Genomic DNA, 45,319 nt, shown 5'->3' with positions numbered 1-45,319 from the left:
CAGGAATTACTAACCCAAGGGTGATCGGGTGTCCGGTGTTACGGGGGCAAGTCCACTGAAGGTATCGTAGGTAAAGAGTTCGAGCATGGGGCTGTTGTATTTATCAACCTTCAACCCGGTCTTCGCCTTGCGCTCTGGCCAAGATCGAGTATCTCCCACGACACAGGACTCACAGCAGGCATGGCTAATCCGACCGAAATGACTTTAGGTCACAACGTATCCTCAAAAGCCGAAGTTGATGAAGTCATGTCTAGAGCGGCCTCGGCCGGCGCTGCCATCGTCAAGCCAGCACATGACACATTCTGGGGCGGGTACTCGGGCTACTTCCAGGATCCCGGCGGACACCTATGTGAAACTGTGTGGAACCCGCAGTGGTCTGAATCATCAGCCTGACAGGCAGCAATGGGTCGACAGCAGTCATCCTCTGATCATCCAGTCAAGAGCTTAGGTCCGCTCCATTTTCGGTATAAATATGTTCTGACAAAAATACACACTCCCGATAATAATACTTATCGGGATAGCGGTTTGCTCCGACGGGTCCCTTCCTTTATTCGTGTTGTTTCTGACAGGCGATCTTGGGAAAGGTGCATCAAAACTACCGTCCTTGCACCTTTCATGACTGGTTGCCTCAAGATATAGGGATCGTCGCGGGGTGTTTTCGACGACTGCCCCTGGGGCTTGTTCACCACAGCTCAGTGCCAATCGCCTTGGCAGCGTCCCAGATCTCGATATCAGAAGCCTTGGGTGCACGCATATCGCATTGAGCAACTAAGTCTTCCAGTGTGTATTTGGTTTTCTTGGATAAGACGATCTTGCCATCGGTTGTGGTGTCCAAGGTCATGGGCTGGCCAGCGGCGATATCAAGCTCTTTGAGTAGTGCAGGGGGTAGTACGACAACCGTGCTATTGCCGTACTTACGCAGTGTGATTTCCATGGCTATTTGTTCAACATGGTTAAACGGAGTAACCAGCATGGCAAGCCGATGGTTTGATGTCAATAAGTGCATCAAAACTACCGCCCTTGCACTTTTTGTTGTCGATATTAACGTCGGTTGCGGTGAGCATGGCCGGTGAACTCATCTTTCTGCTGACGATGTGGGATATTGATGCCTATATCTCACAATGTCGGATGCTCTCGAGTGTTTACGCGAATTGGTCGATTGACGTGCGCTTGCTGCGTCATTCTATGTGGGATATGGGAGGTTATATCCTACATTGTGGGGTATCGAATAACGAAGTGATCAACAACTAGGTTTCGAAATGAGGTTTCGTGTGGGATCTTGATATCGATATCCCACAATGTAGGGTTTATATGCCGGATGCCGGAAACTGTTGTCCAGATCTCGATGCTCCAATTTCTATGTTGGATATCGATGTCGATATCCTGTAGATAGTAGTTGGGATGTGAGTAGTTGGTTGCGGTCGGTCAATGATGCCAAGCAATGGGGGGGGGTGCCCGTCCGATAGGCTATCGGCTGGCTTTTGCGGGCCCAGTAGTAAACTTGACCGACCTGTGGCTGCGTTATCGTCGGGCCATGAGAAGCGGAAAAATGACAGGGTAGAGAATGGTTGCCACACAAAACAATAGCGGCGGGGTGTCTGTGCGCCCATGAACGCCGTAGAAATTGAACAAGCCATCACTGATCTGGCGGAGCAGCCTTTCGACTCTGCTGAGTTCCCCTATGCCTTCCTGGAGGCCTTCGGTAACAAGACTACGACCATCAAACGCCTGCGTGCTGGCGCATCGAACAAGTCCGACCTGGGCGGCGTGCTTCAGACAAACAACATCCATATTCTGACTTGCGACACGGGGTGCGTGACGCAAACCTTGACTGCCCTCAAAGCCAGTCCAGCGACGACCAAGGCGAAAGCCAAGTTCATCCTGGCCACCGACGGTACGGACTTTGAAGCCGAAGAGCTGAGCAGCGGCGAGACCGTGGCTTGCGCCTTCAAGGACTTTCCGGATCACTTTGGCTTCTTCCTGCCGTTGGCAGGTATCAGCACCGTCCGTCAGATCAGCGAGAACGCCTTTGACATCCGGGCCACCAGCCGCCTGAACCGTCTGTACGTTGAATTGCTGAAAGACAACCCGGAATGGGGCACTGCAGAGCGTCGTCATGACATGAACAAGTTCATGGCGCGGTTGATCTTCTGCTTCTTTGCCGAGGACACTGACATCTTTATTGGCAAAGGGCGTTTCACCGACACCATCGCCCAGATGAGCGCCAGGGACTCGTCCAACACGCACGAAGTCATCGCAACGCTGTTTTGTGCCATGAACACCAAACGCGAGGATCGGGCTACAGCGAAGATCCCCCGATGGGCCGAAGACTTCCCCTACGTCAACGGAGCCTTGTTCTCTGGCAGTGAGGACGTACCGCAATTTAGCAAGATTGCTCGGTCTTACCTGCTGCATGTTGGCGGGCTGGATTGGACCAAGATCAACCCCGACATCTTCGGCTCGATGATCCAGGCTGTTGCCGAGGACGAAGAGCGCGGTCAGCTGGGAATGCATTACACCAGCGTTCCCAACATCCTGAAGGTGCTGAACCCGCTGTTTCTCGACGATCTGCGCGCCAAGTTGGAGGAGGCGGGTGACAACCCGCGCACCTTGCTCAATCTGCGCAAGCGCATCGTCAGGATCAGGGTTTTCGATCCGGCCTGCGGTTCAGGCAATTTTCTGGTCATTGCGTACAAGGAAATGCGTGCTGTCGAGGCCGAGATCAACCGGAGGCGGGGTGAAGTGGATCGTGCGTCGGAGATCCCGCTCACCAATTTTCGTGGGATCGAGCTGCGTGACTTTCCGGCAGAGATTGCGCGTCTGGCGTTGGTCATCGCCGAGTATCAGTGCGACGTGCTGTATCGGGGGCAGAAGTTGGCCCTGGCCGAGTTCCTGCCCTTGCGCAACGAGAACTGGATCACCTGCGGCAACGCTCTGCGGCTGGACTGGTTGAATATTTGCCCGCCGACGGGAACCGACGTGAAGGTGCAGGCGGATGACCTGTTCGAGACTCCACTCGATCAAGCCGAGATCGACTTTGAGAACGAAGGTGGCGAAACGTATATCTGCGGAAACCCGCCTTACTTGGGAGCTAAGAAGAAGTCGAAAGCACAGTCCGAGGACATGGTTGCTGTCGGTCTTGGTAATCTCCAGCTTCTCGACTATGTCACGTCATTCATTGTCAAGGGACTCGACGTTATCGAGAAGACGAAGTGTGGCATGGCATTGGTCTCGACGAGCTCGATCAGTCAGGGTGAACAAGTTGCTCTGTTGTGGCCGATCATTCTTCAGAAAGCCGCAATCCAGTTCGCGTATCGCCCCTTCAAGTGGGCGAACTCTGCGGCGAACAATGCAGGCGTTTGGTGCACCATCGTTGGCCTGTCGTCTTCTGTCACCGGAGCAAGGCACCTGTTCTTCGAGGATAAAGTTCAAGTCTGCGACAACATCTCGCCTTACTTGATCGCTGGTCCAAATGTCTATTGCTCTCCCGTCGATGTTCCGATTAGCGAGTTGCCCCAAATGAAGATGGGAAGCAACGCAGTTGATGGAAAGCGGCTCATTCTTGAAAGAGCGGAAGTTGAGCGAATCGTCTTACAGACACCTGCTGCCCGGAGATTCATCCGTCCTTATGGTGGGACGCAGGAAATGTTGTCGGGAGTGCATCGGTGGTGCGTCTGGATAGACGAGTCTGATGTTCACGCTGCCCTTGCTTTGGAGTCACTGAAGGAGGTTGTTAATAGTTGTAGGGTGTATCGAGAAGGGGCCGGACGGGATGCAAGGAAGGCTGCGCGCCGCCCCTACGCATTCTGCTACTCGACATTTGAGAACCGAAACTTCATCCACATAGGGAACACGATTGGTAACACCCTGCCGTTCGTCCCTGCGGACTTGAGGGCGGCAGGCTATGTGTCCAATCACAATGCGTTCACAATTTATGGGGCTCGACTCGACGCCTTCGCAATCATAGTGTCTACGTTGCATCGCGTATGGGCCGACACTATTGCTGGCCGGCTTGGAAATGGGACGCGATATGGGAATACGGTTGTCTACAACACTTTTCCAGTTCCACCGTTAACCGAGAAGAACAAAGCCGACCTCACGCGTTGCGCCGAGGACATCCTGCTGGCACGCGAGCATCACTTCCCGGCCACGATTGCCGATCTCTACGATCCCGAGAAGATGCCTGCTGACCTCCGTGCCGCCCATGACCGCAACGACGAAGTGCTGGAGCGCATCTACATTGGTCGACGCTTCAAGAACGACACCGAGCGGCTGGAAAAGTTGTTCGGTCTCTACACTAAGATGACTGCTGCAAATGGCCCAGCCACGAAGGGCAAGAAGCGCAAAGCGGGAGCCAATGCATGAGCGATAAACTCGTCAAATTGACGCCGCAGCCTGAAGGCCATGCGGGCTGGCTGGCGGACGTGAAGGGCTTTTCCCGCGCCAACCTGATGTACATGCGGGCGTTCGCGGCGGCTTGGCCGGACGAGCAAATTGTCCAACAAGCGGTTGGACAATTGCCCTGGGGCCATAATTTGGTACTGCTGACACAGTTGAAAGACCCTGCACAACGGTTGCAGGTGCAGCCCATACGGATGATGAGTCATGACCGATAACCCCATCACGCAACGCGCAGTTCCGTCTGTCTCTGTCAACTATGCGCGCAATGGCGCCTCGACCAAGGCCAACGCGCTTGGGATGCGGCCTATGCAGGAGCGAGTCTACGAGAAGCGGGGCGAGCAGTATTTGCTCATCAAGTCGCCGCCAGCCTCGGGCAAGAGCCGCGCGCTGATGTTTGTGGCGTTGGACAAGCTCGAAAATCAGGGCGTCAGGCAGGCCATCATTGTGGTGCCGGAAAGGTCCATCGGGGCCAGTTTCGACGACGAACCGCTGTCAGAGTACGGCTTCTGGGCCGACTGGCACGTCGAGCCCAAGTGGAATCTGTGCAATGCCCCTGGTACCGACAATGGCGGCAAGGTGAAGTCGCTGGGCGCGTTCCTCGAAGGTGATGACAAGGTGCTGGTCTGTACCCACGCGACCTTCCGCTTCGCGGTCGAGGCCTACGGTGTCGAGGCATTCGACGATCGCTTGATTGCAATCGACGAGTTCCACCATGTGTCGGCCAACTCCGACAACAAGCTTGGCCTGTATCTTGGGCAGTTTCTGGAGCGTGGCAAGACGCACATCGTCGCCATGACCGGCTCCTACTTCCGGGGCGACGCCGAGGCTGTATTGGCGCCGTCGGACGAGTCGAAGTTCGATACCGTCACCTATACCTACTACGAGCAGCTCAACGGCTACAAATACCTCAAGCAGCTCAACATCGGCTATTTTTTCTACAGCGGGCCGTATGTGGATGACATTCTCAGCGTCCTAGATCCTGCCGAGAAGACCATCATTCATATCCCCAGCGTCAATTCCCGCGAAAGCACGAAGGACAAGATCCGCGAGGTAGAAAACATCATCTGGGCGCTAGGCGAATGGCAAGGGGTCGATGCTGCCACCGGCTTTCAGTTGGTCAAACGCCCGGATGGCAGCGTGCTGCGAGTGGCCGACTTGGTCGATCCCGACCACCAGGCCAGGGTGCAAGAGAGCCTGCGTGCGCCTGCCATGAACGCGGATCGTGACTACGTGGACATCATCGTCGCCTTGGGCATGGCCAAGGAAGGCTTCGACTGGATTTGGTGCGAACATGCGCTGACCGTGGGTTACCGTGCGAGTCTGACCGAAATTGTGCAGATCATCGGCCGGGCCACCCGCGATGCGCCGGGCAAGACTTGCGCACGGTTCACCAACTTGATCGCCGCCGTTGATGCGACTGAAGAGGCCGTCACAGAGGCCGTCAACGATACCTTGAAGGCGATTGCAGCCAGCCTGTTGATGGAGCAGGTGCTGGCCCCACGTTTCGAATTCAAGCCCAAGAACCCCGACAGCGGCCCGACACCAGGCTTCGACTATGGCGAGGGCGGCTATGACACGGATCGCTGCAATTTCGGCATCAATGAGCAGGCGGGGACTTACCAGGTCGAAATCAAGGGCATCGCCGAGCCCAAAAGCAAAGAGGCGGTGCGTATTTGCCAAGAAGACTTGAACGAAGTCATCGCGGCGTTTGTGCAGGACAAGCCGACCCTGGAGCGCGGCCTGTTCGACGAAGAACTGGTGCCCGAAGAGCTGACGCAGGTCCGCATGGGCAAGATCATCAAGGACAAGTACCCTGATCTGGACGCTGAAGACCAAGAGGCTGTCCGTCAGCATGCTATTGCGGCGCTCAATCTGACGCAGCAGGCCAAGCGGCTGGTCACTGAGGGAGAGAGCGAAGGTTCACTCAACACAGGTCTGATTGACGGCGTGCGTCGTTTTGCAATGGACGTACGTGAATTGGATATCGACCTGATCGACCGTATCAACCCTTTTGGGGAGGCCTACGCGATCCTGGCCAAGACCATGAGCGAGGACAGCTTGAAGCAGGTGGCGGCGGTCATCACGGCCAAGCGTACGTCGATCACACCTGAAGATGCCATGGCCATTGCCAAGCGTGCGGTCGAGTTCAAGCGCGAGCGTGGGCGGGCACCATCCGTGACGGCGCAGGACGCCTGGGAAAAACACCTGGCCGAAGGCGCAGCTGCCTTCATGCGCTTTCGGGCTGAGGGGCGCTATGCGTAAAGCGGATCTGGACGATCTGGCTGCAGAACTGGGCGAGTTCGCACCACCTGAGAAGAAAAAAGGACGCCCAGCCAGTGAGGAGCGCGTCATCGCCGGTTTCGAGGAAATCCAACGTTTTACCGAGCAGCACGGGCATGCGCCGCGGCATGGCGAAGACCGCGACATATTCGAGCGCCTGTATGCGGTGCGGTTGGACCGCCTGCGCGCGCTCCCGGACTGCCGTGCTTTGCTTGAACCGCTGGACCATCAGGGCTTGTTGACAGGTGCCCCCGCCGGTGCTGCTCCAGAGGACTCAGCGATCGGCGTCGACGAACTGGCTGCCGAACTGGGAGATGTCGCCGGCACGGGCGATATTACGGTCCTGCGTCACGTTCGCACTAGCGCTGAAAAGCGTGCGGCCGAGGAAATCGCAGATCGTAAGCCTTGTGAGGATTTCGAGGCGTTCAAGCCCCTGTTTGAACGCGTGCAAACGGAAGTCAGGACCGGCTTACGCCAAGCTCAGCCCATAGAAGCGGGAAACCGGGCAGTCGAAGCAGGGGACTTTTTTGTACTGGATGGCGTCATGCTCTATGTCGCCGACGAGGGCGAGCCGCTGAAAACGACCGCAGGGGAGGTGGATCGTCGTCTGCGCCTCATTTTCTCGAACGGTACCGAAAGCAATCTGCTGCTGCGTTCGCTCCAGCGTGCGTTCTATGACGACCCCGCTGCGCGGCGGTTGGTTTCGCCCGAGAGCGGGCAACTTTCTTTCGGGGGCGAGCTCGATGCTGATGATGTCGAAAGCGGCACGATCTATGTCCTGCGCTCCCTGTCCGATCATCCTTATGTTGCACAGAATCGAGACTTGATCCACAAGATTGGTGTCACTGGTGGCCGGGTGGAGACGCGTATCGCCAATGCCGAGCACGATTCCACCTACCTGTTGGCGCGGGTTGATGTGGTGGCGACCTACAAGCTGGCCGGGATCAATCGCACGCGGCTGGAGCGCTTGTTGCACCGGTTGTTTGCGCCCGCACGGCTGAACATCACTATTAATGACCGCTTTGGTCATCCTGTGCAGCCCGAGGAGTGGTTTCTGGTACCGTTGTTTGTCATTGATGAGGCTGTTGCGCGTATCAAGGATGGCAGCATTACTGGCTACATCTACGATCCTAATGCTGCGAAACTGGTGCCGGCGCCATGATGGATAGCACCTGGGGGACTCTTCGCGAGTGTCATGTGGCGTGCATGCAGAGGGTCTGGTCAAGCGGAAATTTTTTGCGGGAAAATTTAGCATGCTAAATTTTCGCCCTCCTCACGACTCGCAACTTGAGGCGCTCCGTACTGAATTGGTTCGGATTGTGGGTGAGTCTGGCTCCCTGGAGGGGTTTGATCCGGATGCTTGGCTGCTGCAATGGCTGAACTCTCCCAACCCGGCTCTTGGGCACGGACTGCCGGATACCCTGCTGGATAGCCCTGAAGGTTTTCAGGATGTATTGGCTGTTCTTCGCGCCATGCAAAGCGCTGCCTACCGGTAGGCGCTGGGGCTGGGTATGTGTGCCGCCGAAAATGAAATGGGAGACTCATAAGTTGAAACCGCTCAAGCCCTGGCTGTCGTTCGAGGATCAGCTACGTCAACTGGAAGCTCGCGGCTTGCAAGTGGATGCTCCAGCTGCTGCTCTGGATTACCTGGAGCGGCTGGGCTACTACCGTTTGAGCGGATATTGGTATCCGCTACGGGAAATTGATGTGGCGGCATCGCAGGCGCAGAGTACGCCGATCCGACGGGACACTTTCATGCCTGGCAGTCGCTTCGAGCATGTGGTCCAGTTGTATGTTTTCGACAAAAAGCTGCGTTTATTGGCAATGGACGCACTGGAACGTATAGAAATGGCGGTGCGTGTAGATATCGCGTACCTGCTTGGGCAGCGTGACCCCGCCGCACACGAAAACCCAGCCTGCTTGCATGGAAATTTTACGAAAAAGGTCATTGCTTACGGGCCGGACAAGGGCAAGACAAAACATCAGATCTGGCTGACGAAATACCAGGGTTTGCTCCACCGCGCTCGCAAGGAGCCATTTATCTCACATCACATGCAGCATTACGGCCAGTTGCCTATCTGGGTCGCTGTGGAGATCTGGGACTTTGGGCTTCTTTCCAAACTGTTTGCTGGCATGAAGCGTGCAGATCAGGATCAGATAGCCAAGATATACGGAGCACCGGACGGCATTGCATTTGCACAGTGGTTGCGCAGCTTGAACTTCATCCGCAATGTCTCTGCACACCACAGTCGGTTGTGGAACATCAACGTTGTCGAACGATCTCCAATACCGGCAGGCTGGCCGGCAGATCTGAGCGATGCTCGCCCGTTTTTCTACCTGTGCCTAATGCGGCAGCTGCTGAGCGTAATCTGCCCGAATTCGACCTGGGGACAGCGTCTGGCGGAACTTCTGGAGAACGGATTTCCGCAGTTTCCGGATGGCCTGTTGTCGGTCAGCGACATGGGGCTAGTTGCCGGTTGGAAAGACAGTACGCCGTGGGCAAGCCTGGCGTACAAATGAGAACCGACGCGTACACAGAGTGCAGAGGCGTCGGGCATATTGAGTGCAATCATACGGCACGGGCCGCATGCGGTCAAGCATAGTCCAGCTTTCGTGTCACTGGGCTTGATCCTGTACGGAGCAGGACTCAACCTAGAGCTTGGTAGCTGATCCCGTGCCCTTCAGGCAGGATTGACATGATCTCGGCCAGTGCGCGCTCAGTTGGTACTTTGCTCCACTGGTTCATCAGCAGATAGCTGTTTCCACCAACGAAAAACACCTCTTCGTCCTTACTGAAGAAGCGGTCCTCGTCCTTGCCGTTCGCCGCAGCAATTTCCTGGGCTGTGTGTTGACCTGCTAGTGAGATGAACAATCGATGGCCGCGTTTTGAGACTGTAGCCATCAGCTGTTCCGGTGTAAGCCCCAACTCGATGGCCGCCTGAACGACCTTCAGGATCACGCCGCGTTTATTCAATGGTGTGAATTGTCCGGCTGGTGTGGTCACACAGTACTTCGTGTAGTCCTTGTTCGAAGTCTGGGCGACGTCACGCTCACGGTTCTTTTCCCGAATGGCGACTTGAAACTCGGATGCCTCAGGGAGCGGGATAACTTGTTGGATGTCCAGGAAGATGCTGTCACCCGCAGCATGGGGGCGCAGGCGGACGCAGGTGATATCCAGGCCTTGTTCGTTCAGCCATAGCACCGAAGAGGTGATCTCCTTGGAAAAGTCGGCACTGGCCAGTACGATCTTGACCTGATCGTCCAGCGTGGGCTCGTCGGCCGCATCCTCCAAGAATTCGCGGATGCGTTCCTCCGCCGACTCTGCAGGTTGGCCGTTTTTGGCTAGATAAGACTGATGGGCTTCGACGGCTTGCCGGAATGTCATGGTTGACACCATTGCCGCATAGCGCAAAGCCTGGAGTTCCATGTGGCCACCGTCTTCAGTACGCTTGAGTTCGATGACCACCAGTTGGGCTTCTTTGGTCAGGCCCAGCAAGTCAATGCGCCGCCGGCTGTCTTCCCAGTCGCCATATTCTTCCGCCAGCACCATGGTGTCCGTAGCGATGATATGGACATGCTCCCGCAGTATCCGCTGAATATCGGTGCGCTCTTTCAAACCAAGGTTGCCGAAAGAGGTTTGAGGCAGCTCAGTCAGCGCGTCGTTGTCGAGGCGATAGATGGTCATACAAGGGAAGATATTCGCGATGGCTAGGTTGAAATCTTGATAATCTTGATCAGCTTGGGTACCTTGCCCACATTATGCCCATCAACACTGGCTAGGTATCGATACGGGTCCGATAATCGCACTCGATCACAATGCGCGGCTCGTTTGTGCGCTTGTAGTATTCGTCGGCGTTCCAGCGTTTTTGGGCGTAGTCGCTGCCGAAGAACAGCGCGGCGGCGCCAACAGACATGATGGGTGTAAAAGCCAGAATGAGCATCCAATCGGCGTAAGTCATGGCGGCCTCCTGTGGTGCTAATGTTGATCCCGATGCAGTCCATTCTAGCCCGTCAGCGCTGGTAGCCGTTACTGGCTGCGTGGATGCCTTACAGCACCAGGCCTGCCAGAGCATCAGCAGCCGCAGTTTGGCGCAAATGACCGTAGTGCTTTTCAATCATGGCGACGGACGTACCGCTGATTTTGGCAACGGTCAGTAGATCCAGGCCGCTGACGACCAGGTCGGTAATGGTCGAGTGCCGCAGGGTGTAGGCGGATACCTCAGGCGACAAGCCAGCAGCGTGAGCTGCTTCTTTGATGGGCCATTTCCAGGCATCCTTGTTCCAAGCTGTCCCATCGGGACGGGCCAGTAAGGGCGCACTGCCAGCACGACCTTTGGCAAGGGGCTTCAATATTTCCACAATAGCGTCAGGCAGACTGATGCGACGGTCTGCTGCCGCCTTGTCTTGGCCGATACGGATGGCCTTTAATCGGGCATTAAAGTCCGCAACCTGGAGTGCAGCCAAGGCCCCTGGGCGCAGGGGCAGCACGCTGAGGCACTGCAGAAACGGTGCGATCTCCGGTGGGGCGTGATCAATGAGCTTGCGCCGTTGCTTGCGATCCAGGTACAGCTCCCGGCGGCGGGAGGCGTTTTTGATCGGCTTGAGATCCTCTCGCCATGCAAAGTCCGATGTGATCTTGCCATCGGCAAAAGCCAGGTTCAAGGCTGCACGCACGGGAGACATGTCGCGGTTGATCGTATCCGGTGCCCGCTCGCGCTCTTGTCCAGCAACGATGACAGGTGCGGATCTCAAGGATTTGCGAAAGGTTCGGATGTGGTCGCGCTTGAGCTTGGCCAGTTCCACCTTGGCCAGGGGAGTCTGGTCTACCCACCGGGCGAAGCGCCCTTGGGCATCGTTGGCTGCCTTGTCGCCCTTTTCTGCCCTGATGTGTTTTGTGTAGGCAGAGCAGGCGTCGGCAACGGTATAGGCCTTTGAGAGGCCTCCCATGCCGAGATGGGCAAACCATGCGCGAGCAAGTTCAACGGCTTTGTCGAACCGGGCGCCAGGCGGGTGCTCGTCCAGCGGGCCAAAAGAGTTGAAGTGTTGCTTGCGCTGAGCGTCATCCCAGTAACGGCCAACCCAGTTTCCGATGCTGTCACTGGTGGTCTTGCGAAAGCCGACATAGCAGCCCGCAGCAACCCTATGCCAATAGGCGTCGCGGCGTGCCTTCAGCTTGCTGCGTGCTGCAACGCTGTCGATGCTGCTGGCCATGTTTTTTTATCCCCTGTTTGTACGCAACAAGTACGCAAAACCATTGCGTACTTCGAAGTATTATAGCGGACAGGTTAAAACATAAGTCATTGAAAAATAAATGGTAAATTACACAGAAGGACATCAGGAAACAGCAAAATCCTGCCTTCACACGGCAGGGGTCACAAGTTCGAACCTTGTACCGCCCACCATCCCCCTTCGCACTGTCCCCGATCCTCGCGTTTCGCCAGGCGCTTCGTCGCGCGTCGTGGATGCGCGGCGTCATCAGCTAACATATCTTCAACCATGGCCGCCAAGGTTCTCAAGGGGAAATGGATGACCGTTTCGATGCTGACCTCCTGGCGCCGGCAGGCGCTGGAACACCGGGTTCCCGCCGCGGGCCTGCTGGTGGCGCTGCTGGTCGTGGCCTGGCTGCTGCTCGACAGCGGGCTGGAGTCCTTTTCGGGCGAGAATCGCGGCCACGTGGGCTATGCGGTGCTGGGCGGCCTGGCAGGCTTCGGGGCCACCGCGCTGGGCGCCCTGGGGGCGCTGGTGCTGCGCCGGGTCGAGACGCGTGCCCAGGACTGCATGCTGGGCTTCGCCGCCGGGATGATGCTGGCGGCGGCTTCGTTCTCGCTGATCCTGCCGGGACTGGATGCGGCCCGCGCTTTGCTGGGCAGCGGCATGGGGGCGGCCTTCACGGTCGCCGTGGGACTGGGCCTGGGGGTGCTGCTGATGCTGGGGCTGGATTACTTCACGCCCCATGCCCACGAAAGCGCCGGCCCGCAGGGCCCGGCGGTCGACCGGATCGGCCGGGTCTGGCTCTTCGTGCTGGCCATCATTTTGCACAATCTGCCCGAAGGCATGGCCATCGGGGTCGGCTTCGCGCAAGGCGATCTGTCGGTCGGCCTGCCCTTGACCATGGCGATCGCCATCCAGGATATCCCGGAAGGCCTGGCCGTGGCCCTGGCCTTGCGGGCGGTCGGCCTGGGCATGAAGCCCGCCGTCGGGGTGGCGGTCGCTTCGGGGCTGATGGAGCCCCTGGGCGCGCTGGTCGGGGTTGGCATGGCCAGCGGCCTGCCGATCGCCTATCCCGTCAGTCTGGGGATCGCCGCCGGCGCCATGATCTTCGTGGTGTCCCACGAGGTGATCCCCGAAACCCATCGCAACGGGCACCAGACGGCGGCCACCGTGGGCCTGATGGCGGGGTTCGCCGTGATGATGTTCCTGGATACGGCGCTGGGCTGAGGCGACCGGGGCTTCGTCATCGGGGCGGACGGTTCTCCGCGCCCGCTTCAATCATCCGGGAAATCCCATTTCTGGGCGCTGGCCCCCGCGAGTTCCTGCACGCGCTGTTCGTCCTGGCCGAACTCGGCGGCGGAGCCCGTGTGGGTGATCTGGCCCCGGTCCAGGACGTAGGCGCGGTCCGCCACTTCGATGGCGGCGCGCACGTTCTGTTCGATCAGCAGCACGGAGGTGCCGGCGTTCCGGGCGGCGACGATGACGTCGAACACGTTCTTGACGATCAGGGGCGCCAGGCCCTGCGAGGGCTCGTCGAGCAGCAGCAGCCGCGGGTTGAGCAGCAGCACCCGGGCGATGGACAGCATTTCCTGCTCGCCCCCCGACAGCTGCTTGCCCTTGTGGCGCTTGCGTTCTTCCAGCCGGGGAAAGAGCTGGTAGATGCGCGGGATGTTCCAGTGCCCCGGGCGGTCCACGGGAACCTTCAGGTTCTCGTCCACCGTCAGGTTGGCGAAGACGCGGCGGCCTTCGGGGACCAGCCCGACGCCCAGCCGGGCGATCCGGAAGGGCGTCATGCGGGTGGATTCCGCGCCGAAGACCCGGATGTGGCCGTCGCGCGCGGGTGTCAGGCCCATGATGCTGCGCAGGGTGGTGGATTTTCCGGCCCCGTTGCGCCCCAGCAGGGTGACGAGTTCGCCTTCCTGCACTTCCAGGTCGATCCCTTGCAGGATGTGGCTCTTGCCGTAGTAGGTGTGCAGTTGCTGAACTTCAAGAGCCTTCACGTTTTTCCCCCAGATAGGCGACCTGGACCTTCTCGCTGGCGGCGATTTCGGCGGGCGTTCCCACCTCCAGCACTTCGCCTTCCGTCAGCACCGTGATGCGGTCCGCCAGATTGAAGATCACCCGCATGTCGTGTTCCACCAGGACGATGGTGAGTTTCTTGGTGCGATGCAGCTTGCGGATCAGGACGGCGGTGTCGTAGGTTTCCTGGCTGCCCATGCCCGCGGCCGGCTCGTCGAGCAGCAGCAGCGTGGGCTGCAGGGCCAGCGCCATCATGATTTCCGTGGACCGCTGGTCGCCGTGCGACAGTTCGCCGACGTGGCGGTCGGCGTTGGCCGTCAGTCCGCCGGTGTCCAGCAGTTCGTCCACCCGCGCCTCGGTCAGGGCCGACTGCCTGCGGGTGGAGAACAGCTTCGTCCGCAGCCCCTGCGTGATTTCGACGGCGATGCGCAGGTTGTCGCGCACGCTCAGTTCGGGGAAGACCTCGGTGATCTGGAAGGTGCGCGCCATGCCCAGGCCCACCCGCGCGTAGGGCGGCAGATCGGTCACGTCGCTGCCGTTGAAGACGATGCGGCCGCTGGTGGGGCGGTAGAAGCCGCTGATCATGTTGAAGAACGTCGTTTTCCCGGCCCCGTTGGGTCCGATGATGGCGTGCAGTTCGCCTTCCTCGACGTTCAGCGACACCTGATTGACGGCCGCCAGCTCGCCGAAGCGCTGGGTGACGTTGTGGACTTCGAGCAAGCTCATGATGTTTTTCTCTGCAACAGCCCGACGATGCCGCGGGGGATGAACAGCACGACCAGAACGAAGATCATCCCGATGAAGAACATCCAGCTGTCGGTGATGCTGGACAGGTAGTCCTGCAGCACGACGAAGATGGCCGCCCCCAGCAGCGGCCCCCAGAAGGAACGCATGCCGCCGATGACCGCCATCAGCACGAAGTCGCCGGACTGTGTCCAGTGCAGGTTGTGGGGGCTGACGAAGTTGTTCAGCATGCCGTACAGGGACCCGGCGCAGGCTACGAAGACGCAGGAGGCGGTGTAGGCCAGCCACAGGTGGCGGTTGACGGGGATGCCCAGGAAGCGCGCCCGCCGTTCGTTTTCGCGCATGGCGAGCAGGGTGTGGCCGAAGGGCGAGCGCAGCAGGACCGCCATCAGCGCCGCGCACACGGCGAATACCACCAGGGCCGTGTAATAGAACACCAGGCTGGAGGCGAGGTCGATCTGCGCGAAGCCCAGATCGATGGGCTGCCGCTGGAAGGTCAGGCCGTTGTCGCCGCCCGTGACCGAGTTCCAGCGGAAGGCGATGAAGTAGAACACCTGGCCGAAGGCGATGGTGGCCAGCGCGAAATAGATGCCGCGCAGCTTCGCCAGCAGGTAGCCGATGATGGCGCCGCCCAGCGTCCCCGTCAGGACGCCGACCAGGAATCCCAGGGGCGTGCTGGGCACGAGGTACTTGATGATCAGGCCGGTGCCGTAGGCGCTGAGCCCGAAGTACGCGGCGTGCCCGAAGGCCATCACGCCCGAATGCCCGACCAGCAGGTTGGTGGACATGGCCGCCAGGCCGATGATGAGGACGCGGGAGGCCAGGTCGGTGTAGCCGCCGACGGAGCCGATCCAGGTGGGCAGGGTCAGCAAGATGGCCCAGACGACGATCAGGCTGATCGATTTGTTGACGGTAGCGTTGTTCACAGTTTGGTCCCGCCTTCTTCACCGAACAGGCCGTGCGGCCGGATCAACAGCACCAGAGCCATCATCACGTAGATCGTGGCCTCGGATGCGGAGGGGTAGAACACGGTGACGACTCCCGCGGCGATCCCGATGAGCAGCCCGCCGAACAGGGTCCCGATCAGGCTGCCCAGCCCGCCGACGATGACGGCGACGAAGCTGGGCATGATCAGCTGGTCGCCGATCGTGGGCGTCAGGCCCAGCATGCCGGCGGCCAGGACGCCCGCCAGGCCGGCGAAGAAGATGCCCAGGCCGAAGTTCAGGTTGCGCAGGATGCGCACGTCCACCCCCAGGGCCGAGACCATTTCCAGGTCCAGGGTGCCGGCGCGGATGCGCATGCCCAGGCGCGTCTTCTTGAGGATGAGAAACAGGACGATGACGGCGATGGCCACCAGGGCCACCATGAACACCCGGTAGCCGGTCAGGAAGAAGAGCGTGGGGCTGAGCGAGGATTGCAGCGCGGCGGGAACCTGGATCGGCAGGCCCTGGGCGCCCCAGATGTAGCGCACGGAGTCCTGCAGCACGTAGGCCAGGCCGAAGGTCAGCAGCAGGCTGTAGAGCGGATCGCGGGCATACAGCGGACGGATCAGCACGCGTTCCACGAGGATCCCGATCAGGGCCGTCAGGAAGGGCGACACGATCAGGGCGCCCCAGAAGCCCAGGTAAGGCTGCAGGGTGTAGGCGATGTAGGCGCCCAGGGCCAGGAACCCGCCATGGGCGAAATTGATGACGTTGGTCAGGTTGATGATCAGCGACAGGCCCAGCGCCATCAGGGCGTAGAACGCCCCGATCACCAGTCCGTTGAATACGTTGAAAAGGACCAGTTGGGTCACGTGGTGCCTCCGTTGAGCGAAACAGCCCCCTGCCGGGTGATGCGAAACCCTGATGCGTCGTGGTCAGAGAGAGTCGTCGGGCGGCCCGGCCGCCGTGAGATCCGCGTCGGGCCGCCTGATGTGCAGCGCATGGGCGCGCCTAGGCGGGCCAGGTCATCTTGCACCCGGTCTCCGCGACGGTGGGTGCGATCGTCTTGCTTTCGATGACTTCGTCGATCTTGAAGAGATCGTCCGCGCCGGCGTCGCCTTTTTCCTGCGCGTGGCCGGCCCACAGCGTGCCGATGAGCAAATGCTGGTCAGCCCGGAACGTGGCCGGGTGCGGCTGCAGGGCGACTTCCGGCGGCAGCGTCAGGCCGTTGAGCGCGCGGGCCATTTTCACGGCCTCCAGGGATTTGGCCGTGTTGGCGGCCAGGGCGCAGGCATGGATGGCGGTGTGGCCGAACCAGGTGCGCGCCGTGGGGACGCGCCCGGTCTTCTTCATGATGGCGTCGGTGAATTCCTTGACGTGGGGAACGTCGGGCTGGTTCCAGTACCACTCGATGACCCAGTTGCCGATGCGCGCGGTGGGGGGCAGGGCTTCCAGGGTTTCCAGTTCGATGTTGGCCCCGGCGATGTGGAAGCGCTTGTCCAGGCCGAACTGCACGGCCTGCTTGAGCACGTTGGTCTGGTCCTCGCCGTTTTGCAGGATCACGATGACGTCGGGGTTGGCCGCCTGCGCCTTGATCAGGTAGGACGAGTATTCGGTCGTGCCCAGGGGGATCAGGTCGGCGCCCAGGTTGGTGGCGCCCAGTTTCTGCAGATTGACCTTGTAGGCGTCGAGCAGGCCGTGGCCGAAGGCGTAGTCGGGCACCAGGAAATAGAATTTCTTGCCGAAGCGCTTGACCAGGGACGGCGCGATGGCGTTGACCAGCAGGGTGGTGGACGGATCGACCTGGTAGACGTTCCAGTGGCATTCGCTGCCCGTGATGGGGTCGGCGTGCCCGCCGGGGTCCATCATGAAGACGCCTTTTTCATAGGCGACGGCGGACATGGCCATGGTCAGGCCGGAATTGACGTTGCCGACCAGGAAATCGACTTTGTCCTTGTCGATGAGCTTGCGGGCTTTCTGCACGGCGACCCCGGCGTCGCCGCTGGTGGAGTCTTCGACGATGAGCTTGGCCGGCCGGCCCAGGATGCCGCCTTTGGCGTTGATTTCCTCGACGGCGAGTTCCATGCCGTGAAGTTCGTTGCGGCCCGTGATGGCGTAGGTGCCGGTGAGCGGATTGTCGACCCCCAGCTTGACGGGCTGTTCGCCTTGCGCCAGGATGATCCGGGGGGAAGCCAGGGCAGCGACGCCCGCTGCTCCGGCGGCTTTCAGCAAGGTGCGGCGGCTGACTGCACCGCTGTTGCTGTGATTGTCATTCATGTGAATCCTCCTCTGGTACGTCTGATGGACGTGCGTCGTGTCTAGCGGCGCATGCGAGATGAATCTCGAAAACAACCGGTGCTAGCGGAAACGAACATCCCTTTCCGGAGAAGCGGAATCAGTTTCCTGCCGTGGGCAAGAATCTGTCAATGCGGGATTACGGTAGCCGGTCCGCCGGGCGGAGGAACGCGGAAGGCCGGCCTTTCAGGGGGATTCGGGGGCTGCGCGAAGCGCGAAAAAAGCCCGCCGCGCATCGTGCGCGGCGGGCTTTTCCGGTTCGAGGGTTCGAAACCGTGATTACATCGTTTGGGGATACTGCATGCTGTTCCCGATGAAGAACAGGCCGGCGCTCTCGGCTTCGTGCAGTTCATTCAGGACCTGGGCGCGGGTCAGCGCCGGGCCTTCGGATTGCAGCTGGGGATAATCGGCTTGCTCGCCCACGGTGACCAGCCCCTGGGACTGCGCCACGCGCAGCGCCTGGACGACTTCCGCGCGGGTCTGGGTGCTGGGCGTCACGATTTCCGGGTAGTTGGTCTGATCGGCCTGAGCGATGCCGGCGGAGGCGAGGCCCAGGGACAGAACGGCGATGGAGGCGGCGGTAGCGACTTTCATGATGGTTTCCTTCACGTTTAGGGTGTGTCAAAGCAGGACGTTCACGGGCTTTCCGCTGGGTGATTCGTGTCCTGCTCTGTTGGAAACAGTGTGCGCTTTTGCTGCGCTGCGATAAACTGGGGCAATGCGAATTCAGCTTTCCATTTTTATCGACAATCGGCCGCCTTCTCCCGATTGCCCGACGGCCCGTTCGCTTTTGTGGATTGCATCCCATGTCCCCGTCCCTGAACGATATTGAGCTGTTTGTCGAAGTGGCCCGCAGCCAGGGTTTCACGCGCGCGGGCGAAGCGCTGGGGATGCCGGCCTCGACCATTTCGCGGCGCATCTCGCAGCTGGAAAGCTCCATCGGGGTGCGCCTGCTGAACCGCACCACGCGCAAGGTCGCGCTGACCGAGGCGGGGGCGGCCTACTTCGCGCGCTGCAGGCATATCGTCGAGGAGGCCCGCATTGCGCACGAGGCACTGATGGACGATGCCCAGCAGCCGCGCGGTCATCTCAAGGTCTCGCTGCCGTCCAGCCTGGCGCTGGCCTTTCTGCAGGAAGCCCTGCCCGAATTTTCCCGCCGCTATCCCGAGATCGATTGCGAATACGACCTGAGCGTGCGCAAGATCGACTTGCAGGCCGACGGCTTCGATGTCGTGATCCGGGCCTCGCGCCAGCCAGATTCCGGCATCGTGTCGCGGCGCCTGGGGACTTTGTCCCTGGGGCTGTATGCGTCTCCGGAATACCTGCGCCGGCACGGCATTCCCGGGGATCCCGCCGACCTGGCCGGGCATCAGTGCCTGCGCGCCAGCGCCAGCCGCGAGGACTCCGTGTGGAAACTGTTTTCGACCGAGGGGGATGAGCGCCAGGTCCGGGTCGGCGGGCGGATCGCCATGAATCACGTGCTGATGCTGCGGCACATGGCCGTGCATCACGTGGGCATCGTGCCGCTGTCCGTGCGCGCCAATCAACACCAGCAGGATCTGGTCCGGGTGCTGCCGGCGTGGTCCTTCGAGGCGATCCCGATGGTCGCCCTGTTCCCGTCCCGCATGATGCCGGCGCGCACGCGCGCGTTTCTGGACTTCCTGAACGAACGGCTGTCTCATGTCGAGATCCTGGGCAGGGGGCTCGTGCCCGAAGTCTGAGGGCGTCTGACCGGCGAGGGGCCGGATGCCGTCATTCCGCCCGGTTGCGGCCCGCGCTTTTCGCCGCGTACAGGGCGGCGTCGGCGCGTTCCAGCAGGGACTTGCGGATCCGCGCTGCGTCGGCGCCGCTCAGGTCGCCGGCGTTCGCGCAGGTGACGCCCACGCTGACGGTGACGCGTTCGCCATGCTGCGACAGCGGATGCGCAATGGCGGCATTGAACACGGTCTGGCAGATGCGTTCGGCCAGGGCGCGGGCCTGGTATAGCGGGGTGTCGGGCAGCAGCATGACGAATTCTTCGCCGCCGTAGCGGGAGACCAGATCGGTGCTGCGCCGGGCGACCGATGACAGCATGGCTGCGACCTGTTTCAGGCATTGATCGCCGGCGATGTGGCCGAAGTGGTCGTTGTAGGCCTTGAAGTGGTCCACGTCGATCATCAGCACCGACAGGGGCTGGCGCTGCCGCACGGCATGACGCCAGTTGATGTCGAATTGCTCGTCCAGGGCGACCCGGTTGGCCAGCTGCGTCAGCGGGTCGTGGCGGACCTGCCGTTCCAGCAGTTCCTTCAGCCGCCGTTCGCGGCGCCAGGCCTGGTGCTGCGTGTACCCCAGCGCCAGCCAGATGCACAGCAGGCCGGCGATCACCGGGGCGGCGATGTGCCACATGTCCCGCCAGCGGGTATCCAGGGCTTCGGCCACGTCGATTTTCGAGACCAGGTACCAGGAAGAGCCGGTGACGGGCGCGGCGACGGCCAGGACGGGGCGGCCCCGGTAGTCCTGCCCGCGAAACAGGCCGCGCATGCCCTGGACGGCCTGCACCATGGGGGCCTGGGTCAGCGCCAGCGACATGCGGAACTGCAGCGCGGCATCGGCTTGATCCTGCAGCGGGCTGAGCACACGCACGCTGTCCCGGTCCCGCATGACCAGGATGGACTCCGCCGTCTGGCTGGCCGATGGCCACTCTTCCAGCAAAGGGAACAGGGAACTGCGCACGTCCATGATCATCCAGACGGCGGCGACGATTTCGTCGTCCTGGTAGACCGGCGCGATGAGGCTGAAGAACGGGAACGTGAAGGCGGGATCCCGCTGGGGGTTGATCGCCACGGGATGCGCCCGGTCGATGGCGAGCTGCAATGCGGCCTGGCCGTCGGGCGACAGCGTGGGCGGGCGTCCTCCTTCGGGCGCGAGCAGCAGGGCGCCCGAAGGCGACAGCAGATAGGCGGCGGCGTAGCCTGATTGTTCGTAGAGGAAACGCAGCCTGTCCCGGATGGCGTCCCGCAGGGCGCCGGCATCGGCGCGCTGATCCTGCGCCGCCAGACGCCAGTCGGCCACCGCGCCGCCGAACAGGGTGTCCATGGTGATGGAAGCCGCTTCGGTGAGTCGGGCGCTGCGCCAGGTCTGCAGGCTCTGGATCTGCAGCCGGTTGACCAGCTGCAGTTCGTGTTCCACGGCGTGCTGGTGGCGTTCCTGGCTGTCCAGATAGGCCAGCGCTCCGCCCAGGATCATCAGCACGCCGGAGACCAGCACCGCAATCAGGGCCGGCAGCGTCCGGCGGGACAGGAAATGATCGTGCGCCATGGTGGTGTGCCGGCGTCGTACACCCCGCCGTGTTTCCCGCAGCTACTACATGAGTGATAATGACAGGATCTTACAGGAAGTGCCTGCCATGTCCGAATCCCGGGGCCTCCGGTTCTCATTCCTTTCTCCGCCGGGCGCATTGCGCCGGGGGGACGCTCGCGGTCCGGCCGCGGCTGGCTGGTGATCTCCCGTAGGGCCGTCCTGTCCCTGCCCTGGGCGTGCGCGGCCGCCATCGCGGCGCCGTCCCGCGTCGCAGGTCAGACAGCCTCGCCCCTGACCATCGGTCTGTCCTTGCGGCCGGAAAGCCTGGACCCCACCCGCTCGGCGGCCGCCGTCGTCGGCGAAGTCGTGCACAGCAACATCCTCGAAGGCCTGACCTGCATCCGGGAAAACGGCCAGGTGGCGCCGTTGCTGGCCGAACACTGGGACGTCTCGCTCGACCGCCTGCGCTACCGGTTCCGCTTGCGCGACGGCGTCATCTTTCACGATGGCGCCCGGCTGGATGCCGGCGTGGCGGCCGGCAGCCTGCGGCGGGCGCAGGCGCTGGGGGCCGCCAACAGCCTGGTGGAGACCTTCCGCAATATCCAGGACATCCAGACGCCGGACGAGCGGACGGTGCTGCTGACGCTGAAGCACCCCGACCCCCTGCTGCCTTTCAGGCTGGGACAGCCGCCCGCCGCCATCGTGCACCCCGGCTCGGCCGACCAGACATCGCGGCGGCCCATCGGGACGGGGCCTTATCGCTTCGCCGGATGGCAGGATACGGGGGACGTCGACCTGGTGCGGTGGCCGGGCTACCGGGATGCCGGCAGCGTCCGCATTCCCGCCGCGCGATTTCATTTCATTCCGGATCCCGAGCGGCAGGTCCGGGCCGTGCTGGACCAGCGGGTGGATGTGCTATTCGGCGCCGCCACCAGCAGCGTGGACCGGCTGAAGGACAGCCGTCACTACGAAGTGCTGGTGGGCAGCTCTTCAGGCAAGGGCATGGTGGTCGTCAATCATCGCCGGGCGCCCCTTGGCGATGTGCGGGTGCGGCAGGCGATCACGCACGCCATCGACCGCGAAGTCTTCATCCGGGATGTCCTGCGCCAACGCGCCCAGGCCATCGGCAGCCATTTCGTGCCCACGGACCCCGATTACATCAATCTGACGAGCCTCTACCCCTACGATCCCGACCGCGCCCGCGCGCTGTTGCGGGCTGCGGGCGTGCGCGCGCCGCTGCGTCTGGATCTGACCTTGCCTCCGACGCCGTATGCGCTGTTCGGCGGCCCGGTGGTGGCCCGCTACCTGGCCGACGTGGGGATCCAGGTGGATCTGGTCCGGGTGTCCTGGGCGCGATGGATGTCCACCGTCTTCCAGGGGGATTTCGATCTGTCCGTGATCACCCACGTCGAACCGCTGGATTACGCGATCTACACCCGGCCCGATTTTTATTTCGGGTATGACAGCGCCGATTTCCGCGCGCTGGTCGTTCGCCATGCCGTCAGCTCCAATCCGCGCGAACAGGGGCAGCTGTTCCGGCAGATGCAGCGGCACCTGGCTCACGATGCCGTCAATGCCTGGGTGTTCAGCCCCGACATCGGCACGGTCGTGCGCAAGGGCCTGAAAGGCGTGCCCATGAACTATCCCGTCTTCGCCCACGACATCGGATCAATGTACTGGACCTGATCGGGGGCGGGCGGATTAGGATGATTCCTGCGACCGCACGCGCGGCCGGGCGATGATCCGCTCGACCGGCTCCCGGCCGAGCGAGCCGTGCTCGCCGTCCGCCGCCCCCTCCTCTTCCGCGAACGCCGGCATCGGGAAGTCTTCCTCGTCGAATGCCCGGTCGCCGTCGGCGTCGGCCCGGCCCGTCGGGCGCAGGCCGCCGAAATCCATCAGGGCGGGGTCCATCAGATGGGACGGCACGACGTGCGACAGCGCGCGGAACACGTTCCAGGTGCGGTTGCCGAAGTGCCGGTCCCATTCTTCGAGCATGCGGTTGATTTCCTTGCGCTTCAGGTTTTCCTGGGAACCGCACAGGTTGCAGGGAATGATGGGAAACTCGCGCAGCCGCGCGTAGGCGATCAGGTCTTTCTCGCGCACGTAGGCCAGTGGCCGGATGACGATGTGCTCGCCGTTGTCCGACACCAGCTTCGGGGGCATGGCCTTCATGCGGCCGCCGTAGAACAGGTTCAGGAAGAAGGTCGCCAGGATGTCGTTGCGGTGGTGGCCCAGGGCGATCTTGGTGGCGCCCAGTTCGCGGGCCACGCGGTACAGGATGCCCCGGCGCAGGCGCGAACACAGGGAGCAGGTCGTCTTGCCTTCCGGGACGAGGCGCTTGACCACGGAATATGTGTCCCGGTTCTCGATGTGGAAGGGGATGCCGCGCGCGCTCAGGTAGTCGGGCAGCACGTGTTCGGGAAACCCCGGCTGCTTCTGGTCCAGATTGACGGCGATGACGTCGAAATGGATGGGCGCGCGTTCGCGCAGCGTCAGCAGAATGTCCAGCAGGCCGTAGGAATCCTTGCCGCCCGACAGGCAGACCATGACGCGGTCGCCGTCCTCGATCATCCGGTAGTCGCCGATGGCCTTGCCGGTTTCGCGCAGCAGCCGCTTGACCAGCTTGTTTTCGTTGACGCTGTGGCGGGCGGGACGCGCGGCGGCGTCCCCGAGCGCGGCGGCGTGGCCGTGTTCGGCGGCGCCGGACGCCTGGAAGTCGGGAGTGGGTGCGGACATGGTGCGATGATCAGGCGGCGGATGTGCGGCTGCGCGATTGTTCGATGCAGACGGCGGCGCAATCGTCGAACGCCTGCGGTTTGCAGATGCGGAGGCGGACGTGCAGGACCTCCGGAAAGTCCCGCAGGATGCGGGTCAGGGATCGATCCACCAGGGTTTCCAGCAGATCGGTGTGGGTCTGGACGGCTTCCTGGATCAGGGCGTCCCGCAGCAGGCGATAGTCCAGCACGCTGCCGATGTCGGCGTCGTCCACCGGGCGCGAGGCGTCGGTGTCGAATTCGGCATGGATGCGCAGGGGCTGGCGGGCGGTCCGTTCGTGGTCCAGCATGCCGATGGAGGCCGACACCCGCAGGTCGTCCAGAATCACCCGGCGGGTATCGGCGCTGGCGACGGGAGGGCGGCCGGATGGATTCATGCCGCGGCTCCGGATGGGGGCGTTTCAGGGGCGCTGCGTTCCAGCTTGTGCTTCAGGGCGGGGGGCTGGCCCAGCCGTGCGCGGTACTGGCGCAGCTCGTCGCGCCGGAATACGTGCAGCGCGACCCGGTCGCCCGCCCGGCGGCCGTCCAGCAGCGTATCCAGGCTGGCGGCGTCGGTGATGCGCAGGCCGTCCAGAGCGATCAGCAGGTCGCCGGCCGACAGGCCCGCGCGGTGGGCGGGGCCTTCTTCGTACACCGTGGCCAGGCGCAGGCCGCCGGTGTCGGGACGGGTGCGGACGTCCAGCGTGGGTCGGGTGTTTTCCGGTTCGGCCGTCAGGGCGATGCCGGCGCGGGCCAGGGCGGCTTTCAGAGGGACGTCGGCGCAGCCTTCCGCGTAGCGGACGATGAAGTCGCCCAGGTCCACGCCGGTGGCCTGCTGGATCAGCGCGGGCAGGGCGTCTTCCGGCACGCCACGGGGGCGGCCCCGGTAGAAGTCGCGTCCGTAGCGTGTCCACAGCAGACGCATGACGTCGTCCAGGCTGCGGGTGTGGCCCGAGCGGTGGCGGATCTCCAGATCCAGCCCCAGGGCGACCAGGGAGCCTTTCGTGTAGTAGCTGACCAGGGCGTTGGGGGAATTTTCATCCTGCTTGTAGTAGCGCGTCCAGGCGTCGAAGGAACTGTCGGCGACGGATTGCTTCAGCCGGCCGCCGCCGCGCATCACCTGGTCCAGGGTGCGGGCCAGCAGCTTCAGGTAGGCGGGTTCGTCGATCACGCCCGAACGCAGCAGCATCAGGTCGTCGTAGTACGAGGTGAAGCCTTCGAAGACCCACAGCAGGCGCGTGTGGTCGGGCCGGCTCAGGTCGTAGGGCGCGAAGGCGGCCGGCTTGATGCGCTTGACGTTCCAGGTGTGGAAATATTCGTGGCTGACCAGCCCCAGGAAGGTTTGGTAGCCTTCGGGCGCCGGCCGGCCGCGCATGGGCAGATCGCGCCGGCTGATCATCAGCGCCGTGGACGCCCGGTGTTCCAGGCCGCCGTAGCCGTCGCCCGTGATCGTGGTCAGGAAGGTGTAGTGGTCGGCGCTGTCCAGGAACGGCGCCCGCCGCGCCGCGGGTTCGAACAGTTCGATCTGCGCGGCGCAGATCTTGCGCACGTCGGCGGCGATGCGTTCCAGGTCCAGTTGCGGGGCCACGCCCGTGAAGACCAGGCGGTGGACGGCGCCGTGGGCTTCGAAGCTGATGGATTGCGGGGTGCCGATTTCCACCGGGTGGTCGATCAGGGCGTCGTAGTCGTCGGCGCGGTAGCTGCCGAAACCGTGCGGCTCGGCGCAGTCCGGCTGGCCGGCGGCAGGCGGCAGGCTGGTGTGGACCTGCCAGCCCCTGGCATGACCGGGGGGGCATAGTTCCAGCAGGCAGGGGCTGGATTCCTGCCCCGCCACGGCCGGAAACAGGCTGCAGCCGTTGAAAAAGGCATGGCTTTCGTCGAAGTGCGCGCCGCGCACCGACAGGTCCCAGGCATAGACCGTATAGTCGATCGTCAGCGCCCCGCGCGCCGGCGCGCAGCGCCACGTGTGGCTGTCGGTTTTGCGGGCGGCCACCGCGCCGTCCGCATCCCGCGCCTGCAGAGTTTCGATCTGTCGGGCAAAATCACGGATCAGGTAGCTGCCGGGAATCCAGGCGGGCAGGCGCAGCGTCTGGCCCTTGGGGTCGGGCTGCGGTATGGTCAGTCGGATGGCGTAGCGGTGGCCGGCCGGGTCGGCCAGCTGCACGCGGTAGCGGATCGGTTCGTCTTTCATTCCCTTAGTTTACTTTGGAGGCAACATGAGCGAAGCACTGGTAAAGGTTGAGGTTCGCGGGCGGGTCGGGTTGCTGACCCTGAATCGCCCCCAGGTCCTGAACGCACTCAGCAACGAGGTCATCGACGAACTCTCGGCCGCGGTGCGGGCTTTCGAGGCCGACGACAACATCGGCGCCATGGTGCTGACAGGCAGTGAAAAGGCCTTCGCGGCCGGGGCCGACATCGGCGCCATGGCGGGCTGGTCCTACATGGACGTCTACAAGGCCGATTACCTGGGCGGCAACTGGGATGCGCTGCGCCGCGCCCGCAAGCCCATCATCGCGGCGGTGTCGGGCTACGCGCTGGGCGGGGGCTGCGAACTGGCCATGCTGTGCGATTTCATCATCGCCGCTGAAAACGCCAAGTTCGGCCAGCCGGAAATCAAGCTGGGCGTGATTCCGGGCTATGGCGGCACGCAGCGCCTGCCGCGCGCCGTGGGCAAGGCCAAAGCCATGGACCTGGTGCTGACCGGCCGCATGATGGACGTGGCCGAGGCCGAGCGCGCGGGCCTGGTCGCGCGCGTCGTGCCGGTGGACAAGCTGCTGGACGAAGCCATCGAGGCCGCCACGGTGATCGCGTCCATGCCGCTGCCGGCCGTGATGATGGCCAAGGAATGCGTCAACCGGTCCTTCGAGGCGAGCCTCGACGAGTCCCTGCTCTTCGAGCGCCGCAATTTCCATGCCCTGTTCGCCACCGAGGACCAGAAGGAAGGCATGAAGGCCTTCGTGGAAAAGCGCAAGCCGGCGTTCAAGCACCGCTAGCGCCGCGCGGGCGCCGCGCCCGAGACGCGTCGCCCCCGAGCCGTTCGGACTAGGCCGAACGGCTGATCGGCAATCCGCCCCTCGCGCATCCTGTCCGAAAGCCTTTATCGTGTCCGGATACGGGACCTTGTGAAGGCCTTGAGGCTGCGGCGGGGGGATGACATGTCTGGAAAGCACCAGCCGCGCCGTGGCGAAGCGCAGGAAACGGCGTCCTCCGGGCGTGGGAGCCCGGGCGGCTCGATGGCCTTTCCCGTTCGACGAGACGTATTCGCCGTGCGCCGTAGCGCGCCTGCCGCGCAGGCGCGCCGGGATGCGCTGGCCCGTTGGCCGCTGCTGGCGGAAATCGATCAGGCCCTGTCCCGGCAGGCATCCGGTTTCACGGAATCCGACACGGATTGAGGCCGTCTCATGAACCTGATGACCCTGGCTGGCGTGCGCGGAGGCGGCGGCACGACGACGATGACGGTCATGCTGGGCGATGCCCTGGCTGCCCTGGGCCAGCGCGTGCTGCTCGTGGACCTGAACGCTTCCGACCTGCTCAGATTGCATTTTGGCGTGCCTTATGACGACGGGCGTGGCTGGGCGGCCTCCCTGTTCCCGGATGACTGGCGTCAGCAGGCGTGCCAGGTCAGCGAACACCTGATCCTCGTGCCCTTCGGGCGCAAGTCGGTGGGGGCGTCGGGCGTGTCGCATCTGCTGCGCGGCGATGATTTCTGGCTGCAGGCGCTGCCGGGCATGGGCCGGATGTTCGATTGGGCGCTCTTCGATTGCCCGCCTTATCCGAACCGCTTGGCTCCCGTCCTGAGATTTCGCAGCACCTTGGATGTCCTGGTCGCGAATCCGGATGTCGCCGCCCACGTCTTGCTGGCGCAGATCGGCCTGGAGTCCACCAGCTACCTGCTGATCAATGATTTCGAGCCTTCCCGGCAGCTGGAGCGCGACATCGTGCTGGACTGGCGTTGCCGCTATGGGCCGCGCGTGCTGCCGCAGGCGGTCTATCGGGATGAGAGCCTGCATGAAGCGCTGGCCTGTAAAAAGCCGGTGACGAGATACCTGCCCCACGCCACGGCCAGCCGCGCGGCCCGGGCCCTGGCTTCCTGGCTGCTGGCTGCGTATCCCGGCGCGGGCTGAACGCTCGGCCTGGGCGCTTGTCGGGTGGCCGGCCGCCGGCGCGGCGCGGGCCGTCAGGCGGCGGGCGGCAGCGATTCCTGAAGAGGCGGTCCTTGCAATCCGAGTGTGGCGCCTTTCGAAATGGCGGCGTAGACGGCCGCGTTGCTGCTGTTCACCGAAAGCCGCTGGTACAGGGCCTCGGTGTGGGTTTTGGCGGTGGCCACTGAAATGTTCAATTCGCGGCTGATCTTTTTCAGCGGGTATCCCTTGGCCAGCAGGACCAGCACTTCGTATTGGCGCGGCGTCAGACGCAGCATGCGGGCTTCCCGGCTACCGGGCCGAGGAGGTGGCGCCTGGCTTTCGATGGGAGGCTCGGAGGCGGGCGCCCTGTCGGTCGAAGGGCGTGTCCCCGCGGACGCAGGCATCGTTTTCGGCGCGCCCAGGAAACTGTCGGGCGGCCGTTCCTCGGCCCGCGGCGCGGGGACGGCGCCATGCCGGTCGTACCAGCGTCGCTTGGGCTGCGGCGTTTTGTCGTGCAGGACCGCGTCGCCGTCCAGACGGGCCGGATGGACGATGTCCGGAGGAGGAAAGCATTTTCCGCCGGCGAGCACCAGCATGATGGACGTCTTCAGGACGTCCTGTGACGAATACTTGGAAATGTAGCCCGCCAGCGACGAGGGCAAGTTGAGCAGGGAATAGGGCAGGGTATGGGTATCGGACAGCAGCAGGATGCGTCGCGGCGCGTAGCCCTGCTGGGCTGCCGAGATGAGTTCCACCATGCGTTCATAGGACCCGGGAACGGACAGCAGCATCAGGTCGGTGGCGCCGGTCTGTTCCGTGGCGTCGCGAAACAGCTGGGCGTAATCGATGCCTGTGGCCACCAGCGTGCAGTCGAGGCTCTGCAGCAGGTTCAGGATGCCCAAGCATAGCAGCGGATTGGGCTCTACTACGGTGACAGTCGTCGCCATCGTAATGTCCCTCTGTCAAATAATGTGAAGCGGGCGCTTTGTCGCGGTTTATTTTTATGCGAGGCTGGCGGTCCCGGCTTTACCAAGAGTAATTGTTGTTTGCATCGGTCATGCGTTTCCCTGGAATCATCGCGACAGGAGAAATACGTTGTTACCAGCCGTCTGGCGCGTGTTGGCATAGTCGAGCAGGCTGATCCGGCCCTCGTTCGTATGGTGGATCCGTACGGACTGGCTGGCATGCAGCGTGTTCAGCTGCGTCTGGCTGATGTCGAAGCTGGCGGCCAGCGATTCGCTCGCCACATCCCGCAGGGGTCTGCGGCGATCCAGGCCGCCGTACCTGCGTGCGTTGTAGTCGGCCCAGGCAAACAGCAGCAGGCCGATGCAGGCGATCACGATGGCATAGGCCAGCAGCGTGTGCGCTTCAGGCAGCAGCCGCGACGCGAGCGGGACCGCGAGAGCCTGCGTCCGATCGTCGACGATGGATTGAATGCCGGATGCGCACAGATAGAGGAATCCAAGCCAGGCCAGGGCGGTCAGCAGGAAATCGATCAGGGCGATGGTCCGGGACCGGGGGGTTTCGATGATCATCATGACATGGGCTCCTTGATGCCGCGGTCGGGGCTTTCCCAGCGGGCCCGTCCGCGATGGTGTTTGAGCATGACCCTGGGAAAACTCCATAGGGTGGTGAGCAGGTTGATCATCCAGTACGCCAGGGGATACCAGATCACCCAGTACAGCGATCGGCCCAGCCTGGGCTCGTAGCGATGGTCGATGAAGACGCTCAGGCAAAATTGCAGCAGGCACGCCAGGGCCAGGGTCATGCCGGTGAACGCGGGCGGGATCAGGGTTTCGACGTGGATGTGATCGGGCAGCGCCATGAAGAGTCCAGCAGCCCACAGGCAGACCGAGAGCGTCAGGGCGAAGGCCCAGATCGACGATACGCAGTACTCCAGCACCATGGGCCACAGGCGGCGGTAGCGCCACGACCAGATGTTGGGGACGTTCTTCAGGAAGACTTCGGCGCCGCCCTGCGCCCAGCGCAGCCTTTGCTTCCAGAGGCCGCGCAGGGTCTCGGGCATCAGGATCCAGCACAGAGCCCGCGGCTCGAAGAAGATCGACCAGTGATCGCGCTGCAGCTTCCAGCTGATGTCGATGTCTTCCGTCACCATGTCCAGGCTCCAGTAGCCGACCCTGTCCAGGGCCGTGCGCCGGAATGCGGCCACCACGCCGGAGACGGTGAACACCTGGCCATAGACGCGCTGGGTGCGTTTGATCAGGCCGACGATCGACGAAAACTCGCCGACCTGGACCCGGCCGATCAAGGTCGAGCGGGTGCGGATGCGGGGATTGCCGGTGACGGCGCCGACGCGGGGGTGGTCGAGCAGGGGCGCCACCAGGTAAGCCACCGCGTTGCGGTCCAGGATGGCGTCGCCGTCGATGCACACCAGGTAGTCGCTGCGGGCCGCCAGCGCGCCCATGCGCAAGGCCATGGCCTTGCCCTGGTTCTGCGCGAGATGGATGACCCGCAGCCTGTCGTGCACGGCGGCCAGGCGGTTCAGCATCGTGCCGGTGCCGTCGGACGACCCGTCATCGATGGCGATGACCTCCACTTTCAGATAACGCTGGTCCAGCGCGGCCAGGATCGCGTCGGCGCCATGTTCGATCTCGTTGTGGCAAGGGATCAGGATCGAGACGAGCGGGTCGCCTCGCAGCGCCGGCGGCGGCGCATCGGGCCCCCAGGCCCAGCGCCGTTCCCAGTGCAGCCAGTAATACAGGCCGCCGAACATCCACAGCCCGGACATGAACAGCGGGTAGAAGAACACGAAATCCAGGAGCAGGTCGGCCGTCCACAGCAGGGCCGCGCCAAATGGGGCCCCCAGGACCAGGCACAGGAGCAGGAAGGCGAGTAATCGGTCGGTCATCGCAGCGCTTCCTCATTGGTAGGGATACCAGGCCTTGGAGATCGCCGGCCGGATGATCCGCAGGGCGGGCCGGTTCTGTATGAAGTCGTCCGGGTAGTAGCCGAAGTTTTCGATGCCCAGGCGCTGCAGATGCCGCATCCAGCCGGCCAGCTCGCGGCCGTCCACCATCGGGCCGCCAGGCAGGTTCCAGTCGCGGGCCTGCAGTTCGAACACGGTGCGCGACAGCGCTCCCGGGCGGCTCCCCACCGCCGACGCCAGGCGATCGAGCCAGGCATCGGATCCGGATGCCGGGACCCGTTCCATCAGCGGCATGGCCATGAGCACGGTCCAGTCGTAGGTTTGCAGGAAGTCGTCCAGGTTCTGCGCATACCAGGACTCGCTGGCCGGGTCCAGGACGGGGCCGGCATAGAGATTGCGCGCCGTCCGGACCTGAGGGCCGCGGATCGCCCGCACCCGGCTGGCCAGCTGGCTGGTGAAGTCGATCAATGCCCGGCTCTTGAAGCGGGTCCAGCGCCGCAGGGTGGCGGGATCGGCCCGCAGGGCCTGGATCGATCCGGGCAGGCCGGCGCGCCGGTAGGCGGCCAGCGCGGGCGGACTGGCGTCCTCGTAGTCGCCCAGGAGCGCGTCGTCGTGGAACAGAATGCCGTCTATCGGCGCGTTGGCCGCCATGTCCTCGTACAGATCCGCGATGGCGGCCCGCGCCTGCGGATCGAATGGAGACAGCCGCTGATAATGGCCGGGGGCGGAGTACGGGGCCGCGCTGCCGTCGCCCGGGTTCCAGCGGCTGACGCGCGCGATGGCGGGCGACAGGTCGAAGCTCAGAACCGGCATCCAGGCGTAGACCTTGACGTGGGCGCGCGTCTGCAACTGCCAGACCGCCCGGTTCAACAGGTCCGCGCGCATGGGCAGCCGGCGATTCGGGAAATAGACCGCGCGCGCCAGACCGTCGCCCCGGGGGTCGGCGAACGCCTGCAGGAAGACGGTGTTGATCTGCAGGTCCGCGATCCGTTGCACCAGGGCGCCCAGGTTCCTGTCCATCTGCGCGGGGTCGGGATCGTAGACGTAATCCAGATCCACCTGAGCCACCCTGACGTTGGCGCGAGGCTCCACGCCCAGCACGGATCGCGCAAATTCCGCCATGTCGGGCGAATCCGTCACCAGCATCCGCGGCAGGGACATCGGATGGTCCGTCGTTCCCAGGCCGTCGTCGAGCGTCAGGGCCATCTGGTAGCCGTGCCGGCGGATGATGTCGAGCGCCTCGCCGCTGGCGGCGCCATACGGCCAGACCCAGACCCTGGGGGCCTTGCCGGTCACCCGCCGCAGCGTCCGGGTGATGGCTTCGACGTCGGCGCCTATCCTTTGGCGATAGGCGGCATCCGATTCGTAGGAGCGGGTTCGCGCGTCATATCGACGGGTCGAGGCCGCCGGCTGTTCGCTGCCCTGTGGATCGGCCGGAATGCCATGGTGCAGGTTGTCGGTGTGCGAGGCGATCTCGATCAGGCCGGACCTGGCGACCTGCCGGACCTCGTCCCAGGTGGCGAACCGTTCGCGCGGGACCTTCCGCGTTCCGAACAGGACCGGCTGGTTCTTCGGCGTTCCCACCCACTTCCCGACCGGGGCCCAGACGGCGGGCCATCCCATGGATTTCAGGATCGGGAAGACCCGCGTGTAAAAGCTCTGGAAACCGTCGTCGAAGCTGAGCAGCACGGCCTTGGGCGGCAGAGGGGCGCCGCCGTTGCGGGCTGCCAGGATCTGGTCCACGGAAACGGCCTGGTAGCCGTTGTCGCGCAGCCACTGCATCTGGGTGACGAACAGGTCGGTGCGCACCGCCACGAACGTCTGGTCGGGGTCGCTGTCTTCGATGTCGTGGTAAGCCAGCGTGAGCAGGCCGTTGTGGGGCCATGGGCGATCGACGGCGGAGACGGGCCGCTGCGAGGGCGGCGTGAAGCTCGGGATGCCGCTGGCGCAGCCCGACAGCAGCGCCAGGCAGCAGAGCCACAGCGGCAGGCGCAGTCGGATGAAGGAGGATGACATGGCCGGGCTCTCCTCAGAATCGGTACGTCATGTTGACGAGGAGGTTGTAGTCGCGTTCCCGCTGGCCGTCGTAGAGCCGCGAGGTGCCCGTGATCATGAAGCCGACCTCCAGGACGTCGTTGTAACGGTAGCGCTGGCCGTAGCCGGCCGTGAAGATGCCTCCCGTGCCATGGCGCTGCTGCGTATAGCTGCCCGCGCCGAGCAGGAACTGTTGCGTCCATTGCGTCTCGTAGCGCTGATACAGCGTGTGCGTGAGCTGCAGTGCGGGCAGGATCGTCAGATCCGATTTCGGATTGAAGTAGTCGACCGTGTCGTCCCCGGTGTTGTGCGAGGCGGACAGATCCAGCAGCGCATCGACCTTGATCGTCGGAGCCGTGTACAGGCGCTGGCGGCCGTTCAGATCCACTTCCAGCCTGTTGTTGCCGTCCGAAAAGAACGATGGCGTCACCGACAGCGTCCATTCGCGGCGTTCGTCGCCGCGCCAGCGCAGCGACGCCTGCACGTTGTTGGCGGTGACGTCGTGCGTGAGGGCTCGCAGCGGCGTGTCTCGCGACAGCAGGGCCGCGCCGGCGCCGATCTGCCAATGGTCGTCCAGATCCACGAGGACCGAAGCGGCCGCGCCAGTCCTGGTTCCATAGCCATAGCGGTTGCCGGATACTTCCGCCTGTGCCGTGACGTCGCGGCCGCGCCATTCGACGCCTGCGCGTGTCCAGCTGTAATGGCCGATGCCCTCTTCGAATACCCCTTCGGAATAGCCGGCGCCGGCGAACACACGCCAGTTTTCATCGATGGGCGGCGAGTACAGCACTGTGTCGATGTTCCAGTCGCGGCTGCCCAGAACAGGGCTGCTGGTGGATGTGCCGCGTCCGGCGGTCACCCGCCACTCGGCCATGTTGTGCACATCCCATTCCCGCGCCAGTCGCTGCACGGATCCATCGTCCGGCGCCCGGGACTTCAGGTCGTCCAGCAGCAGCTTTGCCTGATGCCATTCCTGCAGGGAGAGGGCAGTCTCCGCCTGGTTCAGCTCGACTTCGGCGGACCTGGGGGCTTGGCTTTCCGCGATCTTCAGGTCTCTTTCCGCGTGGCGGGGAAGATCCCGGGCGCGGTAGACGGCGGATCGGGCCGCGCGAATGCTGGTGTTGTCGGGCGCGGCATCGACCATTTCATCCAGGGCGGCCTGCGCCTGCACGGTCCGGCTCGCGTCGAGAAGCCCGAGCGCCTGGGTTTGCGCCGCATCCAGCTTTGGAGGATTGGGGCGGCGCCGGGGATCTCCCTTGTGATAGATCCACACGGGCAAGGCGTTCGCCACGCTGTCGAATTCGGCGTCGGCCGCGTCGTATTGTCCGGATTCGGTCAATGCGTAGAACAGGCCGGTGGCGTCCGCCAATCGGCTGGGGCCCTCGTGCTTTCCGGCCGCCAGGGACGCGCGAAACAGCGTGGCGGCCTTCTCGGGCTGGCGCGTCGCCAGGTAGGCGGAGCCCACGTCCCCCAGGACGTAATCGGGCACCGGGATGCCGTCCGCGCGCATCGCTTCATAGCGGGTGATGATGTCCCGCATGCGGTTGCGGGCATGGAGCGCCAGCAGGCTGTCCGCCAGGAGGCGTGCGACGTCGGCCTGCGCCGGCGGCCCCAGGGCTTGCCATTGCGGGATCAGGCGGTCGTACATGGCAAGGGCCTGGTCCGCCAGGACGAAGCGGCTGGCTTCTCCCCGGGATTCGGTGGTTGCTGCGCGGGTCAACTGGGCGGCGACGTCAGCCTGCAGCGAGCGGATCCGGGAGGACTCCAGGATGCCGGGGTGGTCCTGCGCCGTGCGCAGGGCGGCCTGCGGCAGCTGGGCGCGCTGTTGCGCCAGGACGTAGGCGCGCACTACATACGCCTTGTTCGGCGCCAGGTCGTGGGCCTGCGACGCCTGTTCCAGCGCGGCGTAGGGCTGGCGGGCCTGCTGGTACGCATATTCCAGCACCAGGTGGCTGTCGGCGTCGCCGGGCTTGCGGGACACCAGTTCGCTGCCTCGCTGGATCGCCTCGTCCGTGCGTCCGGCATCGGCCAATGTCATGATATGGCCGTAGGTGAAGGCGTTTTGCTGCGGGAACCGCTGCTCGCCCTCGCGAAAGAGCCTGATGGCGTCGTTCCATTGCTGGGCGTCCCGATGAGCGCGCGCGGACTGTAGCAGCGTGTCGTAATCTTGTATCGACGCACACAAGCCTATGCCGGGTAGTGCCAATATCGCACAAAATGTAAACACGGCGGGCGACAGGCGGGGATACAAGGCGGGCCTCGGAATCGACAGGAGTTACTGGGCTCGCGGGCACGCGAACCGATAGGTGCCCGCAGCGTTGCCGTTGGCAAACAAAACCAGTTCGATCTTGCACTGGTCTCGTTCCCCGACGGAAAGAGAAAATCGTGTCAGCGCGGTCGGCGTATTCGCTTTCAGCCGCACGTCGCCGCTTTGATTGATGACGGATGTGCCGCTGGCGCCGTGCTTGGTGGCGACCAGCTGATAGCGGACGGCGCCGTTCTCGCGGCTTTGCACGTAGGGAATGATCACGCTCGGCTGTGTGCCGGGTACGGTATCCAGCCATGCTTGCAGGTTCGTGTCCGCAACCATCATGCTTGCCTCTCGATGCGCCATTGCCGGGTGTTGCCGCAGAGCCGCCGCGTGGCGGCCCCGCGGGCTTGTCTGCTTACCAGCCCGTTTGGGTAATGGTGCTGAGGTTCTGGACGCCGACCTGGACGGCCGTCGCGCTCAGGTTCGAGCCCATCTGGGTGACGTTGGCAGTATTGTTGTAGCCGTTCTGATAGACGTCGGAAGACTGGTTGGCCCCCCACGTCTGTTTCGTGTTGGCCACATTCAGGGCGCCCACCTGCACGATCTTCGAGTCGGAGTTCAGGGTGTGAGACTGCTGGGCATTGGCGAAGTTCTGGTATCCGTTCTGATAGATATCGATGTTCGCGGTCCCGAACCAGTTGTTGTCCTGATTCGCCTTGGCGACGTTCTGGGCGCCTTCCTGGACGATCTTGGCCGTGGCGTTGCCGTTGTAGGCCTGGGTGATGGCGGCGTCGTTGTTGAAGCCGTTCTGGTATGTGCTCCCCGTGCTGCCCGCGAAGGCTGCAGCGCCGGAGAACGCCAGGACAAGGCCGGATGCCAGTGCGCAAAGTTGAGTTTTCATGGTGATGCTCCTCTAGAGTCGACAAGACCTGTGTGAGAAATACGCCACCCAGCGGCCTTGATACCGGGTTTTGTGGGGAAAGAAACGAAAAGCGTTATCGGTAGACGTTCAGCTTCAGACCGGCGCCAATCTGGATGATGGGCGGCAGCGGGCCGGGCACGGTCTGCGTGACCGACAGTTGGTTGAAGTTGCCGAACTGGTTCAGGCTTGCGGAGGCATTGCTGGCGTATTGCTCCAGCTTCGCGTGGTTGCCGTTGCCGCGCTGAGTGATGTCGCCGGAGTCGCCGCTGCCGCTTTGCAGAATCTGAGCGTCATTGCCCGCGCCGTACTGGGCCAGGATCGCGGTGTTATCGACGCCGGTTTGCGAGACCGTCGCGTGATTGTTCGCGCCTTCCTGCGAGATCGAGGCGACGGTATTGGCGCCCTTTTGCGCGATGCTGCCGGTATTCAGGCTGCCTTTCTGAAAGGTGCTCGCCTGCAAGGACGATGCATTCAGTTCCGTGGGCGGCAGCTCCGACAGCGACGACATGTCCGGAGTGCCGCACTGGCCTGTCAATGGGGCCGCGGCAAGCAGCGCCAGCATGCACAGGGCGGGGCCGGTGCGGGCGGCGCGGCCCGAGCGGGTGCGGAGGGTGAGTGTGTTCATGATGGAAACTCCAAATCAGACGGGGGCTGCATGGCGCCTACCGGGATGCGTGGCCGTTGTCGGCCACGGCCTCGTCTTCCTGCTTGATGGACTGGCGCGGAGTGACGGTCACGGTGGTGTCTTTCTTCTCGGCATTCAGATAGCGCTGGAGCAGGGGGGAGTTCCAGTCGGACGGGTTTTTCAGGCGCCACCGGTTGTCCCGGATGCCTTCGACGGTCAGGTGCATGACCGCGGCGTCGATGGCTTCCTTGACCGCAAGCTGGGTCGGTTCGTTGTTCGTGTAGCCCCCTTCGATCTCCAGCAGGTCGTAATAGTTGACGAAGCGGAAGTAGCTCGGGTGGATCTCGTACGACCAGATGGTCTTGGTGGTCGAGACGCTGTTCAGCACCTCGCCGCTCATGACGTCCACGGCGCGCAGATTGATCGTGACCTGGTCTACGCTGTACTGCGTCGTCAGGCCGATGCCCAGGAACTTCGCCCCCAGTCCCCCCGTGCGGGTGCTGGAGTCGAAGCCCACGATGCCCCCTTCCAGGATGATCGATGCAGGCAGCAGGTTGGGGACGGTGACGGCCTGGCCGCCGTTTTGCGGGTGGTCGTCGATCGCGCGCAGGACCCGGCGTTCGGTCAGCAGGGACTGCAGGCCCTCGCGTTCGACAGGAATGAACCACCCCGAGTCCTTCAGGGCCTTCATCAGCATCGAGGCCGCGCCCTGCGTGACGGCGGTGGAAAACGCGCTGCTGGGGTTGGGCTTGTACTGCCCGGTCTCGTCACGGAAGCCGTAGACCGCTGCCACGATCTTCTTCTGCGGCGGCGGCAGTTTCATCAGATTGATGGTCGACGGCGTCGCGGGCGTCAGCTGGGCTTCGTTCGAGACGTTCATGGGCTTCTGCAGCGCGCAGGCCGACAGCGTGAGCGTCGCCAGCGCGCCGATGCACAGGCGGCGCGCCTGGAACAGCGCGGGGAAGACCGACATCCCAAGGGTATCCATGGCACACCTCTATTCCGGATTATTTGATCGGCGCGTCGGCCGTGCTGGTCGTGCTGGACCCATCCAGATTGATGGGGTGTGCGTTTCCGTTGAGATCCACCCAGTACAGCTTGCTGCCCCGCTGGATCAGGAAGCCGTTGTTGGTCTGCAGGATCTGGCCGATGTTGTCGATCCCCAGGTCGTCCATGGGGTAGGGGTAGCGCTTCTGGGCCTGTGCGCTTTGCAGCAGGGTCGGGCCGTTGAGCGGGTTGCCGCCGAACGACGGGTTCACGGGGGTGTAGAGCAACTGGCCGGCCTGCGCCGATGCGGACAGGAGCGGGATCGCCGCCAGGGACGCCAGTGCGGCTCCGAGGCGCGGCGCGCTCGCGCGGGTGCTGGGAACATGTGAATCCATTTACATCTCCTCGGGGCCCAGATCGGCGTCCTGGACGAACTGGCGCTGGGCGTTGATGATGTCGATGTTGTTGTGCACCACTTCCACGGCATTCCGGCTCTCGTCGCGCGCCCGGGATCGGGCGGGCGACAGGAACGTGTGGAAGACGGTCTGGTCCAGGTAGTTGACCCAGATCTCGCTGCCGTACTGGGCGGTGGGCCGTTCGACCACGGTGAGGGTGTCCTGCGATTCCGGGTACAGGGCCTGCCAGATCTCCGAAAAACTCTTGTAGAAATCCCAGCCCATGACGGTCATGGTCCGGTTGATCATCAGGCCGCGCAGCGGCTCGTGGTCGATCCTGCCCTGGTCCATCTGCCCGGCGGGTACCGGCTCCTGCGCGGCCGCCGGCATGCCGGCCAGAGCCAGAACGCAACAGAGACTGAAACCGCATCGAAAGCCGACGAACCGCACGGGATGCTCCTCCGACCAGGCGTTGCTTTTGTTGCCAGCCGCAACGAATCGCCTTGGAAAGCATGGTACGGGGCGGCCCCGCGGCCACCCATAGGGCAGATAAAGTAGGCTGTTCGCCCGATCGGGAGGCGCGCATCCCCCAAAGGACGTAGCCCTTCGGGCGGCCCCGCCTGTATCAGGACATGGTTGGCGAATCTGGGTTAAAATGGTGCGCCTTTTGGGGCGGGGCTCTGAATCCCGTGTCAAAAAAAGCTATAATTCAACGGTTTGACTTTATTGCCCGGCGATCAATCGCCGGGCCGTGAACGGGTTTTTATGGGTGATCGGGCCGCATCGGATCCGCGCAAAGGGTTGGATGACGGGTCGAAGGCCATGTCGACGGACCCGGCCGAACCGCTGGCGCTCAGTGATGCGGAACGCGCGCTGATTGCCAGACGTTCACGAGTCGGCCTGTTTCGGGCGCTGGCGGCGCAGGCATTCACGGGGATGCTGGTGGTGCTGGGGGCCTGGGGGATTGCTGGGAAGGACGCTGGGGCTTCCGCCTTGATCGGGGCGGCAGCCTATTTTGTACCCAACGCACTGTTCGCCATGCGGCTGCTGCTGGGGTATTTCGGGCCGAAACGCCCGGGGTCGCTCGCCTTTTTCTGGGGCGAACTCCTCAAGCTGCTGGTGGTAGCTGGGGTGGTGGTCCTGGTGGCGTGGCGGTGGGGCGGCTGGCTGAACTGGCTGGCGTTCCTGCTGGGGCTGATGGGCGTCATGAAGGGGTATGTGGTGTTGCTGGCCTTGCGCCGCCTGCCATGATTTGATTACGTTTGAAGGGCTTACCGATGACCGACGCAGTAACGACGCCTCAGTCCGAATATATTCAGCACCACCTGGTGCACCTGAATAATCTCGGGCACAAGCAGGACATCATCGCCAATTTCGGCGTCGTGAACTACGACTCCCTGTTCTGGTCCATCCTGATGGGGGCCATCGTCATCTACTTCCTGTGGCGCGCCGCCCGGCGGGCCACGACCGACGTCCCCGGCCGCTTCCAGATGTCCGTGGAAATGCTGGTGGGCATGGTCTACGAAGAAGCCAAGAACATCGTCCCCAATGAAAAATCCCGTCTGTACGCCGCGCCGCTGGCCCTGACCGTGTTCCTGTGGATCACCCTCATGAACTCGCTGGACCTGATCCCCGTCGACCTGATGGGCTGGATCTTCCGCGCCGTCGGACTGGGCGCCGATCACTCCGACCCCCTGTACTACCATCGCATCCTGCCCACCGCCGACCTGAACATCCCCATGGGCATGTCGCTGGGCGTGCTGCTGCTCACCCTGTACTACGGCGTCAAGATCAAGCACGTGGGCGGCTTCGTCAAAGAACTCTTCACCGCGCCTTTCCATGCGCACGGCGTGGGCGCCCTGGTGCTGGCCCCGTTCAATCTGCTGCTCAATCTCATCGAATATGTCGCCAAGACCGTCTCTCTGGGCATGCGGCTGTTCGGCAATATGTATGCGGGCGAACTGCTGTTCATGCTGATCGCCTTGCTGGGGGGGGCCTGGGTGGGGGCGGATGCGACCAGCATCAGCCTGGCATTCGGGCACGTGCTGGCCGGCTCGGCGTGGGCGATCTTCCATATCCTGATCGTGCTGCTGCAGGCATACATCTTCATGATGCTGACCCTGGTGTATATCGGGCTGGCGCACGAAGGCCACTGATTTCTGATTTTGTTTTCTGACTAAACAACGTTTACTTACCAAGGAGTTGTTATGACCAACGTTGCATTCGTTGCTCTCGCTTGCGGTCTGATCATCGGTCTGGGCGCCATCGGCGCTTGCATCGGCATCGGCCTGATGGGTGGCAAATACCTCGAAGCCTCCGCGCGCCAGCCCGAATTGATGAACACCCTGCAAACCAAGATGTTCCTGCTGGTTGGTCTGATCGACGCCGCCTTCCTGATCGGCGTGGGTCTGGCCATGCTGTTTGCGTTCGCCAACCCGTTCGTCGGCTGATCGCGCAGGCCTGCCTAGGCAGGCCAGGGGCTGATCCGGCCGCTTGTTCGGGGGCGGGCAGCCAGGTTTGGTGCCTTGTGGGTTCGCCACAAGGCACGAGTGGGTAAATTAGGGAAACGACCGTGAATTTAAACGCGACTCTCTTTTTCCAGATGATCGTGTTTTTCGTTCTGGGTTGGTTTACGATGAAATTCATCTGGCCACCCCTGACGAAGGCAATCGATGATCGTCGCCAGAAAATCGCCGACGGTCTGGCTGCTGCCGAAAAGGGCAAGGCGGACCTCGCCCAGGCGCAGGCTCGTGTCAGCCTGATGGAAGCGGCTTCGAAGACGGACAACCATGCGCGTCTGGCGGAAGCCGAGAAACAGGCTGCCCTGTTGATCGACGAAGCCCGCCGCGAAGCCGAGGCCGAAAAGGCCCGGATCGTCGCTCAGGCCCGTCAGGACGCCGCCCAGGAAGCGCAGCGCGCACGCGAAACCTTGCGTGCCGAAGTCGCCGAACTGGCCGTCAAGGGCGCGGAACAGATTCTGCGCCGCGAAGTCGACGCCAAGGCGCACGCTGATCTTCTGGATCAGCTCAAGGCGCAACTCTGATCAGGGTGAGTCATGGCTGAACTATCTACCATCGCGCGGCCCTACGCCGAAGCCCTTTTCGAAGCGGTGCGCAACGATGCGCGCGGCCTCGAATCGTGGTCCGGCGTGCTGTCGCTGCTGGCCCAGGTCTCCGGCATGCCCGACGTGCTGGAAGCCATGGGCGATCCGCGTCTGAACAACGCGCAACGCATCCAGTTGCTCACCTCTCTGGTGCCCCAGGAACTGCCCGAACAGGCGGCCAATCTGGTGGCCCTGGCGGTGGAAAACGGCCGGGTTCAGGTTCTGCCCCAGGTGGCGGAACAATTCGAACTCTTGCGCAATCAGGTCGAAGGCACCGCCCTGGCGCGGATCACCAGCGCCTTTCCGCTGGATGAGGCCCAGATCGCGGGGCTGCTGCAGGGTCTGGAACGCAAGTTCGGCCTCAAACTCAAGTCGCAGGTGACGGTTGATCCGGAACTGATCGGCGGGGTGCGTGTCGCCGTGGGCGACCATGTGCTCGACACTTCCGTGCAGGCCCGTCTGGCCAATCTGCGCGATACGCTGGCCGCATGATGGCGGGCCACACAACAGGATTCCAGGAGTCTTACCATGCAACTTAACCCGTCCGAGATCAGCGAACTGCTGAAGAGCCGCATCGAAGGCCTGGGCGCGTCCACCGACGTCCGCACGCAGGGCACGGTGGTGTCCGTGACCGACGGTATCACCCGCATCCACGGCCTGTCCGACGTGATGCAGGGCGAAATGCTCGAATTCCCCAACAACCGCTTCGGCCTGGCGCTGAACCTCGAGCGCGACTCCGTCGGCGCCGTGGTGCTGGGCGACTACATCGGCGTGTCCGAAGGCGACTCCGTCAAGACCACCGGCAAGATCCTTGCCGTGCCGGTCGGCCCGGAACTGAAGGGCCGCGTCGTCGACGCCCTGGGCAATCCCATTGACGGCAAGGGCCCGATCAATGCGAAGCAGACCGACGTGATCGAAAAGGTCGCGCCCGGCGTGATCGCGCGTCAGTCCGTATCGCAGCCGATGCAGACCGGCCAGAAGGCCATCGACTCCATGGTGCCGATCGGCCGCGGTCAGCGCGAGCTGATCATCGGCGACCGCCAGACCGGCAAGACCGCCGTGGCCGTGGACACCATCATCAACCAGAAGGGCAAGGGCGTCACCTGCGTGTACGTCGCCATCGGCCAGAAGGCTTCCACGATCAACAACGTGGTGCGCAAGCTGGAAGAACACGGCGCGATGGAATACACCATCGTCGTGGCCGCCGCCGCTTCCGAATCCGCCGCCATGCAGTACCTGGCCGCCTACTCGGGCTGCACCATGGGCGAATACTTCCGCGATCGCGGCGAAGACGCCCTGATCGTCTATGACGACCTGACCAAGCAGGCCTGGGCCTATCGCCAGGTTTCGCTGCTGCTGCGCCGTCCTCCCGGGCGTGAAGCCTACCCCGGCGACGTGTTCTACCTGCACTCCCGCCTGCTGGAACGCGCCGCACGCGTGAACGCTCACTACGTCGAGCAGTTCACCAAGGGCGAAGTCAAGGGCAAGACCGGCTCCCTGACCGCGCTGCCGATCATCGAAACGCAGGCCGGCGACGTGTCCGCCTTCGTGCCGACGAACGTCATTTCGATCACCGACGGCCAGATCTTCCTGGAAACCGACCTGTTCAACGCCGGCATCCGCCCCGCCATCAACGCCGGTATCTCGGTGTCGCGCGTCGGCGGTTCCGCCCAGACCAAGGTCGTGAAGAAGCTGTCGGGCGGCATCCGTACCGACCTGGCTCAGTATCGTGAACTGGCCGCCTTCGCGCAATTCGCCTCCGACCTGGACGACGCCACCCGTCGCCAGCTGGAACGCGGCAAGCGCGTGGTCGAACTGCTGAAGCAGCCCCAGTACCAGCCGCAACAGGTCTGGGAACTGGCCGTCGCCCTGTATTCCGTCAACAACGGTCACCTGGACGACCTGGAAGTCGCTCAGGTGCTGTCGTTCGAAAAGGCCCTGAAGGACTTCCTGAAGTCCAAGCACGAAGCCCTGATCCAGCGCATCGAAGACGTGAAAGAACTGTCCAAGGAAGACGACGCCGCTCTGGGCGCCGCGATTCAAGAGTTCAAGAAGCACGGCACGTTTTAAGTTGCATCCGGGGCGCCCATGACAAGCGCCCCGGTCAGCCCAAGGGAATAGTGGAATGGCCGGAATCAAGGAAATTCGAACCAAGATCAAGAGCGTGCAAAACACGCGCAAGATCACCAAGGCGATGGAAATGGTCGCCGCATCGAAAATGCGCAAGGCGCAGGATCGCATGCGGGCCGGCCGTCCCTACGCCACCAAGGTCCGTGCGATTGCCGCGCACCTGATGCAGGCGAACCCGGATTACACCCACCCGTACATGGTGGAACGTCCGAAGCTGTCGGCCGTCGGCATCGTGCTGGTCACGACCGACAAGGGCCTGTGCGGCGGTCTGAATACCAACATCTCGCGCTTGGCATTGGCGCGGATCAAGGAATTCGAACAGCAAGGCATTCGCGTCCAGGCGACGGCGCTGGGCTCCAAGGGCCTGGGCCTGCTCAATCGCGTGGGCGTCAACGTGGTGTCCTCGGAAGTCCAGCTGGGCGATGCGCCCAACCTGGAACGCCTGATCGGCGCCATCAAGGCGCAGATCGACGACTTCGTCGACGGCAAGGTCGATGCCGTGTATCTGGCGACCAGCCGCTTCGTCAACACGATGAAGCAGGACCCCAGCTTCATCCGCCTGCTGCCGCTGCCTTCGGGGCTCGACGACCCCTTCCAGTCGGGCAGCCAGGAAGACGACGCGCTGGAAACGCAGTACGGCTGGGATTATCTGTACGAACCGGATTCCCAGACGGTCATCGACGATCTGCTGTTGCGGTACGTGGAAGGCCTGGTGTATCAGGCCGTGGCCGAGAACATGGCCAGCGAGCAATCCGCGCGGATGGTGGCCATGAAGGCGGCCTCCGACAACGCCAAGAAAGTCATCGGCGACCTCCAGCTGGTCTACAACAAGACCCGTCAGGCGGCCATCACCAAGGAAATTTCGGAAATCGTGGGCGGCGCAGCGGCGGTCTGATCGACGCACGCCAGGTCAACCCCAGAATCTATAGGACTAAACATGAGCAACGGTACCATCGTTCAGTGCATCGGCGCAGTGGTGGACATTCAGTTCCCCCGCGACAGCATCCCCAACATCTACGACGCGCTCACCTTGACCGACGAGTCCTCCGCCTTCGCGGAAAAAGGTCTGACGTTCGAGGTCCAGCAGCAGCTGGGCGACGGCGTAGTGCGCACCATTGCCATGGGTTCGTCCGACGGCCTGCGCCGCGGCATGGCCGTGGCCGGCACGGGCGCTCCGATCTCGGTGCCGGTCGGCCAGGGCACCCTGGGCCGCATCATGGACGTGCTGGGCCGTCCCATCGACGAGCGCGGCGACATCCAGTCGACCGAAAAGCGCGCCATTCACCAGCACGCCCCGAAGTTCGACGAACTGTCGCCCTCGGTGGAACTGCTGGAAACCGGCATCAAGGTGATCGACCTGGTCTGCCCGTTCGCCAAGGGCGGCAAGGTCGGCCTGTTCGGCGGCGCCGGCGTGGGCAAGACCGTGAACATGCTGGAACTGATCAACAACATCGCCAAGGCCCACAGCGGTCTGTCGGTGTTCGCCGGCGTGGGTGAACGCACCCGCGAGGGCAACGACTTCTATCACGAAATGTCGGATGCCGGCGTCATCAAGCTGGACAACCTGGCCGAATCCAAGGTCGCCATGGTGTTCGGTCAGATGAACGAACCCCCGGGGAACCGTCTGCGCGTGGCTCTGTCCGGCCTGACGATGGCGGAATCCTTCCGCGACGAAGGCCGCGACGTGCTGTTCTTCGTGGACAACATCTACCGCTACACGCTGGCCGGCACCGAAGTGTCCGCGCTGCTCGGCCGCATGCCGTCGGCGGTGGGCTACCAGCCGACGCTGGCCGAGGAAATGGGCAAACTGCAGGAGCGCATCACCTCGACGAAGGTGGGCTCCATCACTTCGATCCAGGCCGTGTACGTGCCGGCCGACGACCTGACCGACCCGTCGCCTGCGACGACGTTTGCCCACTTGGATTCGACCGTCGTGCTCTCGCGCGACATCGCCGC

The 45,319-nt window shown here is 63.2% G+C and carries 44 protein-coding genes and 2 pseudogenes; 21 read left to right on the top strand and 25 right to left on the bottom strand.

Annotated features, from left to right (window positions below):
* Positions 1 to 54 precede the first annotated feature (54 nt).
* Positions 55 to 393 (top strand): annotated as a pseudogene (locus Q0263_RS06000) (VOC family protein); the annotation flags it as partial.
* Between the two features lie 289 nt (positions 394 to 682).
* Here Q0263_RS06000 and Q0263_RS05995 read toward each other — a convergent pair.
* A complete protein-coding gene (locus Q0263_RS05995; protein WP_298014327.1) occupies positions 683 to 934 on the bottom strand; it encodes an AbrB/MazE/SpoVT family DNA-binding domain-containing protein in 252 nt (83 codons plus the stop codon).
* 674 nt (positions 935 to 1,608) lie between these two features.
* Here Q0263_RS05995 and Q0263_RS05990 point away from each other — a divergent pair.
* The 6 genes and pseudogenes from Q0263_RS05990 (at position 1,609) to Q0263_RS05965 (ending at position 9,201) form a co-directional block, all read left to right on the top strand.
* Positions 1,609 to 4,365 carry a DNA methyltransferase gene (locus Q0263_RS05990; RefSeq protein ID WP_298014324.1) on the top strand — a complete coding sequence of 919 codons (2,757 nt, stop codon included), beginning with the start codon at positions 1,609 to 1,611 and terminating at the stop codon, positions 4,363 to 4,365.
* Positions 4,362 to 4,577 (top strand): annotated as a pseudogene (locus tag Q0263_RS05985) (DUF1016 N-terminal domain-containing protein); the annotation flags it as partial. The gene Q0263_RS05990 and the pseudogene Q0263_RS05985, both read left to right, overlap by 4 nt.
* A gap of 28 nt (positions 4,578 to 4,605) precedes the next feature.
* On the top strand, positions 4,606 to 6,663 hold the full coding sequence (locus Q0263_RS05980; RefSeq protein WP_298014322.1) for a DEAD/DEAH box helicase: 2,058 nt from the start codon (positions 4,606 to 4,608) through the stop codon (positions 6,661 to 6,663).
* Positions 6,656 to 7,843, top strand: coding sequence for a GIY-YIG nuclease family protein (locus Q0263_RS05975; RefSeq protein WP_298014319.1), 1,188 nt, complete (start codon positions 6,656 to 6,658; stop codon positions 7,841 to 7,843). Before Q0263_RS05980 ends, Q0263_RS05975 begins: the two co-directional genes overlap by 8 nt.
* 91 nt (positions 7,844 to 7,934) lie before the next feature.
* Positions 7,935 to 8,177, top strand: coding sequence for an MbcA/ParS/Xre antitoxin family protein (locus Q0263_RS05970; protein WP_298014316.1), 243 nt, complete (start codon positions 7,935 to 7,937; stop codon positions 8,175 to 8,177).
* A gap of 52 nt (positions 8,178 to 8,229) precedes the next feature.
* Positions 8,230 to 9,201: an Abi family protein gene (locus tag Q0263_RS05965; protein ID WP_298014313.1), complete on the top strand. Its 972-nt coding sequence runs from the start codon at positions 8,230 to 8,232 to the stop codon at positions 9,199 to 9,201.
* Positions 9,202 to 9,328: 127 nt separating this feature from the next.
* Here Q0263_RS05965 and Q0263_RS05960 read toward each other — a convergent pair whose 3' ends face one another.
* The 3 genes from Q0263_RS05960 to Q0263_RS05950 all read right to left on the bottom strand — a co-directional run bounded on the left by Q0263_RS05960 (position 9,329) and on the right by Q0263_RS05950 (position 11,892).
* Positions 9,329 to 10,366 (bottom strand): oxidoreductase, encoded by a 1,038-nt coding sequence (locus Q0263_RS05960; protein ID WP_298014310.1) that lies wholly within the window; start codon positions 10,364 to 10,366, stop codon positions 9,329 to 9,331.
* Between the two features lie 91 nt (positions 10,367 to 10,457).
* The gene (locus tag Q0263_RS05955; protein WP_298014308.1) at positions 10,458 to 10,640 is read right to left on the bottom strand and encodes a hypothetical protein; all 183 of its coding nucleotides are present in this window, start codon (positions 10,638 to 10,640) and stop codon (positions 10,458 to 10,460) included.
* 88 nt (positions 10,641 to 10,728) lie between these two features.
* The gene (locus Q0263_RS05950) at positions 10,729 to 11,892 is read right to left on the bottom strand and encodes a tyrosine-type recombinase/integrase (protein WP_298014306.1); all 1,164 of its coding nucleotides are present in this window, start codon (positions 11,890 to 11,892) and stop codon (positions 10,729 to 10,731) included.
* A gap of 315 nt (positions 11,893 to 12,207) precedes the next feature.
* Here Q0263_RS05950 and Q0263_RS05945 point away from each other — a divergent pair, with 315 nt between their 5' ends.
* Positions 12,208 to 13,119, top strand: a complete 912-nt coding sequence (locus Q0263_RS05945; protein ID WP_298014303.1) for a ZIP family metal transporter — start codon at positions 12,208 to 12,210, stop codon at positions 13,117 to 13,119.
* A 47-nt stretch (positions 13,120 to 13,166) separates the two neighbouring features.
* Here Q0263_RS05945 and Q0263_RS05940 read toward each other — a convergent pair whose 3' ends face one another.
* The 6 genes from Q0263_RS05940 to Q0263_RS05915 all read right to left on the bottom strand — a co-directional run bounded on the left by Q0263_RS05940 (position 13,167) and on the right by Q0263_RS05915 (position 18,467).
* Positions 13,167 to 13,892, bottom strand: a complete 726-nt coding sequence (locus tag Q0263_RS05940; protein WP_298014300.1) for an ABC transporter ATP-binding protein — start codon at positions 13,890 to 13,892, stop codon at positions 13,167 to 13,169.
* Positions 13,879 to 14,637 (bottom strand): ABC transporter ATP-binding protein, encoded by a 759-nt coding sequence (locus Q0263_RS05935; protein ID WP_298014298.1) that lies wholly within the window; start codon positions 14,635 to 14,637, stop codon positions 13,879 to 13,881. The genes Q0263_RS05940 and Q0263_RS05935 overlap by 14 nt, the downstream gene beginning before the upstream one ends.
* The gene (locus tag Q0263_RS05930) at positions 14,634 to 15,581 is read right to left on the bottom strand and encodes a branched-chain amino acid ABC transporter permease (protein ID WP_298014296.1); all 948 of its coding nucleotides are present in this window, start codon (positions 15,579 to 15,581) and stop codon (positions 14,634 to 14,636) included. The genes Q0263_RS05935 and Q0263_RS05930 overlap by 4 nt, the downstream gene beginning before the upstream one ends.
* Positions 15,578 to 16,450 carry a branched-chain amino acid ABC transporter permease gene (locus tag Q0263_RS05925; protein ID WP_298014293.1) on the bottom strand — a complete coding sequence of 291 codons (873 nt, stop codon included), beginning with the start codon at positions 16,448 to 16,450 and terminating at the stop codon, positions 15,578 to 15,580. Before Q0263_RS05925 ends, Q0263_RS05930 begins: the two co-directional genes overlap by 4 nt.
* A gap of 139 nt (positions 16,451 to 16,589) precedes the next feature.
* Positions 16,590 to 17,855 carry an ABC transporter substrate-binding protein gene (locus Q0263_RS05920; RefSeq protein ID WP_298014290.1) on the bottom strand — a complete coding sequence of 422 codons (1,266 nt, stop codon included), beginning with the start codon at positions 17,853 to 17,855 and terminating at the stop codon, positions 16,590 to 16,592.
* Between the two features lie 297 nt (positions 17,856 to 18,152).
* Positions 18,153 to 18,467: a DUF4148 domain-containing protein gene (locus tag Q0263_RS05915; protein WP_298014288.1), complete on the bottom strand. Its 315-nt coding sequence runs from the start codon at positions 18,465 to 18,467 to the stop codon at positions 18,153 to 18,155.
* A gap of 212 nt (positions 18,468 to 18,679) precedes the next feature.
* Here Q0263_RS05915 and Q0263_RS05910 point away from each other — a divergent pair, with 212 nt between their 5' ends.
* A complete protein-coding gene (locus Q0263_RS05910; protein WP_298014285.1) occupies positions 18,680 to 19,594 on the top strand; it encodes a LysR family transcriptional regulator in 915 nt (304 codons plus the stop codon).
* Positions 19,595 to 19,625: 31 nt separating this feature from the next.
* Here Q0263_RS05910 and Q0263_RS05905 read toward each other — a convergent pair whose 3' ends face one another.
* Positions 19,626 to 21,170, bottom strand: a complete 1,545-nt coding sequence (locus Q0263_RS05905; RefSeq protein WP_298014284.1) for a sensor domain-containing diguanylate cyclase — start codon at positions 21,168 to 21,170, stop codon at positions 19,626 to 19,628.
* Between the two features lie 180 nt (positions 21,171 to 21,350).
* Between Q0263_RS05905 and Q0263_RS05900 the strand changes: the two genes are divergently transcribed.
* Positions 21,351 to 22,838: an ABC transporter substrate-binding protein gene (locus Q0263_RS05900; RefSeq protein ID WP_298014282.1), complete on the top strand. Its 1,488-nt coding sequence runs from the start codon at positions 21,351 to 21,353 to the stop codon at positions 22,836 to 22,838.
* 15 nt (positions 22,839 to 22,853) lie between these two features.
* Here Q0263_RS05900 and ttcA read toward each other — a convergent pair whose 3' ends face one another.
* From ttcA to Q0263_RS05885, 3 genes are read right to left on the bottom strand one after another with little or no spacing between them, the layout of a single operon-like run.
* Positions 22,854 to 23,888 (bottom strand): tRNA 2-thiocytidine(32) synthetase TtcA, encoded by a 1,035-nt coding sequence (gene ttcA / locus Q0263_RS05895; RefSeq protein WP_298014280.1) that lies wholly within the window; start codon positions 23,886 to 23,888, stop codon positions 22,854 to 22,856.
* A gap of 10 nt (positions 23,889 to 23,898) precedes the next feature.
* The gene (locus Q0263_RS05890; protein ID WP_298014278.1) at positions 23,899 to 24,303 is read right to left on the bottom strand and encodes a dihydroneopterin aldolase; all 405 of its coding nucleotides are present in this window, start codon (positions 24,301 to 24,303) and stop codon (positions 23,899 to 23,901) included.
* Positions 24,300 to 26,096, bottom strand: a complete 1,797-nt coding sequence (locus tag Q0263_RS05885; RefSeq protein ID WP_298014276.1) for a PDZ domain-containing protein — start codon at positions 26,094 to 26,096, stop codon at positions 24,300 to 24,302. The genes Q0263_RS05890 and Q0263_RS05885 overlap by 4 nt, the downstream gene beginning before the upstream one ends.
* Positions 26,097 to 26,121: 25 nt before the next feature.
* Between Q0263_RS05885 and Q0263_RS05880 the strand changes: the two genes are divergently transcribed.
* The 3 genes from Q0263_RS05880 to bcsQ all read left to right on the top strand — a co-directional run bounded on the left by Q0263_RS05880 (position 26,122) and on the right by bcsQ (position 28,029).
* Positions 26,122 to 26,898: an enoyl-CoA hydratase gene (locus Q0263_RS05880; RefSeq protein ID WP_298014272.1), complete on the top strand. Its 777-nt coding sequence runs from the start codon at positions 26,122 to 26,124 to the stop codon at positions 26,896 to 26,898.
* Positions 26,899 to 27,060: 162 nt separating this feature from the next.
* Positions 27,061 to 27,297: a hypothetical protein gene (locus Q0263_RS05875; protein WP_298014271.1), complete on the top strand. Its 237-nt coding sequence runs from the start codon at positions 27,061 to 27,063 to the stop codon at positions 27,295 to 27,297.
* 9 nt (positions 27,298 to 27,306) lie between these two features.
* Positions 27,307 to 28,029 (top strand): cellulose biosynthesis protein BcsQ, encoded by a 723-nt coding sequence (gene bcsQ / locus Q0263_RS05870; RefSeq protein ID WP_298014269.1) that lies wholly within the window; start codon positions 27,307 to 27,309, stop codon positions 28,027 to 28,029.
* A 53-nt stretch (positions 28,030 to 28,082) separates the two neighbouring features.
* Here the strand turns inward: bcsQ and Q0263_RS05865 are convergent, their stop codons facing one another.
* The 11 genes from Q0263_RS05865 to Q0263_RS05815 all read right to left on the bottom strand — a co-directional run bounded on the left by Q0263_RS05865 (position 28,083) and on the right by Q0263_RS05815 (position 38,580).
* On the bottom strand, positions 28,083 to 28,976 hold the full coding sequence (locus tag Q0263_RS05865) for a LuxR C-terminal-related transcriptional regulator (protein WP_298014266.1): 894 nt from the start codon (positions 28,974 to 28,976) through the stop codon (positions 28,083 to 28,085).
* Between the two features lie 126 nt (positions 28,977 to 29,102).
* Positions 29,103 to 29,567 carry a poly-beta-1,6-N-acetyl-D-glucosamine biosynthesis protein PgaD gene (pgaD, locus tag Q0263_RS05860; protein WP_298014263.1) on the bottom strand — a complete coding sequence of 155 codons (465 nt, stop codon included), beginning with the start codon at positions 29,565 to 29,567 and terminating at the stop codon, positions 29,103 to 29,105.
* Positions 29,564 to 30,898, bottom strand: coding sequence for a poly-beta-1,6-N-acetyl-D-glucosamine synthase (gene pgaC, locus Q0263_RS05855; protein WP_298014262.1), 1,335 nt, complete (start codon positions 30,896 to 30,898; stop codon positions 29,564 to 29,566). The genes pgaD and pgaC overlap by 4 nt, the downstream gene beginning before the upstream one ends.
* Positions 30,899 to 30,910: 12 nt before the next feature.
* The gene (gene pgaB / locus Q0263_RS05850; protein ID WP_298014260.1) at positions 30,911 to 32,932 is read right to left on the bottom strand and encodes a poly-beta-1,6-N-acetyl-D-glucosamine N-deacetylase PgaB; all 2,022 of its coding nucleotides are present in this window, start codon (positions 32,930 to 32,932) and stop codon (positions 30,911 to 30,913) included.
* 13 nt (positions 32,933 to 32,945) lie between these two features.
* Positions 32,946 to 35,177, bottom strand: a complete 2,232-nt coding sequence (pgaA, locus tag Q0263_RS05845; RefSeq protein ID WP_298014256.1) for a poly-beta-1,6 N-acetyl-D-glucosamine export porin PgaA — start codon at positions 35,175 to 35,177, stop codon at positions 32,946 to 32,948.
* Between the two features lie 48 nt (positions 35,178 to 35,225).
* Positions 35,226 to 35,543, bottom strand: a complete 318-nt coding sequence (gene csgH, locus Q0263_RS05840) for a curli-like amyloid fiber formation chaperone CsgH (protein ID WP_298014254.1) — start codon at positions 35,541 to 35,543, stop codon at positions 35,226 to 35,228.
* 73 nt (positions 35,544 to 35,616) lie between these two features.
* Positions 35,617 to 36,102: a hypothetical protein gene (locus tag Q0263_RS05835; RefSeq protein WP_298014253.1), complete on the bottom strand. Its 486-nt coding sequence runs from the start codon at positions 36,100 to 36,102 to the stop codon at positions 35,617 to 35,619.
* 94 nt (positions 36,103 to 36,196) lie between these two features.
* Positions 36,197 to 36,748 carry a hypothetical protein gene (locus tag Q0263_RS05830; protein WP_298014251.1) on the bottom strand — a complete coding sequence of 184 codons (552 nt, stop codon included), beginning with the start codon at positions 36,746 to 36,748 and terminating at the stop codon, positions 36,197 to 36,199.
* Between the two features lie 37 nt (positions 36,749 to 36,785).
* Entirely contained in the window at positions 36,786 to 37,736 is a 951-nt protein-coding gene (locus tag Q0263_RS05825) for a CsgG/HfaB family protein (protein WP_298014249.1), read from the bottom strand.
* Between the two features lie 19 nt (positions 37,737 to 37,755).
* The gene (locus Q0263_RS05820; protein ID WP_298014247.1) at positions 37,756 to 38,130 is read right to left on the bottom strand and encodes a curli assembly protein CsgF; all 375 of its coding nucleotides are present in this window, start codon (positions 38,128 to 38,130) and stop codon (positions 37,756 to 37,758) included.
* A complete protein-coding gene (locus tag Q0263_RS05815) occupies positions 38,131 to 38,580 on the bottom strand; it encodes a curli production assembly/transport protein CsgE (protein WP_298014245.1) in 450 nt (149 codons plus the stop codon). It lies immediately after the preceding gene.
* Between the two features lie 372 nt (positions 38,581 to 38,952).
* Here Q0263_RS05815 and Q0263_RS05810 point away from each other — a divergent pair, with 372 nt between their 5' ends.
* The 8 genes from Q0263_RS05810 to atpD all read left to right on the top strand — a co-directional run.
* Positions 38,953 to 39,381 carry an ATP synthase subunit I gene (locus Q0263_RS05810; protein WP_298014243.1) on the top strand — a complete coding sequence of 143 codons (429 nt, stop codon included), beginning with the start codon at positions 38,953 to 38,955 and terminating at the stop codon, positions 39,379 to 39,381.
* A 26-nt stretch (positions 39,382 to 39,407) separates the two neighbouring features.
* Positions 39,408 to 40,286: a F0F1 ATP synthase subunit A gene (atpB, locus tag Q0263_RS05805; RefSeq protein WP_298014241.1), complete on the top strand. Its 879-nt coding sequence runs from the start codon at positions 39,408 to 39,410 to the stop codon at positions 40,284 to 40,286.
* A 51-nt stretch (positions 40,287 to 40,337) separates the two neighbouring features.
* The gene (gene atpE, locus Q0263_RS05800; RefSeq protein ID WP_298014239.1) at positions 40,338 to 40,580 is read left to right on the top strand and encodes a F0F1 ATP synthase subunit C; all 243 of its coding nucleotides are present in this window, start codon (positions 40,338 to 40,340) and stop codon (positions 40,578 to 40,580) included.
* Between the two features lie 122 nt (positions 40,581 to 40,702).
* Positions 40,703 to 41,173, top strand: coding sequence for a F0F1 ATP synthase subunit B (locus tag Q0263_RS05795; protein ID WP_298014237.1), 471 nt, complete (start codon positions 40,703 to 40,705; stop codon positions 41,171 to 41,173).
* 12 nt (positions 41,174 to 41,185) lie between these two features.
* A complete protein-coding gene (locus Q0263_RS05790) occupies positions 41,186 to 41,725 on the top strand; it encodes a F0F1 ATP synthase subunit delta (protein ID WP_298014235.1) in 540 nt (179 codons plus the stop codon).
* 36 nt (positions 41,726 to 41,761) lie between these two features.
* Entirely contained in the window at positions 41,762 to 43,303 is a 1,542-nt protein-coding gene (atpA, locus tag Q0263_RS05785; RefSeq protein WP_298014233.1) for a F0F1 ATP synthase subunit alpha, read from the top strand.
* 55 nt (positions 43,304 to 43,358) lie between these two features.
* A complete protein-coding gene (gene atpG, locus Q0263_RS05780; protein WP_298014232.1) occupies positions 43,359 to 44,258 on the top strand; it encodes a F0F1 ATP synthase subunit gamma in 900 nt (299 codons plus the stop codon).
* Between the two features lie 42 nt (positions 44,259 to 44,300).
* Positions 44,301 to 45,319: F0F1 ATP synthase subunit beta (atpD, locus tag Q0263_RS05775; RefSeq protein ID WP_298014230.1), on the top strand; the 1,019-nt coding region annotated here is incomplete at its 3' end.

This window comes from uncultured Castellaniella sp. (assembly GCF_937988725.1).
Lineage (GTDB): Bacteria > Pseudomonadota > Gammaproteobacteria > Burkholderiales > Burkholderiaceae_B > Castellaniella.
This window is presented reverse-complemented; position numbering and strand designations above follow the sequence as displayed.

Excerpts from the sequence above, each read along its gene's own strand:
- Q0263_RS05960 (WP_298014310.1), bottom strand. The coding sequence starts at position 10,366 with ATGACCATCTATCGCCTCGACAACGACGCGCTGACTGAGCTGCCTCAA.
- Q0263_RS05880 (WP_298014272.1), top strand. The coding sequence starts at position 26,122 with ATGAGCGAAGCACTGGTAAAGGTTGAGGTTCGCGGGCGGGTCGGGTTG.
- Q0263_RS05920 (WP_298014290.1), bottom strand. The coding sequence starts at position 17,855 with ATGAATGACAATCACAGCAACAGCGGTGCAGTCAGCCGCCGCACCTTG.
- Q0263_RS05945 (WP_298014303.1), top strand. The coding sequence starts at position 12,208 with ATGACCGTTTCGATGCTGACCTCCTGGCGCCGGCAGGCGCTGGAACAC.
- atpA (WP_298014233.1), top strand. The coding sequence starts at position 41,762 with ATGCAACTTAACCCGTCCGAGATCAGCGAACTGCTGAAGAGCCGCATC.
- Q0263_RS05910 (WP_298014285.1), top strand. The coding sequence starts at position 18,680 with ATGTCCCCGTCCCTGAACGATATTGAGCTGTTTGTCGAAGTGGCCCGC.
- Q0263_RS05915 (WP_298014288.1), bottom strand. The coding sequence starts at position 18,467 with ATGAAAGTCGCTACCGCCGCCTCCATCGCCGTTCTGTCCCTGGGCCTC.
- pgaB (WP_298014260.1), bottom strand. The coding sequence starts at position 32,932 with ATGTCATCCTCCTTCATCCGACTGCGCCTGCCGCTGTGGCTCTGCTGC.
- bcsQ (WP_298014269.1), top strand. The coding sequence starts at position 27,307 with ATGAACCTGATGACCCTGGCTGGCGTGCGCGGAGGCGGCGGCACGACG.
- Q0263_RS05970 (WP_298014316.1), top strand. The coding sequence starts at position 7,935 with ATGCTAAATTTTCGCCCTCCTCACGACTCGCAACTTGAGGCGCTCCGT.
- pgaD (WP_298014263.1), bottom strand. The coding sequence starts at position 29,567 with ATGATGATCATCGAAACCCCCCGGTCCCGGACCATCGCCCTGATCGAT.
- Q0263_RS05790 (WP_298014235.1), top strand. The coding sequence starts at position 41,186 with ATGGCTGAACTATCTACCATCGCGCGGCCCTACGCCGAAGCCCTTTTC.
- Q0263_RS05825 (WP_298014249.1), bottom strand. The coding sequence starts at position 37,736 with ATGGATACCCTTGGGATGTCGGTCTTCCCCGCGCTGTTCCAGGCGCGC.
- pgaC (WP_298014262.1), bottom strand. The coding sequence starts at position 30,898 with ATGACCGACCGATTACTCGCCTTCCTGCTCCTGTGCCTGGTCCTGGGG.
- atpE (WP_298014239.1), top strand. The coding sequence starts at position 40,338 with ATGACCAACGTTGCATTCGTTGCTCTCGCTTGCGGTCTGATCATCGGT.
- Q0263_RS05905 (WP_298014284.1), bottom strand. The coding sequence starts at position 21,170 with ATGGCGCACGATCATTTCCTGTCCCGCCGGACGCTGCCGGCCCTGATT.
- Q0263_RS05865 (WP_298014266.1), bottom strand. The coding sequence starts at position 28,976 with ATGGCGACGACTGTCACCGTAGTAGAGCCCAATCCGCTGCTATGCTTG.
- ttcA (WP_298014280.1), bottom strand. The coding sequence starts at position 23,888 with ATGTCCGCACCCACTCCCGACTTCCAGGCGTCCGGCGCCGCCGAACAC.
- atpG (WP_298014232.1), top strand. The coding sequence starts at position 43,359 with ATGGCCGGAATCAAGGAAATTCGAACCAAGATCAAGAGCGTGCAAAAC.
- Q0263_RS05950 (WP_298014306.1), bottom strand. The coding sequence starts at position 11,892 with ATGGCCAGCAGCATCGACAGCGTTGCAGCACGCAGCAAGCTGAAGGCA.
- Q0263_RS05830 (WP_298014251.1), bottom strand. The coding sequence starts at position 36,748 with ATGAACACACTCACCCTCCGCACCCGCTCGGGCCGCGCCGCCCGCACC.
- Q0263_RS05980 (WP_298014322.1), top strand. The coding sequence starts at position 4,606 with ATGACCGATAACCCCATCACGCAACGCGCAGTTCCGTCTGTCTCTGTC.
- Q0263_RS05890 (WP_298014278.1), bottom strand. The coding sequence starts at position 24,303 with ATGAATCCATCCGGCCGCCCTCCCGTCGCCAGCGCCGATACCCGCCGG.
- Q0263_RS05955 (WP_298014308.1), bottom strand. The coding sequence starts at position 10,640 with ATGACTTACGCCGATTGGATGCTCATTCTGGCTTTTACACCCATCATG.
- csgH (WP_298014254.1), bottom strand. The coding sequence starts at position 35,543 with ATGATGGTTGCGGACACGAACCTGCAAGCATGGCTGGATACCGTACCC.
- Q0263_RS05835 (WP_298014253.1), bottom strand. The coding sequence starts at position 36,102 with ATGAAAACTCAACTTTGCGCACTGGCATCCGGCCTTGTCCTGGCGTTC.
- Q0263_RS05810 (WP_298014243.1), top strand. The coding sequence starts at position 38,953 with ATGTCGACGGACCCGGCCGAACCGCTGGCGCTCAGTGATGCGGAACGC.
- Q0263_RS05935 (WP_298014298.1), bottom strand. The coding sequence starts at position 14,637 with ATGAGCTTGCTCGAAGTCCACAACGTCACCCAGCGCTTCGGCGAGCTG.
- Q0263_RS05995 (WP_298014327.1), bottom strand. The coding sequence starts at position 934 with ATGGAAATCACACTGCGTAAGTACGGCAATAGCACGGTTGTCGTACTA.
- Q0263_RS05885 (WP_298014276.1), bottom strand. The coding sequence starts at position 26,096 with ATGAAAGACGAACCGATCCGCTACCGCGTGCAGCTGGCCGACCCGGCC.
- Q0263_RS05990 (WP_298014324.1), top strand. The coding sequence starts at position 1,609 with ATGAACGCCGTAGAAATTGAACAAGCCATCACTGATCTGGCGGAGCAG.
- Q0263_RS05975 (WP_298014319.1), top strand. The coding sequence starts at position 6,656 with ATGCGTAAAGCGGATCTGGACGATCTGGCTGCAGAACTGGGCGAGTTC.
- atpB (WP_298014241.1), top strand. The coding sequence starts at position 39,408 with ATGACCGACGCAGTAACGACGCCTCAGTCCGAATATATTCAGCACCAC.
- Q0263_RS05820 (WP_298014247.1), bottom strand. The coding sequence starts at position 38,130 with ATGGATTCACATGTTCCCAGCACCCGCGCGAGCGCGCCGCGCCTCGGA.
- Q0263_RS05875 (WP_298014271.1), top strand. The coding sequence starts at position 27,061 with ATGTCTGGAAAGCACCAGCCGCGCCGTGGCGAAGCGCAGGAAACGGCG.